The following is a 56351-nucleotide window of genomic DNA, read 5'->3' on the forward strand; positions in this document are numbered from 1 at the left end:
GGCTGAAGGTCAAGGGTGCCCGGTGATCGATTCCTCAGCGAGCGCGGTAGCGACAAAGAGCGCTGCAAAAACCCCGCCACGTATCGCTGCGAATCACACACTTCCGATGCCCGGATTGAACTGCTCCGGCCCGCCGTCGCCGCTGTCTCGTCAAGGAGATGTCTGCGAGACGCGGGGCGAGCACGTCTCGCGGACATCTCATGCTGCCGAGTGGCAGTCCTGGAAGTAGTCCTTTGCCCTCTGGTGCGCAGCTGCAGGGTCCGCCGGCTCGCCCATCACCTCAGAGATCCGCTCAACCGCGAGGTCAGCAGCTTTGTCGATCGAGAACGATTCGCCCCTGAGCACCGCGAGCGCCGACTGATCGCGCAATGCCTGGCTCATCGTGGAGGCGAAGTATTCGTCCACGCTCATCTGCGCGAGCTCAGCGAATCGGTTCTCTGAGAGCTCGCGCATCTCTTCGGAGGTGAGCCCATGGGCATCGCAGGCTATTGCGGCTTCTTGGATGGCCTGGACGATCAGACCCGCCATGCCGGCGTCGTTGCACAGGACGGGCAGCGCGCCCTCGGACTGCAGGGTGGTGGGGGTGGAAATGATGTTCGACATACTGACTCCTGTTTCTCGGCTCGGCACACCCTTGTTCGGGTGAGTGATGCAAGCGCCGGCCGGAGCGGAGGATCTATCCAGAGCGGATCATGATCGCTACGCAACAAGAGTCTTCTAGTCAACGGCGTTCGGAACGAACATAGCAGATGTCGTTTGTGTTCGTAAACGAGCAGAAGGCGCTTGTTATGGGTGTCCACAGTCAAGGACGACGGAGACCGGACTAGCTAGACGAATCCGGTGGGGGCTTCTCGCGGTCTCGGACACCACGCCCGCAGAGGTCCGAGACCGGTGGCCTTCACGGCGGCTCCGTCTCACGCGACACAGTCTTTCGCCCATGCCGGGATAAGCGCCGCTACCGGGAACCCGGTTCTCCGGTCTCGGCCCAGCGTTTGCGGGAGAATGGGAGCAGCACGTCGACCTGGAGGTGCAGCCATCGTGACAGCGAACGAAGAGCAGATCACGGTGCTGATCGTCGACGATCACGAGCTCTCCCGCCTTGGCAACCGGCTCGTGCTCGACAGCGTCGACGACATCACCGTCGTCGACGAGGCGGCCACCGGCGAGGAAGCCGTCGCTCAGGTCGAGGCACTGAAGCCCGATGTCGTGCTGATGGACGTCCGGATGCCCGGTATGGGCGGCATCGAGGCGACCAGGCTGATCACGGGTGCCTCGATGGACGTCCGGGTCGTCGTGCTCACGACGTTCGATCTGGACCGGTACGCCTTCGGTAGTCTGCAGGCTGGTGCCAGCGCGTTCCTGCTGAAGAGCGCCACACCCGACACGCTGATCAACGCCGTGCGCGTGGTCGCTCAGGGAGACGCCGTCGTCGAGCCGCGGATCACGCGGCGGCTTATCGATGCATTCGTGGCACCCGATGAGACAGCAGGTGCGGTGACTCCCCGCGACGAGCGCCTGGATCTCCTGAGCCCACGCGAGCTCGAGGTGCTCGCCTGCATCGGCCGGGGCCTGTCGAATCAGGAGATCAGCGAGCTGTTCTTCCTCTCTGCGGCCACCGTGAAGACGCACGTGAACCGGATCTTCGCGAAGCTCGATCTGCGCGATCGCGTGCAGGCGGTCATCTTCGCTCGCGAGCAGTCGCTGCACCAGGACATCGACCCAGCACTGTAGTGCGTGCCGGCGCGATCAGCATGTCTCCGCTGATCGGCTGAGAACCCTCGGAAATCAACCCCAGGGTGGTCGCTGTGTCTGTCCGATCTGCCTAGCGTCGAAGTACGGGCGCAGTCTCCTGAGCCCTGACGAACAGCACACGACGACAGGACGGCGGCACGGACGATGGAGGCAGCGGCAGCAGCACAGGCAGCGACCACCGGAGCACCCCCGGTGCTGCAGGTCTTCGGCGTCGCAAAGCACTACGGCGAAGCCGTCGCACTGAGCCGCCACGCGCTCATCGAGATGCAGACGATCATCGGCGTGCTGAGGACATCCGACGAGAAGCTCGACGATGCGCTGGACAACTCCGGCTACAACGTCCCGTCGCTGGAGGAGCTCGTCGAGGTCTTCCGGACCGCTTACCTGCCCGTCGTGCTCGTGCGTGACGGCACGGAGACAGCGCTCTCGCCGAACCTGCGCACCGCGATCTACCGGATCGCGCAGGAAGCGCTGACGAACGCGCTGCGCTACGCGAACGACGCGACGAGGGTCGAACTCCGGCTCGCCGTCACGGCTGACGAGGTGCACCTGCGGGTGAGCGACGACGGGCGCAGCGAGAGCACCTTCACGCATGGCTCCGGTCAGGGCATCGTCGGCATCGGAGAGTGGGCGCGGCTCCTCGGTGGTTCGGCAGAGGCTGGGCCGAGAGCACAGGGCGGTTGGCTCGTGGATGTGAGGATCCCGCTGCAACGCGGCGACACCTGACACCGCCGACGTCGCTGGACTTCCGAATATGTTCCGATAGACCCGTAACGAGGCGCACCGGGAAGGGTTCACACCATGAGCACGAAACCGGTGATCGCGCCGGGGCGCGTGAGCGCTAGTGGAAGACCTGGCCGCCGGCCATCAGGATCCCGAGGGTGCTGAGGGCAGCGACGACGATCAGGCCGACACCGAGAGCCGCCCACCCCTCCCACGTCGCGGGCGTGTACACCGCGTCGTTGAACGAGAACCACTCGCTGGGGTGCTTCCTCTCCATACCAGCACCTACGCCCCCGGTACGCGCGGAGTAGCGGTCGTGAACGTCCGTGCCCGGGCGTAGCGTGGCGGGCATGTGCGGACGATTCGCGATGGACGCTCACACCGACGAGCTGATCCAGGAGTTCGTCGCCGGTGGCGGCGACCCTCAGGACTGGTGGAAGGAATGGCACGGGTCGTACTCGATCGCGCCGACCGACTCCGCCCCGATCGTCCGCGACCGCGGCGAGGGCAGGTTCCTGGAACTGGTGCGGTGGGACTGGGAGAAGCCGAAGAACATGCGCCCCGGCGCGCCGATCATCAACGCCAGGATCGAGAAGCTCCCGACCGGGTTCTGGCTGCCGTCGTTCACCGCGGCCCGGGTCGTCGTCCCGATGCGCGGCTACTTCGAGTGGACCGGTGAGAAGGGCAACAAGGTCCCGCATTTCCTCCACGGGGACGGGCTCCTCGCCGCCGCAGGGCTCACCTGGTCGATGGACGTGAAGGGCGAGCACGTGCGTTGCTTCGTCGTCGTCACCCGGAAAGCCAGGGACGCCGGCGGGGAGGTCCACGACCGGATGCCTGCGTTCCTCACCCCCGACGCGATGGACGCCTGGCTGGAACCGGTGAGGCTGGACCGCGGCGGCCGTGACGAGATGCTGGCCACGCTCGACGCGTCCTCCGCGGCCGTCGCGTCGTCGATCCGGCAGTACGTCGTGGACCGGAAGGTGAACAACTCCCGCACCGTCGACCCCACCGACCCCACCGTGATCGAGCCCGCAGCATGAACGACCGCACCCTCTCCCCCGACACCCGCCTCGGCATCAAGGTCAGCGCCATCATGTCGAGGAACAAGTACACCGACGACCCGGGGCCCGTGATCGACGAGCTCTACCAGGTCGCCGGCGACCGCCCCGACATCCTCGCGGACGAGATCGGCCTCTGGGTCGGGTTCTACGAGGACGAAGACACCCGCACCCTCGCCGCCGCACTATGCGCACTCCCGCTCGACCTTGCCGATGGGATCGCACTCGGGCAACAGCGACGCAACGAGGAGTACCTCGGCACCGCCTCGTTCACCCGGCGCGAGGACGTCCCCGACCAGCCCTAGGCTGAGCGCATGCTCATCGGCACCATCCGCCCCCGCGAAACCCGAACCGTCACCGTCCAGGGACACGAGCTCGACGAGATCCAAGACCTGATCCAGGCCGAGACTCCCGACGGCTGGGAGATCGTCTCCGCACCGGTGTCGATGGCCAAGAAGGACACCATCCTGACCGCCGAGGCCACGATCGCGCAGCGCGACGGGCTCCGTGAGATCGAAGCCGCCGACATGGACGGGATCCTCGCCAGCGTCCCCGAAGGGTGGCAGCTCCTCTACGTCCGCGAAGGATGAGCCCGACTCCCAGAGCGAAGATGTCGACGACGTCGCCCCACGTGCGAGCGTGAGGCTGCTTTCGCGACGCGCAACATCTGGACTTCCGAATACGTTCCGAATAGACTGAGCGCATGAGCATCACCGCGACTATTCCGACGCGAACGCGGCGTTCCTCGGACCTGAGCAAGCACTCCGCCGAGGTGTTCGCCGAGGCTGAGGACCACCCCGTCACGGTGACGCGTCGTGATGGCGAGGCGCTGGTGCTGATGTCGCAGCGCGAGGCCGAGGGGCGCGCACGGCTCTTGAACTTCGCGGCGCAGCTGATCACGGTGACCTTGGACGATCAGGGCACGCTGGCCGAGCGCATGGCGAAGGTCTTCCCGTGGATGCTCGCGCTGTCTCCCGCCGACCGTGAGACCTGCGCGCAGGAGCTCGTCGATGCAGCTCGTGCGTCGTTCTCGACCGATCAGCCGCATCTGGCCATCGCAGAGCTGACGAGTTGGAAGGAGACCGCAACGGCGGTTGCCGCGGGTCTCGGCAGTGCCGACCTGGAGTGGCTGGACGACACCGACGCCGCTGGTGACGCTGAGTTCGGCGAGCCAGTGGAGCGCCCGTAGTCGTGGCGGCTGCCAAGAAGGGCGAGCTTGTCCCGCGCCCGCCGAAGAAGGTCGAGTACGAGATCCGCTTCGCGACCGCAGACGCGCGTCGCGGCTGGCAGGATCTCGTCGCGACCATCCGCAATGCGATGACTGAGACGTGGGACTTCCTCACCCGCACGCCGCACGCGACGGCACCGACGAACTACCGCCTCAAAGGTGAGCTCGGAACGATCACGCGAGCCGGTTCGAGCTTCGAGCGCTGGCAGCACAAGCCCACGGCCAAGGGCAGCGCCCGCGTCTGGTTCTACGTCGACGGACGCACGGTGTTCCTGGAGCAGGTACACACGCACCACCCGAACGAGACGAAGTAGCGAGCCAGGAGGTGCAGGAGAGCAAGCGCTGAGCGCCTCGATATCGTGAACGGCATGGACGAGACGACGGAGCCTGGAGCGCAGGAGGCAGAGCCGTGGTCGCCGCGGCGTCGCTTCCTCACGGGAACCATCGTCGTCCTGGTCCTCGTAGGGCTCATCGCCTTCGCGCCAGGACCGATCCTGCGGATCATTCACACGAACAGCGCGCACCAGCTTGTCGACAGCCTCCCCGCCGAGCGCGACACGCTGCTCGCGAAGCAGGATGAGTTTCGTGCTCCGCTGGAGCAGCTCGGCGATCCGGTGCGCTCCTGGACCGAGGTGGCCTGCTCGCTTGCGCCGCGATACAGCGACGGCGACGGCGAGCAAGACATCGTGATGTTCTACTGGCAGCAGTGCTGGCTGCAGGCCGTGGAGCTCTACCCCGTGCCCGATGAACTCAGCGATGGCGCATCCGTCGCCGCATGGCTCGGCGGCAACACCGCCGGCGACCCGACGTGCGGCGAGCTCATGTTCGATGTCCTCACCCCCGACGTGGGTGCAGTGGGCCCCACCGAGTACACACCGGTCCTGTGGTGGGTCGACCCCGAGGGCACACCACCTGAGGATGAGCCGGATCGCTGCGCGCTTGCTACACCGGGCGGTCCGGACACGGCGCACACCACGGTCGACGTCGACGAGGCCATGCCTGCAGGTACCTATCTCGTGTACACGGTTCGGACGCCGTTCGCGGCGACTGGTGTCGGCTGCGACAACGCGATGGGTACGTGGCTCGGCGGATGTGCGGGAGAGCCGGACGGGTTCCCGGTGATGTGAGCCAGGCTCACGCATGTCATGTCGTGGCAGTGACATCTGCGACCGGGATCTCGGGCCTCGCGCGCACGAACCTCACCGGGTGCCGGAAGGAGTCGCCGGTCATCGCGATGTCGGCCAGAATCTCGACGACCATCGGCTCGACGAGGGTGAGCGCCACGCGGTCACGACCGCCGCGGGTGAAGCGATCGACAGCGCCCGGCTTCACCTCGGTGGGCCATGGGTGCGGCGCTTCCGGTGCACGCAGCAGTGCTCCGAGCTCGCGAGATACCGCTGAGCTCAGTGGCGTGGAACGTCCGACGATGCGCAGTACGCCATTCACGGGAAGCCCGATGACCAGTTCCTCCGGTCGTTCACGCGCTCCGATCACGGCGGCGCAGACGACGTCGCGGGTGCTCCGGTGCTTCAGCTTCAGCCACGTCCTGTCCCCGCCGACATAGGCCTGTCCGCCGCCTTTCACGATCAGACCTTCGATGCCCGATGCCGTCAGCGACTCGAACCACTCGGCAGCCTTCTCGGGGTCGGAGGTCATCGGCGAGAGGTTCAGCGGCGGAGACCAGTCGACGGCGAGCTCTTCTAGCAGCGAGCGGCGAGCATCCAGAGGGAGCGCTCGCGCATCACGGTCGGCGATGGCGAGTACATCGAAGGCGACGAACGACGCAGGCTGATCTCGAGCCAGCCGTCTCACGCGCGACGACCCTGATCCCAGCCTGCGCAGCAGCGCATCGAAGTCCAGGCGATCGCCGCTCCACACGACCGTCTCGCCGTCGAGGATCACGCCGGCAGGCAGCTGATCCTCCGCTGCCGCGACGATGTCAGGGAAGCTCACAGTGAGGTCCTTGCCCCGGCGCGACCAGAGCGACACGCGCTCGTCGTTGACGGCGAGCAGTAGACGGAATCCGTCCCATTTCGGCTCGTATCGAGCACCGCCGGGAAGTGCATCTGGCGCAGGTAATGTCGTGACGGGCCGAGCCAGTGCCACTTTCAGCGGTGGGCGCAGCTCAGGCGGGAGGGTCACGGTGATCTCGGTTCTCTCAGGGGGGGGCGATGCGTCCATGTTCGTGCCCCCGGCGGTACGGCAACAGCCCCTTGCCATTTCGCCTGGTCGGTGGGGATAGCGTTGTGCCGTGGACTCACTTCGTCGGAGACCTCTGTCGCCAGCGGTCGCCGAGATCCGGCTCGCCGTTCGTACGGCCCTCGCCGATGTGCCCGACGGCGCGACCGTGATGGTTGCGCTCTCCGGAGGGGCCGACTCGCTCGCTCTCACCGCGGCGACGGTGTTCGAGGCGCGTTCGCGTGACATGCGGGTGCTCAGCCTGACGGTCGACCATCAGCTGCAGGACGGCTCGGATCTGATCGCCGCTGGGGCTGCGGTCGCGGCGGAGGGCATCGGCGTGCACGACGCGCTGCAGACGAAGGTCGACGTGCGCGATCGCGGCGAGGGCCTCGAGGCGGCCGCACGGGAGGCTCGGTACGCGGCTCTGCGCAGTATCGCTCGTGCCGAGCAAGCTGCCGGGGTGCTTCTCGGGCACACCCTGGACGACCAGGCCGAGACGGTGCTCCTGGGCCTGGCTCGCGGATCCGGTGCGACGAGCCTGCAGGGGATGCCTCCGGTCCGCACGGACGAGGACGGCACGCGCTGGCTGCGGCCCCTGCTGAGTGTGCGACGTACGACGACCAGGGCGTTCTGCGCGGCGTCGGATCTCGAAGTATGGGACGATCCTCACAATGTCGACCCTCGGTTCACGCGGGTGCGGGTGCGTGAGCGCGTCCTTCCCGTGATGGAGGAGGAGCTCGGACCGGGGATCGCCGAGGCGCTCGCGCGCACCGCGGAGCAGCTGCGGGAGGACGCCGAGGCGTTCGACGAGATGATCCACGAGACGATCGAGGACATCGTCGAGCACGCCGAAGCAGGGATCTCCGTGAGCGCCGCGGCGCTGGCCGCCAACCCCGCGGCGCTGCGCAACCGCATCATCCGGCTGGTCGTCGACAGCGAGTTCGGCGTCGCGCTCACCCGCAGACAGACCCTCGAAGTGGCCCGGCTGGTGACCGAGTGGTCGGGTCAGGGGCCGATCGACCTGCCCGCCTGCACCGCGGCCCGCGTCGGCGGCCGGATCGTCTTCGCCGCGCGTTGACGATCCGGCCGGTATGGGTCAGTGGCCCTCGGTGCCGAAGCGCTCGATCGCCTCGTCGAGGATGCGCTGCGCCTCGGCCGCGTCGCCCCACGCGTCGACCTTGACCCACTTGTTGGGCTCCAGGTCCTTGTAGTGCTCGAAGAAGTGCTCGATCTCCTTCTTCGTGTACTCGGGGAGGTCGCCGATGTCCTGGATGTGCGCCCAGCGCGGGTCCTTCGAGAGCACCGCGACGAGCTTGTCGTCGCCGCCGGCCTCGTCGCTCATCTTCAGCACCGCGACGGGACGCACGTTCACCACGACGCCCGGGAAGATCGCGTGATCCAGCAGCACGAGCACGTCGAGCGGATCGCCGTCCTCGCCCAGCGTGTTGTCGAAGTATCCGTAGTCGGCCGGGTAGCCGAAGGTCGTGTACAGGACGCGGTCGAGGTGGACTCGCCCGGTCTCGTGGTCGACCTCGTACTTCACGCGGCTGCCGCGCGGGATCTCGATGACGGCGTCGTGTGCGCTCATGTGAATAGGTTCCTCATGATTCTCAGGTGGTCGCCCGTAGGGCACACCCAGGAGGAAGAAGGCGAGAGCCACTACCTGGGTAGACGAGCTGCTTGACGAAATATGAGGCTAGTCGTCGCCTGGTAAACCAGCAAAAGGTGTCCTGGGCGGCTGGGAAGTCAGGGGGTCGAGGTGTTGCGCAGTGGGTCGGCTCCAGGGGCTAGTCCGAGTGCGTCCTGCCAGACGGGGCGTCATGCGATCCCGGGGCGTGTCCTCCTGGGAACCGGTCGACGTCGAACGACACCACCGGTTCCCAGGAGAAGGGTTCAGCTCACATCGGAGCTTGGATGTCCTGCTTCTTGTTCCACTCGGTGACTTCCAAGGTGGTCGTCACCTCACCCGAGACCGTGGTGGCTCCGAGCACCACGTAGCCCGACGTCATCTGGAGGGTGACCTCTCCCGACGCCTCCCCCGCTTCACCCATCTGCTCGAACGTGCCGGTCAGGACAAGCGCCTCCTGCCCCTGGACCTCCTGGGTGCCCTTCACCGTGAGCGTGCCGGTCGAGTTCACAATCGTGAAGAGAGGGTCGTGACTTCCGATGTTCGCGCCCAGGGCGCTGAGGAACGCCCCGCTCCCGCTGGTATCCGAGGGACCTTCGGACCACTCGCCGTCGACGGGCTTGACCCAGTAAGTGTCACCGATCGCGATGACCGAGCCGATCGAGTCCTCAAGCAGATATGCCTTGTCGCTCGGGTTGACCTTCATCGTGCTCACCGTGGAATCGGAGGTCTCCTTCACGGCGTATCCGGCGCTCGCTCGCAGCTGCTCCATGGTGCAGTTGATGAACTGCGGCGATTCGATGACGTCACCCGGCTTCAAGGTCACGCACTCGCCGAAGGGGTCATCGCCTTCGGCCGTCGGCTTCTGGGTTTCTGCCGGCTTCTCCGCAGCCGTCTCCGTCGGCTTGGAGGTCTCGCCTTCTCCCGGTGCCGCGGTGGAACAGCCGGCGAGGGCCAGCGCGGCGAGAAGTGCTGTGCCCGCCATGATCTTGCTGATGCGCATTGCGTCTCCTTCTTGGTCATGGGCGACGCGGCCTCCCCGGTCAACGATTCGAAGCCGGCCCCGCGGCGATGCTCCCACGGGCCTTGCCGGCCGTGTCGGGTGGCGCAAAACATGCCCTGATATCCCGGGGTGCCTAGACAGTTGTCGTACGTACTTTCTCGTAGGCCGACTCGTATGGCTCACGGGTCAGGAGGAGGGAGGCGAGTCCGAGGCGTCCACGAACGCGGACCTTTCGATAGATGCTGGACAGGTGCACCTCGACGGTGCGTTCGGAGATCTCGAGGGCTTCCCCGATCTCACGATTGGTTCTTCCCTTGGCGACGAGCTCGGCGATCTGTTGTTGCCGGGAGGTCAGGGGACTTGGTGTACGGGGGGCGTGCCAAGTGCGTGGCGGCGGCGCTGCCGTGACCATGTGCGTCATTCGTGTCACAGCGGACGACATCGCACTCGCCTCTGCCGACACGGGCCTAGAGACTGGGAGTTCGTCGCCGTCGGGCGCTGACAGCGCGCCGATCGTTGTGGGGCTGAGTTCAATCAGGTGGCTCTTGAGCAGTCGGGCCGCATCCCCCGTGAAGTCGGCCGCCACAATGGATAGGGGAAGCCTCGGCAGTGCGTTGCGAAACACGGCCGCAGCCGCGTCCAAGTCCCCGGCTTGCATCAGCGCTGACACTTGTTGCGTGCGGACGAGCGCTTCCACGACCGGCGAGATCGCCCCCTTCCGCAGAGACCACGGCCAATCCGGCACGGACCGTGAATCCGCGAGGTACAGGCGCGCCTGTAGACGGTCCTTTTCGGCGCCATCGGAGCGACGCATGCCCGCGATCTCGATCAGGTCGTGCAGTCGTGCAGCGTCAGACGAGGTGGCCACGGCCGGTTCAAGGCTCAGTACGTGCCGGGCAAGCACGTCAGCGGTCAGCAACCCCGATGGCTCTATAAGGGCGTCGGCAGCGCGAGTGAACGACGCCGCGGCTTCTCTCACGGCATGGTCACCGCTGTTCGACGCTGAGGTGAGAGACCGAACGGCTGAAGACGGGTAGCCGGCCATCAAGGCGGCCTGTCCGCGAAGCAGCTCAGCTCGCCCCCGCGCTTCCGCACCCGTGCGGGCTAGTGCCTCCTCAAGCGCATAGAAGGCAGCCCGGCAGTTCCCGGAACGCATCAGCTGCGTTCCCAGGTGGAGGAGGCGCCGCCCCAGGTCCGCCTGTGACGGCAATCCGGACTTGGCGTGGTGCCACGACGCGATGGCATACCCTCGCGCATCCAAAGCCTTCGCCAATCCACGGTGGATGGCGATCCGCTCCTCGGGGTCTGCGCTCGCTCGGAGCGCCAGGCGGAGACAAGGGTCCGAGAATCGGAACGTCCCGTCCGTGAATTGCAACGCACCGGCCGCCAGCCCGGATACGACGTCGTCCAGTTCTGCCGCTGAAGCAAGGAGAACGACATCGCTGCTGTCGACCACGCTGAACGCCGCCGTCATCAGCAGTCGGCGGCCCGCCGTGGAGAGCTCGTCAAGACCGTCGAACGCCTTGGAGATCAAGACGGGGCCTGCGGGAAGGGTCTCCGGGGGCACCTCCGTACCGGCAAGGTGCTCCGGAGTGAGTTGCCCTGCCATCTCACGCAAGACGCCCCTGTCCCATGTCGCGGTAACAGCGATCTCACCCGCCACGTGAGGTGCGACCGGCAGGCCGATCGCGCGCAGCGACGAACTCGCCCACTCCACCCCATCCACAGACATCGATTCCATTGTCGGAGACTACGAATCCGGCTCACGACCGCAGCAGTTTGCTAAGGGTTAGTACGTATCGACGGCGGCGGGAGAACTCCCGGTGTGCGATCGTTCTGCTGACCGTTTAGGAGGGAATCATGGCCGAACCAACAACCCGCAGCCGCAACCGCAACAAGACCCCCGCACCCGTCGTTATCGGCTTCTGCATCCTGTTGATCTCACTCATTCTTACCGCCGTCGGACTCATCGTCGCCTATATCGCGATGGCGGGATCGGGACAGGATCTCTCCGACACCCTTACGAACCGCGCCATCATGTCTGGTGTCACGACCCTGGTGCAGTTCATCCTGCTGTTCATGGTGCTGCGCGGCAACTCCAGAGCCCGACTCGCCATCACTGTCCTACAGGTCGCGAGCCTCATCCCCGTGTTCCTCCACCCCGAGCCTCTCGCATTCGCAAGCGTAGGCATCGGAATTCTCGCCGCGATTCTCTTCTGGATCCCGGCGTCCAAACCTCACTTCACAAGCAAAGCCAACTGAGCGGTTCGTTCGAGTGCTTCTCCGGGTTCTGGAGAAGCACTCGAACGTTCTCCGGAGATCTCGTGCGGGAGTCGCGGTCAAGCGATCGCGACGGGAAGTTCGTCCCTGTGGGTCGCAGCGCTTCGAGAGTATCGCGCGCTTCATCTCCCAGGAGGCCGAAGCCTTCATGCCGTCGAGTCTGACGCCGATCACGTATCCTGGCCACGCGTGAGTGCTTGTCGTACTGACCGCCATGTCCGACGACTAGCCCAACTCGACGAGTGGGAGCCGCGGTCTACACGCCGACGGATGGCGGGAGTGGAGGACCGATCCGCGGTCGACCTGGACCGGTTGCAAGGGTACGAGAAGCCCCTATCGAACGCGTGCTCGTACCGAAGCAGACGTTCGAGCGCATAGACCGCGGGTTCCTGGTCTCACCAGCCGCGGTTGACATTGAACAACGGTCTCCCGGTCGAGGCTAAGTATCGATCGGCTTGTATCCCGGACAGTTCGGCGCATGGGGTCGGACCAGAGCCACCGGAGGGCGTCGGAGGGAGGACGTCGCCGTGCTGGGGAGACTGGCCTCCGTCCGACGACTAGGCGGAAGTCGTACCCGGCCCGGGCCAGGGCCGCAGCGACTTCGAGGTATTAGCGCCGAACTAGAACAGACCCCCTAGCGCCAAACTGGGATGGCCCCCTGGCTCAGGTTAGGAGGGTGGTTTCAGCGGATACGTGGGCAGAGATTCGCCGGTTGCATCGGTCGGAGAGGGTGCCGATCAAGCAGATCGCGAGGGATCTCGGGGATCGGGCGGAACGCGATCCGTCGGACGTTGCGGGGCGAGGATCGACCGGACCGGTCCAGGGGCCCGCGGGGCTCGAAGATCGACGCGTTCGTCTCGCAGATCCGGGCGTTGCTGGCGGAGTATCCGAAGATGCCGGCGACGGTGATCGCTGAGCGTGTCGGCCGGGAGTTCTCGGCCTGGTTATTCTGGGAGCGGATCTCACAGCAGTGGCCGGAGTACCAGGGCGTCGATTCCTCGGACCGGCCCTCGTATCAGGCCGGGGAGGCGACCCAGTGCGATCCGTGGTTCCCCGAGACGCGGATCCCTGTCGGCGCTAGTCAGGGCCGTGTCCTGCCAGTGCTGGTGTCGGGGTTCTCCCGCCGGATCGAGGCGATCATGCTCCCGTCTCGGCAAGGTGGGGATCTCAACGCGGGCATGAGGTCGCCGCTGCAACGCTTCGGCGGGGTCCCGCGATCACTGCTGTGGGATCGGGAGGCAGCGATCGGCGGGCTGGGCAAGCCCACCGTCCTCGGGGCGACGTTCGCGGGCACTCTGGCGACCAGGCTCCGTCTCGCGCCGCCGCGCGAAGGGCATCGTCGAGCGCGCGAACCGGTTCCTGGAGACCTCATGACAGATCACCCTGAACTCCGGGAGGTGGTCGCGCTGTCGAGCCGGATCATGGCGGCATCGGGCAGCGGCGACTTCATCTGGGGCCACGTCTCCGCACGGGACCCAGAGGGCCGCGGCGTTTGGCTGAAACAGGCGTCCTGGGGCTTGGAGGAGATCACCCCTGAGCGCGTGCATCCGGTGTCTCCCGATGGCGAGGTGCTGGCCGGAGGGGCCAGCGGCACAGCGAATATCCAATCCACACCGAAATCATGACGGCCCGTCCGGACATTGGCGGGGTCGTGCACGTGCACAGCCGCTACCCCGTGGCACTGGCCGCGTCCGGCGTGCAGCTGCGTCCCGTGAGTCACGAAGCGAACTACTTCGCGCCGCTCGGGGTCCCGCGTTTCACTCAGACGGCCGATCTGATCCTCACTCGGGAGCTCGGCCACGCCGTTTCGGTTGTCATGCGCGACGGTGCAACGCTCATAAACACGGCCCGCGGATCGCTCGTCGATGAACGTGCACTCCTCCACGAGTTGCGTCGAGAACGCCTGCGTGCCGTGCTCGACGTCACGGACCAAGAACCCCTTCACCCTGGCGCGCCGCGCCTCACCGCTCCAGGAGCCTTCATCACCCCTCACATCGCCGGCTCGCAGGGATCCGAAGTACGGCGCCTCGGAGCAGCAGCGATCGCCGAGGTGCACCGATATCATCGAGGCGAACCCTTCCGTCACCCTGTGGCCTCGGCACGCCTGGGCACGTCTGCATAGCCGTGGCGGGCGCGCTCCGCCGTCTCGCACTCCTTCAGAACACGCCACAAGCGATCCGAGAAAGCGCTAGCTTCATGGCCCCGCCGACGCCCTGGAGAAGCAGGTCACGGCAGTCCGTGACAACCGACCGGTACTCGCCTCCTCATGATGTCCCCGCGAGAACCCAAGCACTGTCTTCCGCCTGTTGGTTACATAGACAGCAACCCAATCCAGGTAGGCGCATGACTCGCTGAAACCGTCGTCCGAACGTGCGAAGCGACGCGCGCATATTGCATGTCGATACGACTCTGGCGGGCGAGTTCGTGCGGTCGGGAGCACCGGGACGGTTCGGTCTCGCCGCCTCGGGGACAGATAGAAGCCCCGGGAACGTAGCGACCCGTCGCCGAGGAACTGCGCAAGGCCGGATGCTGTGTCCTCGCCCCGACTCTTCCTGACTCGCCGACGGCGCGGACCCACAAGGGTACAGTCTCGAGGACGTCGTCCACGGAGTCGAGAGCAATGATCTCCACGACCTGATCCTGGTCAGCCACAGCTGGGGTGGATATCCGATCAGCGGCGCGACGCCACGCCTCGCGTCGCGGCTACGAAAGCTCATCTACTGGAGCGCCTTCGTACCGCACTACGGCGTCTCGCCAATTGGACCAAGTACCGCTCGCCTACGTCGAAGCGTTCACCTCGTTCCCCGAAGCACATCGACGAGCTCGGACCATGCTCCCAAAGCGCCGTACGGTTGCAGCTGTTGCCCTGGGGTCGTGCAAACGGGCTCGCCCGACGATGATTCGGGTGAGCCCGATGGCTGTCGGCATTATGCCCCGGCGGTGTCCCCCGTCCACGCGTACCAGACGTTCTTATCGTGCGCGATCTCCATGTCGCGGTTACCGCACTGAAGGCGTCCGTCCGTAGGAAGTTCCTCCGGCCACCAATCCGCAGTGATCGCCGGGGACACAGGCGGTTCCTCCGATGCTGCCGCACACCCGGCAATATCCGAGAGCCCTATTTCTGATCGGAACCTCAGCAGATAGCCCGGGCCGTCCGTGCGGATTGTGATCTTGATCGAGGTCGCATCCGCTGGCACCCATTCCGGAACGTTCAACGCGAAGTAGTCGCTCTTACGTGCCGCAGCATCTTTGAGATCGGAGTATTCGACGGTCTCCCGGTGAGTGAGCATGCTGTTCAGGTCGCTACACCCTGTCAGGACTACCGAAGCCCCTCCGAGGGCGAGGAGAGCGGACGAGACGAGCAGGGACCGACGTGTTCTCTGGCGCATGCCTCAACGCTACGGACCGTCAACGCGGCTGTCGTCCGGCACGCGATGTAGCCCGAGTCCGCCAAGCGGATGACGTTCACATCGAACCTGGGTATCACGCGCCGCGCGCTGCTGAGTGTCTCGACGGCGCTGACATGCAGTAGGTCTGCCCGGTCTGTGTCGTCATTCGCAGCGAGCGGGACACGGTCCGATCCGCGGGCGGACAGCCCCTGGATGCGGACGCGGGACCCACTCGTCGATTCATCGATCGTTGCCGGTCCGGGCGGCGATAGCCAAGCACGAGATCCTCATGGCCGACCTTCGCGGGCCTGATCCGCGTTCGCGTCCGGCATGGGGAGGTCGATCCGCTGACCTGGAGCAAGAGGAGTCCCTGGCAGTTCAGGCGCCCGGGGACTCCGCTCGACGGCGGAGCTGGAGGCCCGTGAACACGTCAGACCCGAGCGTTTCGCCCAGAGGAGGGCGAGGACCGTGAACACGCCGTCGAGCAGGAGGGTCCAGAGCAGGTCGACCGGATTGACGGTCGTCGCCGTCGCCTCGCTGATGCCCAACGCGGGGATGATCATTGCGTTGAGGTTGGTCACGGCGTGCAGCGCGATTGCGGCCTCCAGTCCGCCGGTCCTCCAGGTGATCCACGCCATGAGCGCGGCGAAGATCCCAACCCCGAGCGAACCCCAGACGTCATAGGTGTGCCCGAGCACGAACAGGGGCACCGGGATGAGGACGGCGAAAGCCGGGTGCTTCAGCCACCGACCGACCAGTTGCATGAGGTAGCCGCGGAACACATACTCCTCGGCTGCGGCCTGCAGCGGGATCAGCAGCACAATCAGCACCAGCGTCCATGCGAGTCCCGGCCGGTCCCACCTCACGTCGATGCGCTCCCCGAGGGCAAGGGTGATGACGACCTGCACGGCGACGAGCGCCACCATGAGCACCGCAGCAAGAGCGAGCATCCGCCCCATCCACCGCCACCGGATACGACCCGCCACGGACGACAACAGCCCCACCCCGCGCCCCTGCGCGAGGCGAGAGCCGAGAAGCGTCGCCGGAAGCAACAGGATGATGAGGGCCATCGTCCACACGAACACGACAGGGTCGCTCAGCCCGAACGGATCCGTCTCGAGGTCCGCGGCCTCCGACCACCAGTCCTCGGACAACGCCCCGGCCCCGGTCACCTCCGGCGGCAGGACCGCCGACACGAGTAGCAAGACGACGAAGAGCACGGCGTAGACCACCACGGCGAGCACGCCCGCCACCAGTGGCGCCCACCACCGATTCCGAGGACGCACCAGGCTCAGTCGATGAAACGCCAGACGATCAGCAGCCGTAGTCATAGCGCGATCATGCCCGATCAGCGATCGCGCGCTCACAGGCTCCCCTCGACACGCGATCTGCCCTGTCGGCCGGCTACGGCGTTACCCGTAGGTCACGTCAGAAGGAGTCACCCCAAGCAGGGGAACCGGCGGCTGTCCGGAGGCGGCCGCCGGTTCGGCGGCACACGCTCGGCTCACATGGGAGCCTGGATGTCCTGCTTCTTGTTCCACTCCATGACTTCCGTCATCGTGGTCACGTCGGCAGTGGTCTCCGTGATTCCCAGGACTGCATAGTCCGGCGTGACCTGCATGGAGAGCTCGACCGTCGTACCGGCCGTTTCGTGCCTTCCGGTGATCACGAAGACCTGCTGCCCGAGCACTTCTTGTGTTCCAACGACGTTGAGTGTTCCCTTGGCAATGGTGAACCGATTGGTGGGATCGAACTGTTCGATCGATTGAGCTCCCGAGCTGAGGGCGGCGACCTTCTCGTCCGACGAGGTGGGATCTCCCACGACCCAGTCACCGCCGGTGGGCTTTACCCAGACGCGGTCACCGATCCGGATGGTGGAGCCGAGCTCGTTCTCAAGCGAGTATGCCCCGTCAGAAGGACTCACCTTCATGGTGCTCGCCTCCGTCCCCGCAGTCGCCTTCGCTGCGTAACCGGCGGACTCACGTCGAGCCTCCTTGGCGCAGTCGATGAACTCTTCGGCCTCGATCGTGCCCCCCGGCGGTGAGAGCGGGGCACTCTCCGGGCGTGGCGTCCTCTTCGGCCCTCGGCTTCTGGGTCTCGGTGGGCGTTTCCGCGGCTGTATCCGTCGGCTTAGGGGTCTGCCCCCCCCCCCCCCCGGTGCCGAGGTGGAACAGCCGGCGAGGGCCAGCACGGCGAAAAGCGCCGTTCCCGCCGCCATCTTGCTGATGCGCATTGCGTCTCCTTCTTGGTCACGGGCGACGCGGCTTCCCCGGTCAACGAATCGACCGCTCCCCCGCCGCGGTGCTCCCACGACACTGCTCACCGTTGCGGGTCGCGTACGCAGGGCCCCAGTGATTCCTGCGCACCTGCACCGAGGTCATACGTACTTCCTCGTAGACGGCGAACAAACGGCACGACACTGGCTACTGGTTGTCCCCTGCGCACCGGTCTCCTCCTCTAGGAAACCCTTCACTTCGAGCGGATTCGCCAAGTAAAGCGACACGGATCCGAATGTTCCTCAGGCTCGGCAGTGAGGACGCCACAAGGACATACGGGGTAACCCGTAAGCGTCGCGATTGACCCACTTCGCGGTGTCCTCGCCGCGCGGACGGACCTGGCCGCCGTTAGGGAGCGCGCCCGCGGGCGCGCTCCCGGAGGAGTCGCGCGATGCGCGGCACACTGGTCTGCCACTATTACGACTGAGCCCCTTAGGGAAAGGACACCAATGTCATCGACTGTTCCTCGTTCGCCGGCACGTCCACTGACCGTCACCGTCGGGTTCTGGCTGTTACTCCTCGGACTGGTCTACGAGGCGGTACTCCAGATCATCGCGATCCTCGAGTTCCCCGCCGCGCTCGCCGCGAACTCCGATGCCGAGGCTGCGGCCGCCTTCACGACGATCTTCGTGGTTGCTGAGGTCTTCACGGGCCTGGTGATTCTGCTGGAGCTCATTTTCCTGTTCCCCATGTTGCGAGGCAAGAACTGGGCCCGAATCCTGGTAACGATCCTCGAGGTCCTCTCGTTGTGGGGCGTCGTGCGCGACCCCGATGTCGTGGCTGTCATCGCCGGAGTGATCTCGGTTGTCGCCCTCGTACTGCTTTGGCTGCCCGCCTCGAACACCTACTTCCGCAAGCAGCGCTAAGACCAGCCCCAACGGTCGACGTTGGGTCCCGTGGCTCAAGTCACCAGGCTGCTTGGCCGCGTCCCGTCGACTCCCCCACCTACTGGAGAACTCATGACGCAGGAACACCCCGCTCGCCGCTCAACGTCGCCCACGGGACGAGAGCTTGTCCGAGAGTCCTGGCGTCAGCTCAAGGCAGCCCGGAGCGTTGCCGCGCTCCCCTTGCTCGGAGGATTCGCGGCGACCGTTCTATTTCTGGCTGTGGTAGTCCCAGGCTTCATTCTCGGCGCCCAAGTACCGGAGGACCACACCAGAACGATCGTTCTCACCGTGAGTGTGATCCTCGGCGGCATCCCCGCGACACTGGTCGCGACGTTCTTTCAAGGAGCGGTAGTCAGCGCAGCGCTACAGCAATCCGAAGGAGGTCAACCGACGATCACCACGGCACTGGCCGGGGCAAGGGCACGCTTCGGGCCACTGTTGCTGTGGGGTCTGATGGTCGCGACAGTCGATGTCGTCCTCTCCCTCATCCGAGACAAGAACAACATCTTCAGTAGCATCGTTTCGGTCGCCGGTGAACTAGCATGGTCCGCTGCCACCTTCCTCGCGCTGCCCGTCGTCGTCGCGGAAGGGCGCCGACCGTTCACCGCCGTCAAGAAGTCCGCAAGCCTCCTCAAGCACACCTGGGGCAGTGCCATCCGCGTCACCGTCCGCTTCGGCTTCGTCCTGCTTCCCGTGGTCCTCGGGACGATCCTGCTCGTCGTCGCCGGCTCGGTCGTTCTCGCGCTCGGCACCACCACCGGAGGGGTGGGCGGCATCAGCGAAGAGATCATCGGCCTCCTGCTCATTGCAACCGGCCTTGTCGTACTGGTCGTCGGACTCGCGATCGTCAGCACTTTGCGCGCTTACGTGACGACGCAGCTCTACCTCTACGCATCAGGACTCCCCACTAGCGTGCCGGTCGACCTCGTCCGTGCCGCGGTTCAGGTGGCCTGACCGCCGCACGGATGTGGTCGAGCTGTGTCACTGATCGCGGACGCTGCGATCGCCATGTTGAGGCCTAAGTAGCCTGCCTCGCTGACCGACCAGGAATCCACCGGTTCGTCCGCCGGCGGGGGCCGGGATCGACCGCTCTGCATGCGTGCCGCCATCGCGCCCGCGAGGGCCGCCGCTCGTCGCGGTACGTCGCTCCTACCATATTGCCGACCACGTTCTCCAGACGGGCCATGGCGCGCCATCCCCCGCTCGCCCACCACCGCCGCGCCTCCGCCGAGTTCTTCCATCGTTGTCGCCATACACGGGACTTCGCTGCAGGTGTTACCGGCGGCATTCTGATTCACTGCGATCCGGTCATGGCCAAGACCTAGGAACAGTCTGGAGTCCCCGCAATGGTCCGCCATTGGCTGACAGACGACGAGCCGCAGAGCCCATTTCTGAACTCAAGCACGATCGAACGACCATGACCGAGCCCGTTAAGCCCACGGAAGAACGCTCAGACGTCGCATTGGTGTGGCCCCAACGCAGCTGCGGGAGCCGTGCAGTCGGGGCCACGTTCCCCGAGGGCCGCTGGGGTCAACCCTGGGAAACCCGGCAAACCTCTCCACGCATGCTCGCCGTCGCCCACCAGAATATTGCCGGGTGCCGAGCGCAGCAAGAGCAGACTCTCCGTGCAAGGGTGCTCGCCCACCCCTTACATGACTCTGGCGAGCTGCTCCCTCTCATCCACCTCCCTCTCACGAATCGCACGCGCGAGTAGCCGTTGGCGCTCCGCCAGTGCCGTAGGACCCGAAAAGCCAGGCTCCACCGACGAAGAAGCACGGGCGCGTCGGACGTCAACCTCATCTGCACCAGAGTCGCACGATGCCGAACGAGTACCGTACGAGGCCGATGGATAGGACGCGGGATCTCCCCACAGAGCGCGCGTGCTCCTCCACCGGGCAAGATAGACAGACCGGAAGCAGCGACCGACGAAGTACCCGTGGAGAATGTCGTTGTCATCGGCGGAACCGATCAGACCGGAACGAAGCTCTTGAGGAGCCTCCACGCCTCGGGCCCCGGAGTCTTGGCCGCCGGCGTGAGCGTCAGGACGAGGCAGGGGCTCCACGCCGCGATAGAGAGCGCCACGGTCGTCATCGACGTCGCAAGACCCTCAACCTTCGACAGCGAAGAAGTCCTCAACTACTTCGCCGGGTCCGCACCTACTGTCCCCAAGGCGGATTTGGCAGCCAATGTGCGCCGTGATGTGGAACTGACCGTTGTCGGGGCGCAGGCGAACACGTCGCCATCGCCCTCGTGGATCTCGCGTTGCGGCCTGCCCCTACTGCACTGGTCGGACGCGCCGTCACCGGCACCCTCCTCGTGCGCGCGATGAAGGAGGACGGCGTCGACATCTGGGGCGACGGCTCCACCTACAAGGGCAACGACATCGAGCGGTTCTACCGCTACGGCCTGCTCGCGAACCCGCGCCTGCGGATCTACAAGCCGTGGCTGGACGCGGACTTCGTCACCGAGCTCGGCGGGCGCCAGGAGATGAGCGACTGGCTCGTCGCCCACGGGTTCCCCTACCGGGACTCAGCAGAGAAGGTCGGGACAGGCGAGGATATCCGCACCAGTTGACAGTGCCGACCGGAGCCTCCGTACCCGAAGGCACGCCTTCGACTCCGACACCGGCTGACGCACCCACCCAACGGGTGCCGCACTCCACTTTCGGCATCCCCCTCGGACGTCAGAGGACCAAGCCGACCGCTAGCCCGATCAGCGCCAGGGCCGGAATCACTCCCTGTTTCAGCGCGGCACTCCGCTTCCCGGGGCTGGAGAGGAAGAGCACCAAGGCGGCCGCAACCATCGAGCCGTTCCCGGTGAAGACGAGCGTCGCACCGACCGTCGTGTTCCCGGTAACGAATACCACCAGGCCGAGGAGGGTCGCCATGGCGAGGAACAGGTTGTAGAAGCCCTGATTGAAGGCCAGCTCTTTGGTCGCGAGCGCTTCCTGCTCGGTCGTGTCGAAGGTTGCACGCGTGCGGGCCGTCGTCCAGGTGATCGACTCCATTGAAAAGATGTATACGTGGACTAGTGCCGCCGCAGCGGCGAGCGTCAATCCTGCGATGACCATGTGCGTGCTCCAATTCTGTACTGAACATTCCAAGCTTATACTGTACCGATCGTTCCAAATACGAGGAGCACCATGGCCCGCCCTGAGAGTTTCGATCGCGAAGCGGTCGTCCGCGCCGCTCGCAACCTGTTTTGGAGTACGGGATACGAGAGCTCCTCCATCGCCGACATCGAGATGGCCACGGGTTTGAGTCGTTCGAGCATCTATAACGCCTTCGGCTCCAAGCGCGGACTCTTCGACGAAGCCGTGCAGAGTTATCTTGAGGAGGTTGTTCGTCCGCGTCTGCGGCCATTGGCGGTCGGGGCTATCGCTGTCGACGCGATCGCGACCTACCTCAGCGAGCTACATGCGATGTTCCGCACTGGGGAGTCGATGGCGGCGTCCCAGGGCTGCCTGCTCGTCAACACGGCACGGTCAGCCCTCGCGAACGATCCACAGATCACTCGCGCTATCCGTGACTACCTCTCCGAACTCCACAGCGCGCTGGAATCAGGCATCCTCGCTCGCCGTCCTGAACTGGACGTCCCTGCAGCCTCGTGCCTCGCGGATGCCGTGACCGGACTTGTCGTCGCCGCCTTCTCGGTCGCGCGCGTCGATGTTAGCCAGTCCGCGCGCTGCATTGAGACCGCGCTTGATCTGCTCGATCAGCGGCGGGTTGCCATCGCTTCCGTTCCGCGCTAAGCGGGGTTGTGTCTCTGTGACAGCCTAATAGCTGCCCCTCATCCCGCACCGGCCGGGGTTTCCTCAGCCCGCCCGTGCCGGAGCGTGAGAAGACAGAGCGACGGGGAGAAGAAGGGCACGACTTCGTTCAGGACGAGCGGACCTGCCGTCTGACGCAAGAGATCCCTAACGAGGCACGCGTGGACCTGGCATGCCGTCTCGTAGTTGTCGTCGGCGGCATAGAGCGCGCAAGGTGTGAGCTCGACGGTGAGCGCATCCTCGTCGATGCGGGGCTGCAGACCCACTTCGTCGAGGTGCTCATAGACGACATCCAGTTGGCGGAGGACATCCTCGTCGAGCGCGGGCCGGCGAGGAGCCCCACCAATGGTTGCACGCAGGAGCGCTCCGCGACGTTCGGCATCGGTGATCCTCCTCGCCGCCGGGATGCTCTCCGTATGGTCCACTACTGTGCGGTACGCAATCGCGGGACGACCGCGGGTCGCCCGATGCTGCGGCTCACCGACGATGAGTCCCTCCCTGACGAGCACGGCGAGGTGATCGCGCACGGTGTTGATCGGGGTTGAAAGTCGATCGGCAAGATCCCGGGCGAGAACGCCTGGGTGCCGCTGGATCTCGTGTAGCAGCCGCAGCCGGGCCGGTTGCGAAATGGAGCGGTAGGCGTGAGCGGGACGGGGCACGCCAGCAGTGTAGGCGTTCGAGGTTGCCCCCGCCTCAATGCCGGGTCACCGCAATTGAACCGGCCAACGCGGAGGCAGGCGGACCGGAAGATCGCCGAAGATCGATTCCGTCCGAGGTCCGCACTAGCGAAGGAAAACCCCTTATGCACCTGTCGTCCGCGTCCGAGTCCATCGTCCGCCGCACGGCATCGGTGGTTGCCGCACATGCGGATGAGATCACCCGGGTGTTCTACCCGTCGATGTTCGCCGCCCACCCTGAGTTCCTCAACGTCTTCAACCAGGCGAATCAGGCGGCCGGCGAGCAGCCGAGGGCGCTCGCGCGCTCCATTGTGGCATTCGCGACGCACCTCATCGATCCGATGGCCCCGGACTTCGCTCCGGTCTTACGTCGCATCGCGCACAAGCACGTGTCGCTCGGGATCTCCGCCGCGCAATATCTCATTGTCCAACGGCATCTTCTCGACGCAATAGGCGCTGTGCTCGGTGACGCGGTGACAGCAGAGGTCCGCTCGGCATGGGACGAGGTCTATTGGCTCTTCGCCACGGGTCTCATCGCGGAGGAGGCCCTCCTCTACAGCCGCGGCGGCACTGATCCGGCCACGCCATGGCGGCGCTACCGCGTCGTCGAGCGGTTCGAAGAATCGGAGGACGTGTTTTCGCTCGTGCTCGCGCCTCTCGAGGGAACCGCACCGGAACACGCCACCGGACAGTACGTCTCGATCGCTGTGGATCTCCCCGGCGGCCGGCGGCAGGCCCGGCAGTATACGATCTCGTCCGGACGTAGGGGAGACTCGCTACGCGTGACAATCAAGCGCGTGCAGGGCACAGCCACCACTCCCCCGGGAGAGATCTCCACTTGGCTGCATATGAACGCCGCCCCCGGGACGGAGCTTGACCTTTCACAGCCCGCAGGCGATGTCGTCCTGGACGACTCGGACCAGCCGCTCGTGCTCATCTCTGCCGGCATCGGCATCACCCCGATCGCGGCGATCCTCGAGGATGTCTCCCGCCGCCAGCACGCGCGAACGGTACGGCTCTACCACGCGGACACCACCCACGCGGCACACCCTCTCTATGCCTCGCTCCGCCGCCAGGTCCTGTCTATGCCGGACGCCCACGCACAGAACTGGTACGAGCAAGGGGCCGAAAGCGCACCGACGCTGCGTCCCGCACGCGCAGGACGCATGGACCTCAGCGACACCGTCCTCCCGGAGAATGCCCGCGTCTTCATGTGCGGGCCGCTGCCCTTCATGCAAGCGATGCGCACCACCCTCCTCTCCAGAGGCATCCCCGCCGAACGGATCCACTACGAGATCTTTGGGCCTGATCTCTGGGCTGCCGAGAACGCCTGACGAAGCTCTGGCAGACAAGCCGCTGGCCCCGGCGTTTCCCCGCGAACGTTGGACGCGGCTCGTGGTCCTCGGACTCGCGGAGTCACCGGATTGAGTGGGCTCGGTATCGTGCGTGGATGGACGGGGTTCTGGCAGTGACTGCTCGCGCGACGCCTGATGGTGCCGCCGTGACGCTGACCAGCGCCCCGTCAACACCGTGCGGAAACGTCAGCATCCCGAGTTGGACAGCCACCGTCTGTGCGCTGGTGACGCGTCACGCCCTCTTCTCCTCATGGGTACCTCTCCGAAAGTTCATATTGAATGTCGGGAGCCCTCTGTAGACGCACGGATGCGGCACAGCCCTACGCCAGGCGTGGTGGCGCAGCGTGAGTCAGAGCGCTTGGGCGGCATGGAGCGCCACCAGTGCCAGGCGTGTCGAAACCCCAAATCGACGGAGGATCTTCGTGACGTGCACCTCGACGGTGCGTGGCGAGAGAGCCAGGCGCGTCGCGATTTCCCTGTTACTCAATCCCTGCAGCACTAAGTCGAGGACGTCTTGCTGACGCGCAGAGAGCGAAGCCACAGACGGCGGCAGACCAGTCGTTGCGTCGACGGCAACTCCTGCAGGAGTGAGAAGAACCGCCTTCGCCGCGAGTGGTGTCGGCCAGTTCTGGAACTGAGGGGCGCACGAGGTGCGGTCCTCTGAGAATGGTGCCGCTGGGCCGATGTCTGCAAACGCTTGAACGAGCATGTTGTCAATGCCCGCTTTCCCGAGACAGGCTTGTGCGTAACGGATCACTAGGCCACACCAAGGGCGAACGAGCGGCAAGCGCCCCGCCGCCCCGATCAGGAGGGACGCGGCATGCTCGTGTCGCCCATCCAGGATCAACGCTGTGAGTTGTGAGACCACCAGCAACGCCTCGGCAAGCGGGGAGAGTTCATCCGCTTCCAGGCCACCCAGCAGCACTCTCGCATGCAAGACATCCGCAGACCGAGGATCGAAATGGGCCGTGAGGTACACCTGACGCAAGCTCACGACGAGGCGTAGATCTGCATGCGAGCGGGCCACTGCCTCTAGCGTGCTGAACATCTGCGTTGCCTCGGCCTCCGTGAAGAACGCACCATCAGGGCCGGAACGAAGAAGCGCCATGGTGTCTATCACGTCCGCCATGGCTTGTGGATAGGTCGTATCAAGTGCGGACTGGGCGGCGTGCCGGGCGTCCTCGAAAGCACCGCACCAGAATGCAGCGATCGCCGCCATCCCCCAGGCGCGCGCTGATCCCGCGGCTGCCGCGGCCGCCCGTGCCGCACGATAGGCACCCGCAGCGTCACCACCGGCTAACAGATCGTCAGCGAGCGTGAGCAGTGGGCCCGCGAGGGCGTGACGTTGCTCTGGGTGAGCGGCGAACCGATGCGCAACCGACGCCAAGTGACGGCCGCGTCTCTTCGCCACGCGAGCCAGCGCATCGAGAGCGGAGCGTCGCTCATACTCCGTTGCATCACGCAGCAGACATGCTCGAACCGACTCCTTAGCAAAAGGCGGCTGGCCGCCGTCGATGGAGAGAAGGCCGGACAGCCCACTCGCGAACAATAGATCGACGTCTGCACCCGCGGCATCCACAACATCGAGCACAGGAGCAGCAGGGTCCAGCGCAAAGAACAACAGCAGGCGCCGCTGGGCCTTGGAAAGCTCCTTGAGAATCGGTACTCGCCTGTTCGGGGGTAGGGGTAGCGGATCCGGTAGAACCGCATCCCCGCGAAGTTGCTCAGCGCTCAACAACCGCGCGCATTCCTCCACCAGGACGGAATCGCCATCTGCGAAGACCGCGAGTTGGCCGGCGACATGCGGGGCCACGGGGTTCCCAGCCGACGCGCTCTGCGCGATCTGTAGCGCCCGAGACAGTCCCGCGACGACGTCCTTTCTGCCTCTGCGTTGTCTCATCCGGCAGGCACAGCGGTGACAACCAGATTGTCGACGAACTCTACCGCCCCCGTGCTGTCGTCGAGCCGTCCCGCGCACGTGATCAGCACCAGCCTGCGGTCGCCATCCTGTTGCCACATCTCGGGACGAAGTCCGTCTCGGGGGACGACCTCGGACGCCACCACGACCCAGTCCCGTCGTTGACCGGTCTCGTCAGCGGTGGACACTACATCACCCGCCCCCAGGAGAGCCAGCTGCGCCATCGGAGCCAAAGCACCAGCGCGATCCACCACATGACCGGCAATCAACGTGCTGCCCCGATCAGCGTTCAGCGGCGCTGAACCGGTGAAGACGCCTGCTCGCTCGGGAGCGGGGATCTCAAAGTCCCCGGCCTCATCGAGCCCCGTCGTCACGAGGCCAACGTGGAGGGACCCATCTGCATCGACCAGAGTGTTCGGAGCGGGAGGTTCGACCGCGGCGGGACCTGCCGTGACTACAGGAGCAGCGGACACGTCAAAGGGTGCCGGTGTTTTCAACGCCTCGAGAACGTGAGTGCGTGACACGTTCTCAGTCCCTCGCACGATTCCGAGTGCAATGAAAGAGATCGAGACTCCGAGCAAGACAACGCAGAGGACGACTACCGCTACTCGAGACGTGCGGCGATCAGTGCGCGCCCCAGCCATACGACTTCTCCTACTACCCGAGAGATGAGATGTTGGAGGCACCAGAACGGTGCCCCCAACATGGGTGCTATCGCTCTCCTCGATCTTCCTCTTCCCGTCGCCTCTCCCGCGCCATGACGATCATCGCGACGATGGACAAGCCACCGACACCGAGGAGGACCTGCCAGGAGATATCCTCTCCGGCGAGCGGATTCCCGGTGAATGCACGCGGCTTCTGCTCTTCGGCGGGTACTACCGGTGTCGACGGGGTCTCGGAAGGAGTCGGCGTCGGCGTCGGGGTCGGGGTCGGCGTCGGCGTCGGCGTCGGCGTCGGCGTCGGGGTCGGCGTCGGGGTCGGGGTGGGTTCAGGCGCTTTGGTCGTCTTTACGACGGCGTCAGCTGTGGCCTCGAGCGGCGTCCCGCACACGGAGGGCGCCGTGACGAGGACGGTGTTACGTGCTTCTCCTGCCTTCTCGTCGTCAACGGTCAGGATGTACGGGTCTGACGCGAATCGAATTGACTCCCCGGCGTCAAGCGACCCGTCCCAAGCACGCTCGGGCGTCAACGCCAGGCCAGCGCGATCCAGCGCCTCGTCAACGACCACGGCATCCGTCCAGCGCACGTTGCCGGTATTGGTAAGGGTCACGTTCCAGGTGATCGAGTCGCCAGCGTCTCCGCGAACCTTGTTGCCGTTGGTGTCCTGCACAGTGCCGGCTTCCTTGGCGATGGACACCCCGGGCCGAGTGTCCACCTGCACGGAGTCGTCATCCCACGATTCGATCCATCCCTTGATGCTGTCGCCTCGCGCCGACGCCTTGTTGACGAATCCGCAGTTGATCATGTCTTGTTCCGTGAGCGTGTACGGAAGCGACTCCACGCGGTACTCCTCGCCCCGCGCAAGATCGCCGACGAGCCCGCCCTCCACCAGCGGGACGCCGAGCTTCTCCAGCAGCGGATCGGTGACGTAGACGCCATTCAGCGGAAGATCGCCCTCGTTGCGACCGGTGAACGCGAACACGACTCGGTCACCGGCGTCGACGAGCCCATTGCCGTTTACGTCTTCCACGTCCCCGTGAGACTTGCTGAGCGTCAAGCTCGGCGTGCAGGCAGCTGCAGCACGGGCGCGCATCTCGTCCGCGAGCTCCGCGATGGTGATGACCCTGTCAATCGACCAACCATCCTGCAGGCTCTGCATGGCCTGCTCAACCTGGTCGTTCGACGTCGGGTAGAGCGGGTCATCGAGACCATGGAAACCGGGCCGGTCGGTGCGGATGAAGATTGTCTCGAGATGCATCCCGGCGGCGCGTATCTCATCGGCCACCGCCCCGGCAGCTTCGGCGGCTTCAGGGTCGAAACGACCCCACCCGCCGACACCGACGTCGTTTCCATCAGCATCCGTGTACACATTCGGTACCCCGTCAGTGACGAACACGACCGTGTCCGCTCCCTGCTGCTTGGCTTTCTCGAACGCATCTCGCAGACCTGCTTGCCAGTTCGTGTACCCCGACATGTCCGCGTCGAACTCGTATCCTCCGACATGTTGCTTCAGCTGGTCAGCACCGTCTTGAGACGAGACCTCCACGTCCAGCATCGACGGCGCCGATGGCAAGGGCGCGATCTGGCCAAAGCTGGTGATTCCAAGCGTGACCGGGTACGCCGATCCCACGAAGCTCTGCACCGCGTCTTGAATCTGCCCCTTCGCGTCCACCAGGTTGGCGTCCGAGTACGAGCGCGTGATGTCCTCCGCCACTACGGCGTTGATCAGGCATTCACCGTTCGGTCCGGTCGCTCCGAATGCGACTGAACCTGTCATCCATCCGGCAGCGCTCAAGGCTCCGATCGCGCTTGCCGTGGCCATGGTCGTGGCAATTACTCGAGCGGTACGTCGTTGTCTTTTCATCGGTTTCCCCCCTGGATACCTGTCCGATAGTCGTGCGCCAGTGCCGTGGCTCAGCCGACACTCGACGGAGCCCTGTGATGGCACACACTAAAGAGGACGAGGAGGGACCCAGATTCTGGATCCCTCCTCGAAGAGCGGTGCTATCGGCCTAGTCGTGGTCAACCAGCCGAAGAACAGCGTCGACAATGCGGGCGCTAGCTGTCCCGTCACCGTACGGTGACGGTGTGCGTGCGAGACGCTCACGGACACCGGACAGCAGCATCTCCTGGGCCACACGGAGCAAATCGTCATCCGGGGTAACCAACCTCGCGAAACCAGCATCGACCGCCTCGGGACGCTCGGTAGAACGCCGAACCACGAGCAGCGGCTTCTTCAAGACCGTTGCTTCCTCCTGTACACCACCAGAGTCGGAGACGATCAGCGAGGCCCGACGAGCCAGAGCAAGGAAGCCGTCATGCGGCACCGCGGCGCGAACATCGATCCCCGCGAGTTCGCCGCCTAGCCGATGCCGTTCGACGGCGGCGGCCGTCCGCGGATGGATCGCGAGAACCGTACGCAGCCCCGTGCGTCGCAGGTCCCGGAGAATGCGCCGCAACGCCGCGGGCTCATCCGTGTTCTCCGGGCGGTGAATCGTCGCCAGCACATATGGCTCACCCGGGATCGCCCACGCGTCATCATTCAGTAGACGAAGGCTGCGCTCAACCGCCTCGACAACGGTGTTCCCGGTCACAAGTATCCGGTCCTCCTCAACTCCCTCCCGGCGAAGGTTGTTCGCCGAGGCCTCCGTGGGAGCACAATGAAGGTCAGCGAGGACCCCAACCACCAGACGGTTGATCTCCTCGGGCATCTGGCGATCTCTGGACCGCAACCCTGCTTCCACATGGATGACCGGGATCCCGAGATAGTTCGCCGCTTGGGCTCCTGCGGACACAGAGTTCGTGTCTCCTTGGACGATCACTGCGGCAGGCGGAGCCGCGGAGAAATGACTGAGAAGCTCAGCTGTTCCCAGCGCCACCTGCATGCCTCGCGGGGCGCCGCCCATCGTGCGCAACCGGACATGGGGTTCACCGATACCGAAGTCCTCGAAGAACTGACCGGCCATCCCCTCGTCCCAATGCTGGCCCGTGTGGATGACCCGGGCGCGAGGGCCGAGGAGGCGGATGACCTCCGCGAGCTTGATGATCTCGGGACGAGTGCCGAGCACTACGGCGATGTCACCGAGAGCGGGAACAGTGGTCACTGATATTGCCTTTCGTAGGTCAACGCTCGACGAGCGCATCTCGGAGCGCCTGTTCGATCCAGGGCGCGAAGAAGTCCTTGCCTGCCGGTGTGAGGTGCACGTTGTCACTCAGGAACAGCTCCCGACCCGCCGTGTCGGTGGTGCGGCACGTGCCCGTTCCGCACAATGCGACACCCATGTCGGCCAGCCGCACCTCGGGATGACGGTCCGCTGCCTGCTGGAGCAGCAACGTGTATGCGGCCGTCACGGTCGGATCGGTGATGATGCCGTTCGTGGGACGATCAGCGACAAGCACGATACGTGCCGCCGGAGCGTCCTCATGCACCAGGTCGACGACCTCGTCGAGCAACTCCGAGTATCGCGACACGTATTCGGGATCTTTCGGGCTCAACCAACGACCATCGATGAACTGGTCACTGGCGTCCCACCCAAGGTGCACAACCACCGCGTCAGTGGGTTGTGCAGACAAGGTCTGAGCCCACGTTGTACGCCAGTCGGGGCATGCGGTCGTGTCCCACTCGTATCCACTGGATGCGCGCACCTTCGTCGCGGGCATGATCCCGCAGCCGCCCTGCCCCCCATCCACGACAGCGACGGACTCGTTGCCGTGGCCGATGAGCGCTGCGGCCAGATCGTTCGCCAACGAGTCACCCAACGTCACGACGAGAGGGCGACCGCCCTCCATCCCCGGAGGCATCTCCAGGCCGCCAGACGTGTCAGGGACCAGGTCGACAGCGCTGGCCTGCTGCGCTCGAATGAGCGGCAGGTAGTGGCTGCCGGCGGCGATGAGTCCGACTGCGACCAGCAGCACGGGCAGTGTCGGCCATGGCCGCCACTTCGCACGACGGATCCGCTCTGTGATGCCGTGGTGGAGAAACGCCGCCAGCAGCCAGGTCAGCGTGGCACCGACGAAGAACAGAGTCAGCGGTGCGATCGTCGGAGTGAGCTTCTGCAGTACCCAGTACACGGGAAGATGGAGCAGGAAGACACTGTAGGAGACAACGCCGATCCCACGGAACAGCGAGAACGAGAAAAACGGCACCAGAACGTTCACCGGGAAGCACAGCGTCGCAACGAAGACCGTCGCGCTCACTGCGACGAAAGCCAATCCCCCCTGATACAGCCACGGCTCGTGATAGGACGTCGCAACCACACTGGCACCGACGACGCCCACCAGCGACAGGACGGACAGTGCGCTCACCACGGCGCGCGAAGCACGGCCAGGACTCTTAGACCCGGATATCCGAGAACGAATCCAGAACACCGCTGCAGCTCCCGCTGCACCGGCGACAAAGGCGACTGCGCGAGCATCCGTACCGAGATACAGCCGGTCGGAGTTGCTCCCGTCCCACAGCAAGGGAGCCACCAGAGCCGCGGCAGCGGCAAGCAAGACCAGCACGATCGCCAGTGCACCCGGATGCCGGCGGCAACAGAACCAGGCGGTGAGGACGAGGAAGGGCCAGACGAGATAGAACTGCTCCGTCATCGACAACGACCACATCTGCGCCAGAGGCCGGAACTGCCCCGTGGCGTCCCAATACGCTGTGCCGTCTGCGATCTGAGCCCAGTTCGCCCCCTGCCACAACGCCCACCACGACTGCCCGCCGATCTCCGCGAGCTCGCGAACGTCGCTGACGAACCACGCCGTCACCAGAATCGCCGCCAGTGTGACGAGCAGACCCGGCAGCAGCCTCTTGACTCGGCGGCCGAAGAACGCCCCCACCCGCATGCGCCCGGTGTCGGCCAACTCACGCAACATCAGCAAAGTGATCAAGAACCCCGAGATCACGAAGAAGACATCGACGCCGAAGAGCCCGCGGGGGCTCCAGTTCGTGTGATAGAGCATCACCGAGACCACTGCGAGGCCACGGAGCCCGTCGAGCGCGGGGAATCGCCAAGAACGACTCGAGGGTGTCTCCGTGACCTGCTCGGGACGCGCCAGCGGCAAGGCAGACGGACCCGCCGGCTCGCTGCCCCCCAGAACACCTGCGGAGCGCTGTGCACGCAGATCGCGACGGCTCGTTGGGCGTTCCGCCGGTTGCGTCTCCGACGAAGTGACACCGTTCACTTCAGCCTCGCCACCAACTGGTCAGGACTGGTCTGCTCCGCGTTCCGGATCGTCTTCGCCCAGCCACTCTGGCGGCGCAAGACCTGCAGAAATGCCTTCCACGCGACCGCATAGATCAGGTAGATGTACAGCATGTACGACAGGCCCCACCCCGTCGCTTGCAGCACGGTGGATTCCGGTTCGCTCTTGATTCGGTACAGGAAACCCCAGACCGCGAACTCGCCGATCCCGATGATCGCGTAGCAGAGCAGGAGAATGGCGCCGCCCGCCTGCATGTACGCGCCGAACAGAGCCGGGTACATGATCGCGTTGTAGGCCATGATGATCAGCGGCCACGGGTAGACGATCGTCCCCACCAGTTGCAGCCAGGGCTGCAGCAGGAAATAGGTGACTTCCAGTGCGCCCAGGTTCGACAGGTGACGGGAGGCCCACACCTTCGGGAGGTACTGGAAGCACTGCATCGTCCCCTGCGCCCACCGGGCACGCTGCGTCAGATACCGAGGCAACGAATACAGCGCCTCCTGGTCCACCCACGCATCTGGGGTGTAGGCGTTGCGCCACCCCCCGAGCAGCAGGTGCAAACCGAGCTCGAAGTCCTCCAGCAGCGCACCGCGCCACGGCCCCTGCTCGGTCGAGATCTCCGCCAACGCCGACCACCGGGCCAACTGGCCGTTGCCGCCGACGTTCACCGTTCGAGTGAATCGTCGGCTGAGTTGGATCGCCGAGATCGGTCCACGGAACTCGATGTCCTGCATACGGACGAACGTGCGGGCTGCGAGGTTCTTCAACCAGTCCTCGCCCGGATACGGACGCCGCTCATCTCTGTTCGACATGCGTACCTCGACCTGCACCGCGGCGATGTCCTCGGCGCCGAAAAGGTCAGGCCCGGCGCAGATGTCCAACAGGTTGGCGGACGGCCGCCCATCAGCGTCGACCACGACCAGTATCGTCCGGGCAAGGTCGACGTCGCCGACGATCTCGCGCATCCGCAACCAGGCGTAGTTCAGCGCATGCGCCTTGCCTTGGCGAGCCTCCGGTCGACGACGTTGGATCAGATGAATATGCGGGTTGCGTGCGGCTCGGTCCCTGACGATCGACGCGGTGGAGTCCTCCGAGTCGTCATCGACGACCCACACGTCCGCGTGGGGGAAGTTCTCTTCCAGGTAGGAGATGGTGTGGCCGATCACGGCTTCTTCGTCCCGACACGGGATCACGAAATGCCAGGTGAACGTGGACGCGTCGCCAGGCGTTCCAGGCGTGCGACGGAGGAACGGGACGACGATGGCGATGACGTAACTGAGAAACAGCGCTCCCATCACCAGCGAGAACAGGATCGTCATCGACAGGAACGCCGAGAAGGTCATGATGACGAATCCCGGCCCAATGTGCGCCGGCGCCCGATCGCCATGACCGCCAAGAAGGCAAGAATGACCAGGATCAGGCCGACCAAGACGACGGCGGATCCATAAACGGTGTGTGCCCACCCGAATCCGTCGAGACCGTCTTGCATCGTCAGGTGAGCGATCAGCACGAGGCGGGCAGCGTTCACCGCCAGGAGCAGTGCTGCTCCGAGGACGACTGCGGGTATCGCACGCCATACCGAGGCACGTCCGCTCGCCAGCATGGCGGCGGCCACGAGCAGGAACGGAACGATCAGCAGGACGACGCTGCAGGCGATACCGATATGCAAAGCGAACGCGCGGTGTCCGCCGAGCCCGACGAGCACTGATGTGCCGTCAGCGTCGATTCTGGTTCCGGTGTCCAGCACGGCAGCGATAGCCATCTCTGCGATGCGAGCCTCGAAGCGCTGAGACGCATCCAGAGTCAAGAAGAGTCCGACGCTGGCAGTGACGAGCAGGATCGCGAAGACCCATGCTCCGGCCGAGGCCCGATTCCGACGTGAGTGATCGATCGAGTGTACTTCGGCGACGCTCGCCATGAGAATTCTCCCCTCTTCGCCCGCACGCACTCACGTGCAGGCAGGGGTGCCGCCGTCCCCGCGACGGCACCCCCAGTGTTACCTACAAGTGCAGGCCAACCAACCGATGTCAGTTGGTGCTGGCTGCGCGGCGACGGAGAGCCGCAATGAGCAGAGCACCCAGCCCGAGAACACCCGCACCCGCGACAGCGGCCGGATGCGCGACCGGGATCTCGAGCTCGTCGATGAGGACCGACAGCTCCACCGGGGCGCAGTTGTCGCTGCTGGACACAGTCAGCGTGTTGTCACCCGTAGCGAGACCCGCAACCGTCGCAGACCAGGTCCCGTCATCCGCGACAACAACCGTCACCGGGCCCGTGGGCGAACCAGTGACCGTGATCGTCTCCCCCGCCTTGCCCGTCCCGGACACGACGGCCGACTTCCCGGCCTGGTCGACGTTGCCGATCGTCCCCGTCAGCCCCGCCGTGCAATCCGCCGGCTCCGGGGTGACGGGCGTAAGCCCACCCAAGTACAGAGAGTCCGCCCGTTCCACGCTCTCGTTGGTGAAAGCTCCGAGACCCATACCGCCTTGTGCGGACCAATCAGCCAAGTAGAAGCCAGGGTAGTCAGCGAGGGCCATCCGGCCATCCTCGAGAACAGTAATTTGAACTGCAGAGTCACACGATCCGACGTACGCACGAGAGGAGAAGTTGGCGGGGGGCCCCTGAATCATGAGACACTCGCCCGATGAGTTCATAAGGGGACCTGTCGTCCCTGGGGCAGGGAATGTCCAGATCTCCACATCCTGCTGGAAGGCGGGAGGAGTAAGCACTCCTGGCGTACCAAGCCTCTGTTCTCCCCGTAGCTGTCCCGTTTCGGTGGTCCGATTGAAGTTGTTCCAATACCAGATGGACGAACCGATAGCAGGATTGTGCGTGCCGGTAGTCCGGTAAGTAGTGCGGGTGATAAAGGGCCCCTGAAGTCGGTCGCCCTGAACAGCGGCCTTGACAACGCCTGTGTCGACCGTCGCAGCGGAGGCCGGTGCGACGGCAGTTAGAGTGAGCCCGCCGGCGATCACCGCGGTGAGCAGCGAACCACCGATGGCACGCTTGAGTTTGACGCTCATTGTTTTCCTTTCCTGCTGTGGAATCGGAGGAAATCAAGGTCGAAGAGACCGGTCTTCACCGGAGCGAAGACTGAGAAGACGTTCCGTCATCTCGACCGCTTGGACCCATCCCCCGAAGGGCCCAACGGCGTTTGTGGCCGGGCTAGCGCTAGATAGTGGACTCCTGGCGCTTCAGATATGCGCTGCGAGCGACGAATGCGCCCGATACAATAAGCCCCAGTGATACCAGGACGATGCCGACGGCGCTAAGTCCGTCTACACCGGTCGTAGCCAAGACTCCACCCGGGACGAGCAGCCCGCCGGGTGGCGGAGGCGTGTTTCCGTACATCTCTCCCCTGTTCTCAAGGGCGCCTCCCCATCGATCATGCGGACAGCGCGCGGTTTCTATTTAAAAAGACGAGGAGACGCGACGAATCTGACATCGCTTGATGTCAACGATCGTCGACACCCTGCTCGAGAAGCCCGTGCCGATCGGCTACTCGGACGGCATCCGCACGGGATGAGACGTCAAGTTTCTGGTAGATCGCGCGGGCGTGCGTCTTCAGCGTGTTCATCGAGATCCCCAGACGGTGTGCGACGTCGCGGAGCGACCCTTCCTCCGCAAGCGCGACGAGGACGCGACGTTCACTTCCGCGGAGGACCACGGGCGCGGACAGGGGGTTCCGTTGCTCTCCCGCCGATAGCTCGCCCGGACAGACGAGCCTCGAAAGTTCCGAGGGAACCGCCAAGAGGACGCGGCGCACGCCCTCGCGTTCGATGAGCTCTCGAGCGACCTGGATGGTGTGCCCGGCTTCGACCGAGTCCTGTGGATTCGGCCAGAGACCCATCAGGAGCGCCTCGGCGCGGACGCTCGGGCCTACGTCCTGGTTGGTGGCGAGGCGTCGCATCGCTCTTGCGCCTTTGAGAGGCGATCCGCAGAGCACCTCGGCGCTTGCCCGCGCGAGCGCGAGCTCTGGTGTCTCTAGTGTCTCCTCCGCGCCGAGCTCGTTTGTCGCGGTGGACGGTCTCCCCATTGCGATGAGCGCGTTCGCCCGAATCGCCAGGAGAGTGGACCGCGCGAACGTCTGCGGCTTGACACTCCGCGAGATCTGCGTGAGCGCGGCTTCCTCAAGCACTGCTGCTGCCCCGCCGTGAGCCGTTCTCCACCGGGCGCTGCCAAGGAGCAAGAGCGGCCAGTAGGGGTCCGGGATCTCATCGTGGACGATTGCCTCGATGAGATCCTTGGCCTCAGGCTTGAGACTCTCCGCCGCGACGAGCGCCCTTGCACCTCGTGTGAAGGAAGAGGGGCCGTCTGGATCAGATAGCAGTTCGACGCGGCGGAGCGCGAGCCGTGCTTCACGAAGTCGTCCTTGTGCGGCATGGATCAGTGCGATGCGCTCGCGGGCGCGCAGTTCGAGTTCCTGCTCGTTCGCCATCGCTGCCCGAAATGCCGCGTTGTACAACTCCGTCAACGCCTGCCAGGTTCCCTCAAAATGCAAGGTAGCGGAGGCAAGAGACAGGAACATGTTGGCGGAGTTCGCCGCGGATACCGGGCGACCCGGTTGTTCCAGCCATGCGCGAAGCCGCCTCGCGTAGTCGACTGCTCCTTCGCGATCTCCAGCTCGCAGCCGGATCCCGAGCCCGTGATGCAGGTGTTCCCCGGGGTCTTCCCCAGGTGCGGCGAAGGGCGAAGATGGGACGGGCGCTGCGCGATGGCGAGAGCGCGTTGGTTCCAGCGATGTCATGCCGCAACTCTCTGCGAGATATCGAGATACCGATGAAGCCCTTTTGCGCACCTTGGGCACTGCCATAATTGGGAAACCTGTGGGCAGCTCTCGCCCAATGACGCAGATTTCCACAGGTCGCGCGCGACACGCGTTTGCGCGCGCGCACACTCGTTACTGTCACACTCGCTTCGAATCATGTGCAGGAAGAGTTCGGAACGCAGGGCCTTCTTCGCGCGGTACGCGACGGTGCTGATTGCGGGTGCTGGCTGTCGATATTCGGCTTCGAGGTCTCGCGGCTTGCGTCCGTTCACGACCACATCCATCAACACCCGCCGCTGGTCGACCGGCAACCGTCGCACCGCTGCCTGAATATCGGCGTACTCCCGGTGTTGATCGACGCGGGAACGATCATCGTCGTAAGTCAGATCCACGGTCAGGTCATCGATCGGCAGTACCGCATGGCGTGGCGACTTCAGTTCGTCAAGGAGGCGGTTTCGCATCGCCTGGGTCACGTAGGCCAGAGCATTGTCCGTCGGACCAGTACCCTTGAGCCACTTCTCCCACGTCGCGGCGACGGCCCCCGCCAAGAGGTCATCTGCGTCAACAAGACCCCGTGCGATGTAGCGCGCCCTGCGCACGAGAATATGCCAGTTCTCGTGGAGCGCATCGATGCCATCATGCTGCGCCCTTACAGGTTCTCCCGTAAGGGCGCGAGTCGCCTGCCTGGCATCGAGCGCAAGATCCGCATTCGCTGACATGTCTTTACCTCTCCCCTGCCGGTTCACCGGCTAAATAAAGGGAGTGCACATTCGCGCGTCGCGTAGGTGCAGACGGAGAAGATCACCCATCAGCTCACCCGCGACGTCACCCGGGTGATAGCCCGGACTGGGAGCAGATGAACCACTACACCTGCTCCCAGCCGTTGGGGAGGAAGCCCGCCCGTGGGGTGGACGAGACTTCGGGTGGAGACAGGGGAAAGCGTCTCCACATCAAGAGACGATGGTTGCCTCAGAATCTGTCGCCATCACGCGGCCCATCCGCCTATGCCAAGGCCGGAGAGGCCTGGGGCTCTCGTTCTCCAGCAGGTCTTCACAGCATCCGATCAGGTACAGAAGACTGCCTGAGCGTCGTCTCTTTGTCAGAGCCTGATCACAACGAGTAAGGGAGAATGACCATGGCCGACCACACCCTCTCCGGGAAGAACGTGCTCATCGCGGGCGGCGCGAAGAACCTGGGCGGGCTGATCGCCCGGCAGGCCGCCGACGCCGGCGCCGATGTCGCGATCCACTACAACTCCGAGAGCACCCGGGCCGACGCCGAGCAGACCCTCGCGGCCGTCGAGGCCGCCGGTCGCAAGGGCGTCATCCTGCAGGGCGACCTCACCGTCCCCGCGAACGTGACTCGCCTGTTCGCCGACGCGGCGGCCGCCCTCGGGACCATCGACGTGGCGGTGAACACCGTCGGCAAGGTCCTGCGCAAGCCCATCGTCGAGACCACCGAGGACGAGTACGACTCGATGTTCGACATCAACGCGAAGGCGGCATACTTCTTCCTGCAGGAAGCAGGGAAGAACCTCGCGGACGGAGGGAAGATCATCACGATCGTCACGTCGCTTCTCGCCGCGTTCACCGACGGCTACTCCACCTATGCCGGCGGGAAGTCCCCGGTCGAGCACTTCACCCGCGCCGCGGCGAAGGAGTTCGCCCCTCGCGGCATCTCCGTCACCGCGATCGCCCCGGGCCCGATGGACACCCCGTTCTTCTACGGCCAGGAGACCCCGGAGCGCGTCGCGTTCCACAAGTCGCAGGCCATGGGCGGCGAGCTGACCAAGATCGAGGACATCGCCCCGATCGTCCGGTTCCTCGCCACCGAGGGCTGGTGGATCACCGGACAGACCATCTTCGCCAACGGCGGCTACACCACCCGCTGAGAACGAAAGGAAGAGATCGACATGACCACTCCCACCCTTCCCGAACCCGTGTCCTCGTTCTTCGAGGCCGTGCACAGTCAGGACGAGGACGCGTTCCTCGGCGCGTTCACCGACGACGGCTCCGTCGACGACTGGGGACGCGTGTTCACCGGTCGCGCGCAGATCAAGGCCTGGAGCGACAAGGAGTTCCTCGGCTCAGCGGGACGCCTCGCCGTCCAGTCCGTCGAAGCCGAGGACGGGCGCGTCACGGTCGTCGGCGACTGGAGCTCGTCCTACGCGAACGGACGCTCCGCCTTCACGTTCGACCTCCAGGGGGACCGGATCCGCCGGATGACCATCCGCGAAGGCTGACCCGGCGGGTGATCGCCCGCCGGAGCGCCCCTCGATGATGCCGCGGAGGCGGTCGAGGGGAGCCAAGTTGGAACCGAACGCTGCTGGATCTGGACGATCCTGTGTCCAAGGTCGCGGTCAACACTCGTGAACGAGTGGACCCGGGCTCGAGCGATCCGCGCGAAGTGCTAGCGGGCCGCAGGTCAACGAACCGGCGATTCCCGTTCCTGGTAATGGCTCTTATCGGCGCATGGCAAACAACGTCCATCGCGTGAGCATGCGTGACGCCGTGAGCATCCCGACATGACGAAGGGCTCGCGACACGATGTGTCGCGAGCCCTTCACGTGTACGGCCGCCAACGCTACGTCGTTAGGTGCAACGCATCATGATGTGAGGGCCGTCGGGATCAAGTGCGATCTGCGCCATACGTTGCCCTGAGAGAGTCGGGCGACCGGAACATCGCGGCGCCGATTTCTTCCCAGGACAGCCCCTGCACCCGCGCCTCCGTCACAGACTCAAGCTCTAGCTGCCGGAGCCCGAGACCGATGGCCGCCAGCGTGCGCAGCGTTCCCTCGATCACGCTCGAATCGGGTTCCTCCGACCGCCACCGCTCGCCGGGCGTGCCGTTGCCCGTTTCGATGTCGCACAGCATGCGGTGCGCTTCCTGCTGCAACTCCCGCACTTCGGTCTGGTCGATGTTGATCATTCGTCGAGTCCTTGTCTTCTCTTGCGAAACGAGAGCGTCGATTCGCTCCTGTCATTCGTTCCGCTGTAAAAGTTCAAGGTGTGGCTCAGCGGTCCTGCCGATCCAGCACTGCCGCGTGCCGCCGCCCCTTTCGGTTCGGTGAAGACCAACGAATCCAGCGTAACTCGTTCTCGGGAGACACTCAGTGGACATTCTCGAGGCCTCTCGAGCCGACCCTGTGAGTTGTGGGCCCACTCCCTACTCGCCCCCTCGGTAGCCCGGTCGGCGCGTCCGTCGTCAGGCGTAAGGCCGGCACTCGCCGTCGTACACCTTCGCCGTGGCACGCGATCAGTCTGGGCACGCAACCACTGCGCGAAGCTCAAGTCATCGCCCCATTCCGCGCTCGTATGTTCCAAGGCAGACGCGGCGACACGCGCGTCGCGCTCCTGCTGAACTCACGGCATCTCGGCGTCGTTCTTGTGATCCCGCTAGATCCTCACCACGTTGCGCTCAAAGCGCGGCGTAAACGCGGCACCCACGGGACCCACTGTCGGCGGCGAGCCATACGCTCCCCGCATGCCTAGAGAGACCCCGCCCCCGGTGGCATCCGATGATGTCGACCGTCGAGCCCGAGCCGGGCGTGTGGGTGCTGCTCGACAGCATGCGGAAGCCCTACGGGTCGTGACGATTGTGCGCGTCGAGGGACGGGTGAGGTTTCCCGCTTAGCACATCGGCGTGATGCTCGGTTGGACGACGACGCTGCGCGGCGCGTGCGAGCTGGTGCATCAGGAGGAGCTCGCGTCGATGGGGCCGGGATGGTCCACAGATGAAGCCGTGACGCGGCGACAGGAGCAGGAGGGCGCGCGCGAGCAGGGTGCCCGGTGGGTGGCATCGATCACGGAGAAGTACCGGCCAGCGTGAGCGCTAGTGGAAGACCTGACCGCCGGCCAGCAGGATCCCGAGGGTGCTGAGGGCAGCGACGACGATCACGCCGACACCGAGAGCCGCCTACCCCTCCCACGTCGCGGGCGTGTACACCGCGCCGTTGAACGAGGACCACTCGCTGGGTTGCTTCCTCTCCATACCAGCACCCTACTCCGCACGTACCGGAGCCACGGTGGGGCCGGTTCCCGGGAGGGAAGATCCGAGCCCACCTCACCGCAAGCCGCGCTCTCATCGAGCGACGCGGTTCGGGCAGACCTCCCCAGGCCCTGCCCACCCTATGACGGGTCCACGGCCGAGGATGTCACGAACTCGTCAGCAGAAGTGCCGTGGAAGGCCGTGAATAACAACCGTTCGGCGGCTACCGGAGCTTCTCGTAGTCCTTGCCGTTGTCGATCCACCGGGTGTGCGCCGCATCCCGTGGAACACGCCCTGCCGGATGATGAAGTACAGGATCAGCGCGCCGACGAACGCTCCCAGGAGAGACAGTCCGATGCTGATAAGGGCCGCGAGGGCTGCTGTGGTATCAGGGTCCATGCGGCGACCATAACGGGACAACGACGAAACCGCCCCACCCTCCCGAAGGAGAGTGGGGCAGCTCCCATGCTCACAACTGTCGACGCAATTAGAGAGTGATGAGCTTGACGCTAAATCCGTCGCCAAGCTCGCCTCGCAACTTGTCGACGAGCTCTCGGCCCTCGCGAAGGTGCATCAACTCAGCCACAGGTGACGTCCACCCCCGTTCATCGTCGAACTGCGCGTTGAACTCGCGCGCCCACGCTTCGATCTCCGCGATCAGCTCGGAGCTGAGTCGGTCCAACCCGAACTCGTAGTCAGCCCCGCTTCGAACCGGCCACCCGGTGTACGGAACACCGAGTTCAACGCTCACTGCGCCCATGGTGCCGGGCGGGTGCAGTCCTGCGTTGTCGTCGGGTACGACGAGATGATCCTGTCGTTCGACATCGAAACGATCACGGTCGGTTCTGCCTTGAAGATGCGCCCGCCGCCAGGCTCGCGACTCTGCTGTGACTACCAGCCACACCACGTCTCGTTGTAATCAGCACTCTTCGACTCCTTCACCTTCCACATCTTCATTTCCGTCACGCACAGAAGCTCCATTGAAAGTCGCTTCCGTGCGATCTCAGCCAACGTACCTATCGCACCCAACGCTGTCTGTCCCCCATTGAGGCGACAGGGAAATCCCCTACGTATCCAACGCTCACCCTTCTGATCGACGTCAGAGATCTGAGCGACTTCGGTATTTGACACGATGACTCTCGATGTTGTCGATCCTCGTCTTCATTTCCCATCACAAGTCTCCCTGCCGTCCGCGAACGTCGCTATCCTGTCGTCATCGACGGATCTCCTGGGTCGACATCGCCAGCGCGGACACAGCGTGCGGCGCCCAGAGCAGCCTGTGCGGTGCCACCCTCTCTGGCGCGGCACCGCACAGCGCGCTTCCGTCGCCCGCATTGCCGCCGAGCGTGTCGCCTGTACCGGCAGGCGCCGCGGTTCACGCCGCCTGATCGTGGTGCGCGGCGATGTACGCGCGATAGGCACCCTTCGGAATGACTCCGCGAGGCGCAACGTCGTAGCCCTGCTGCCTGGCCCAAATGCGGATCTGCGCCCGCTCGGCAGCGGTCGTCGCGGGGATGAGACGCCTCGACGGAGGTCCAGCGACCTTGCGTCCGACCTCGAGGTACGCGCGGAGCAGCCCGCTCAGTTCCTGCTGCTCAGAATCGGTGAGATCAACCTCGTACCAACTGCCGTCGGCACCGAGCTTGACCGTGGACGCGTTCGACTCTCCGCTGAGGTCGGACACCTTGATGTTGCGAGTAACCATGGTGGTTCCTTTCGGTCGTTCCCACGGGCGAGTCGCCCTAGGGTCTTCGCCGGCGGACACATGCCAGGTACTCGCGGTGGCACACCGAAGTCAACATCGTTTCTCCGTCCTGCTCAACCGCAGTAGTCCAATAGGAAGGCATCGGCCTGCTCGCTGTCGCGAGCGACGAACACGATCTCGTCATAGGAGCGCGAGGCGTTGAAGACGTTCTCGACAGTGATCATGTCCGAATCGACGGTGACAGCCCCCGGCCCTTCATCGATCCAGACAGCAGTCGTATTGCCTTCGTTCAGCGTGCCTCGTTGCGCAATCTCGTAAGGCCCACCACGGTCGCTGATCGCACCATTCTTGAAGTCCTCGAATGCCTGATCAATGACGTCACAGGTCTCGCCTCCTGCGACGGGATCGATCATCGTCAGCGACGCTCCTTCGACGATGAGAAGGTTCGTCGCCCCGTCCGTGATGGAGATGTATGCGCCATCGAAGGTCGGCCCAGGCGCGCACCCCGCGAGTACTATCGCGCTACCCGCCGCGACAACGATCGCCGCGATCATTCGAGCCGTCCGCGACTCCTCACTCATCATTCGTTCCTCGCCAATCACTATGTGACTCATAGTCCGTGGATCTTGAGTCATCATACCGATTCGCTAAGAGACATGACCGTTCCCGCGCACCGCCGTGCCTTCGGAGAACATCTCCGTGCACTGCGGCAGGAGCACGGGTACTCATCTCAAGAGGCGTTCGCCCACCACGTCGATCTGGATCGGACATACATCAGCGGGCTGGAACGGGGTGTTCGAAACCCTACGTTGGACGTCATCGTGAAACTCGCGCGCGCCCTAGACGTGAGGCCGTCCGAGATGCTCGACACGATCGACACTTAAGGGCGATCGCGGCCGACTCGTTCCAGGAACTGCAGCACGTCGAACGGGTAGAAGACCTCACCCTCGGGACCTGCAAGCACGTGGGCGCGCATCAACATGTGCTCTCGAAATGCCGGCATCAGCTTGGCGCCCACCATCTGCTCAACCTGAGCGAGCGTGTACCCGTACTCGCTCTCAGGCGCAGGAATCGGAGATGCAGACATTGCCACATCTTGGCATGACCGCCAGATGGAAGCTTAGAGAAGCAACGCACCTCGAGGTTGGGTCCGAAGCGAATCGCGCGGGAGCGACGACTACGCTTACTCGTGATTCAGTCCGCCCGCGGCGGGGGGCACTTCCTTCCCCCATTATTGTCCCATCGGCGCGCGGGCCCTCGCTTCTTGTCTTCAGCGTTCCGGCGTGGAGTCACGTTTGATGGTCCCACACGATGCTCGCTGCCACGATGGGCGCAGCCGTTGCCATTGTTGGGGTCGCCGGCGCACAGACAAGGGTGGCGGATCGAGCAATGCTGCCGGACCCGACGGAGCGGATGGAAGAGACCCTTCGCTGACATACGGACGATGGTCGAAGCGATCATCCACCGATGACGAAGCGGGATTGCCTGGCGGAGTCTGCTCGAGGCGCTCGGGCCCTGGCGGACGGTGTGGACGTGGCATCACCGAGCGCCTGGTAGTCCAGCACCAGGCCATGAATCACTCTTCGGATCCGCGGGACCGAACGCTGTCTCAAGCTGCCATGTGCCGCCTCCCCTCGGCCAAACCATCGTTCTGGAGGTCCCCTCTGGCACCGTGGAAGACATCGGGAGGAAAGAGAGTGCAGAGGCGCGGGATCTCACGCCCAGCATCCGACCCCTCGCCCACACTCGCTGATCTAGACCGTAGCCTTAACCGTAGCGTTCCGAGATCGCAACAAGAGAATGGCTCCAGACCTAGGAGAATCCCTGGTCTGGAGCCAAATTCTGTAGCAGGAGCGGGGCTTGAACCCGCGACCTCACGATTATGAGTCGTGCGCTCTCACCAACTGAGCTACCCTGCCGCGGCACCTGGTGAACCAGGTGTTGCGAGCCCCGAGTCAGGATTGAACTGACGACCCCTTCCTTACCATGGAAGTGCTCTGCCACTGAGCTATCGGGGCGTGCTGCCCTTGCGGGCAACCAGACGAGAATACCAAAGATTCAGCGCTGATCCGAATCGGCGCCGACGCCCTCCGTGTTGAGCGACTTACGGCCCGCATTCGCCTGCAGCCAGGGCAGCGGATCGATCGTCGCGTCGTTCACGTAGAGCTCGAAGTGCAGGTGCGCGCCGTAGGAGTTGCCGGTGTTCCCGGTCAGGCCGATGATGTCACCGACCTTGACCGTGTCGCCCGTCTTGACGCGCATCGAGCCGTAGATCATGTGCCCGTAGTGGCTCGTGATCGGCTTGCCGTCGATGATGTGGTCGATGTAGATGCCGACCCCATAGCCCCCGTCGCTCTCGCTCGCGAGGCGCACGACCCCGTCCGCGATCGCCTGGATCGGCGCCCCCTCGCCCGGGATGAGGTCGATGCCCTGGTGCATCCGGCCGTCCCTCGGCCCGTACGGCGAGCTCATCGCGACGCCGACGGCGTAGGGCCACTGGATCGCGGCGGTCCGGTCGTTCGTGTAGAGCTCGCTGGAGAAGCGGATCCCGGACTCGGCCGCCACGTCCGCCTGCGACATCGCCGTGAAGCCCTGGGCGCTCTGCAGCGACGGGTTCTGCACGTCGTTCGGCGCGATGAACGCCTGGATCTGCTCCTCGCCGCCGGCCGCGGACTCCGTCTTGGCGCGCTCACCGACGACCAGGGAGGTCGCCACCGCAGCGCCCGCCGACGAGGCCACGGCCTGCGAGGGGAGCGTCATCGAGATGGCAATGAGCGCGGCGACGCCCATGGCGCCGGCGACGGACCCGACCGTCGCCAGACGCCGGAAGGAGGAGCGGGTCTGGCCGAGAGCGGGCACGCGGGCCGGCGACTCGGAGGAAGACGAGGCGGCAGGCGCGTCGGAGGAAGACGAGGCGGTAGGTGCGTCGGTGTCGTTCGTGCCGGCGACGCGAGCCGCCGCGCCGCCCAGCGCGCGCAGCGCGGCGTCGAAGTCGGGAGCGGAGGTCGGCCGGCCTTCCGGAGCGTGGACATCCGTGGTCGGACCGGCGGCGGAGGCCGGGGACGACGACGTCGCCCTGCTCTGGCCGGCCGCGGCACGGGCAGCTCGTCGGGACGATGCGGACGGGGCAGCGGGCGCGGCGGCAGGCACGGTCAGGGGGATCGTGGATGCGGGCGCGCTCACGGCCGTCTGGCGTCGGGAGCGTCGCGTCTGTGCGGGCTCGGACGCAGGAGTGTCGAGGGGCAAGAACGTATCTCTCGGGTCGACCGTCGGGGGAACGGCGTGGGGGGCTCAGCACCTCCGCCGTCGGGCCGACGAAGGTAACGATCGGATAAACACTATCGAAGGTGGCCTGGGAAAGCCATGGACGATCACGGCACCGCGCGGATCCTCTCCACGAGATCCGCGACGAGCTCCGCGGATCCGGCGACGCACATGCGACGCGCGCTCCCCGGTTCGACAAGTCGCTCGAATCGGCCACCGGCCTCTTCGACGAGCAAGGCGCCGGCGGCGAAGTCCCAGGGCTTGAGTCCGCGCTCGAAGTACCCGTCCAAGCGGCCCGCCGCGACGTACGCGAGATCGAGGGCAGCCGCGCCCATCCGACGAAGGTCACGGACGAGGGGAAGGACCCGACGGACAGTGGCGAGGTCCCCGTCGTGCGTCGCGGGGTCGTAGCCGAAGCCCGTGCCGAGGAGCGCGCCGGCGGGATTCTCCGTGGAGACCTGGAGGGGCACCGCGCCGAGTCGGGCCCCGTGCCCGCGTGCGGCGGTGAAGAGCTCTCCCAGAACGGGCGCATGGACGACCCCCGCCAACGCGCTCCAGGTGTCGGGATCGTCGCCGCCGGCGACCGCAGCGATGCTCACGCAGTACGTCGGGAACCCGCCGGCGTAGTTGACCGTCCCGTCGATCGGGTCCACGACCCAGGTCACGCCCGTCGTGCCGGGGTCGCCTCCCGACTCCTCACCGAGGAAGCCATCGCCCGGTCGCTCGGCGTCGAGCCGATCTCGGATGAGCTGTTCCACCTCGCGATCGGCCTCCGTGACGATGTCGGCGAGCGTGCTCTTGGTCGCCGCGATCGATACGCCCTCCGCACGGCGGCGCCGTGCCAGTTCGCCCGCCTCGAGGGCGATCTCAGCGGCGAGGGAGCGCAGCGCGTCGACGTCAGGGGCGGCGGTACCCGCGGTCATCGCTGCGGAGCCGCGGGCGGGGCGGGCGGGAACGCCGGGGGCACCGGAGGGTCCTGCGGTCGGGGCGGGACCGGGGGCTCCGCGGGCGGCTCGGGCTGCGGGGGAACCGGCGGCTCGGGGCGCGGCGGCACGGGAGGCTCCGGCTGGGCCGGCGGATCCGGCTGGGCCGGCGGCTCCGGCTGCGCGGGCGGAACGGGCGGCACGGGTTCGACCGGCGCCGAGGCCGCAGGCGGCAGCTGGTGACCGGCCGCGGAGCCCGAGGAACCGCCCGCGGATGCCGGTGCGGGTGCAGACGCGAACGGGTCGGCGGCAAAGGCCGCCGGAGACGCGGGCGGAGCCGCCTGACCGGGGTAGCCGCCGATGGCCGGCGCAGCCTCGATCGTGGGGACGCCCGTGTAGTAGGCATTCCAGTCGGGCGAGCCGTCGCGGAGCACGGGAAGCGGGGTGCGCCCGTCCGCATAGGTCGGCCACGCGCTGGCGACGGCGGGCTGCGCGACCGGGCGCTTCGGGGCGAACAGCGCATTCAGCAGCGGCAACAGGGTCGTCCCCACCGCGGCGAGGATGGTCAGGGCCACGACGATCCGCCAGAAGAGCTCCGAGTACGAGAAGGCGTGCGGGAACGTGAGGAAGAACACCAGCATGGCGACGAGGACCCCGAGGAAACCGAAGGTCGTGTACACGATCACCCGCGTGAAGGTCGTCACGTAGCGCTGCGAGGCCCGCCAGAAGAGGCGAACGTGCAGCATCGCCAACTGCAGGATCGCGACCACCAGGACCAGGTGGAAGAACCGCTCGAACCCGCTGTCGACGCCGAAGTCGTAGTCGTTGAAGGTCTGCTTCTCCGGAAGCCAGATCTTGACCGCGCCGACCAGCAGGGCGACGATCCACGAGATCATGCTCAGCAGGGCGAGCCAATCGGGGCGGGTCGGCGCCAGGCTCGCCTCCAGGATGGCGATGCCCGCGAAGCCCGCCAGCAGCAGGATCGTGAGGAACGCGCGGCCGATGAGCCCCTGCTGATCCCCCACCAGCACCCACACGACGCAGACGAGAGCGGCGGCGATGAGCGCGCCGATCGCGATCCAGATGGCTCCTCGGATCAGCAAGGAGGTGTTCGGCTTCTTGGAGCCGGAGGCAGCGACGTCTGACATGGCGATCCTCTCGTCGGTGCCTTCATCCTGCCACGCGGACGTGGCGTATCCGGGAGAGGATCCCCCCGGATGTGGGGAGATCGTCACGGATCGGATCGGTGCAGGACGAGCAGCGTCAGGCGCGACGCGACGATCGGGCTGCGAAGGCCGCGACCCGCGTCTTCGCCTCCTCGCCGTCGAAGGCCGCGCCGATGGTGCGGGCCTCCTCGTCGAGCTGCTCGGCGAACGTGCGGGCGGGGCGGGATCGCACGAGGCGCTTCGCCTGCCCGTACGCGCCGTGCGCACCGGCCAGCCAGAACCGCGCGACCTCCTCCGCCCTCGCGCGCACGGCCGCAGCCTGGGACTCCGCGTCCTCGCCCGCGACGACCTCGGCCACCAGCCCCCACTCCCGGGCCTCCTCGGCCGAGAGCAGGCGGTCCTGCAGCACGAGCTGGAGCGCGCGACGCTCGCCGACGGCGGCGGCGAGCTGGGCGGACACGGACAGATCCGGGGTCAGGCCGATGTTCGCGTACAGGCTTCCGATCCGCGAGCCGGAGCCCACGATCGCGTAGTCGCTGCAGAGCAGGATCCCCAGACCGCCACCGGCGGTGCTTCCGTGCGCGGCGGCGACGACCGGGACCGCCGACTCCGTGAGCGCACGGATCCCCCGGTTGATCGTGCCGGCGAGCGCCGTGACGTCCGCGCCGCCGCCCACGCCCTGGGACATGGCGATGACGTCCCCTCCCGCGCAGAAGGAGGGGCCTTCCGCGTCGATCAGGATCGCGCCGACGTCCTCCCGCGTCGTGGCCTCCTCCGTCGCCTCGGCCCAGGCGTGGGCGAGCTCCGCGTCGAACGCGTTGAGACGCTGCGGGCGGTTGAGGGTCAGACGGGCCATGCCGTCCTCGACGGTGAAACGGATCGGGTCGGTCATCGGAACTCCTCGCATGCGGACGACAGCGGCCGGCGGCGCCTCCGCACCGGGAGCACGCCACGACTCAGCCTAGGCGCTCCCGCGCCGCGCCCTCGCCGGGCGGGAGCCGCCGCCGGCTCAGTCCTCGCGGAGCACCGAGTCCACGAACGCGTGCAGCCGCGCATGCGTGCCGTCGAGGCGCCGGTCGGCATGGTGCGCCGCGCGGATCTCGTTGGGCGCGAGGGGCGGCACGATCCGCACGCTCTCGTGGCAGGAGAGGTCGGCGCACATGTACGTCCCGACACTGGATCCGCGCAGGCCGGCGGCCCCGGCTCGTCGTGCGGAGAACAGCGCGACCTGGTTGCCGGGCTGCATCGTGTGGCAGATGTTGCACATCCCCGACCGCGCGCGGCTCGGATCCGTGGACCGCAGGAGGATCCCGACCGCGCGCCCCTCGCGCTCCACGACGACGCATCCGCGACGGGGCGACTCCGGATCGCGCCACGCGAAGAAGTCCAGGTAGTCCCACTCCGCGAGCAGGAGATCGTGGGGCATGCCGATCCGCGCGATCTCGTCGTCGTCCGCGTTCACGATCGATGCGCGGATCTCGTCCTCGGTGAGCGCACGCATCGCCCCAGTCTACGAGCGGGCGGAGTCCGTGGGCGGCTCGGGCGGGCCATTCCGGGGTGCCGGGTTCGGGCGCGTCGGACTACCGTGGGGTCATGGGACCGAGGCGGAAGAGGTTCCGGCGGGCCGTCGCGGGCATCGCTGCGGCGACGACGTGCCTTCTCGCCGCCGGCGCGCTGGCCGCCTGCGGCTCCCCCGGTCCGGCCCCCAGCCCGTCGCGCTCCACGCCCGAGACGGCGTCCTCCAGGCCGACATCGCCGACGCCCGCCCCGACCGCTTCCGCGACCGCCACCCCGGTCACGCCCGGGGTCGTGGCGGAGGGTCTGGACGTCCCCTGGTCGCTGGCCTTCCACGCCGGGACCGCGCTGTTCAGCGAACGAGACAGCGCGCGGATCCGCGAGCTCTCGCCGTCGGGAAGCCTCCACGACGTCGGCGTCGTGGACGGGGTGACGCCCCGCGGCGAGGGCGGGCTGCTCGGCATCGCCGTCCGCGACGACTTCCTCTACGCCATGTCGACGGCCGACGACGGCAATCGCGTGCAGCGCTTCCGGCTGGACGGCGCTCCTGGCGCGCTGTCGCTCGGTCCGGCGGAGACGTTACTCGCCGGGCTCCCCGCCGCGGCCGTGCACAACGGCGGTCGGATCGCGTTCGGCCCGGACGGCATGCTCTACGTGACCGCGGGAGACGCCGGCGACCCCTCCCGCGCGCAGGATCTCACAAGTCTCGGCGGCAAGATCCTCCGGATCACGCCGGACGGCCAGGTCCCGCCGGACAACCCGTTCCCGGGATCGCCGGTGTACAGCTACGGCCACCGCAATCCGCAGGGGCTCGCCTGGTCCGCGGACGGCACGCTCTACGCGAGCGAGTTCGGGCAGGACACGTGGGACGAGCTCAACGTCATCACCCCGGGCGCCGACTACGGGTGGCCGGAGGCCGAGGGGATCGCGGGGGTCGAGGGATTCGTCGACCCCGTACAGCAGTGGCCCACGGACGCCGCGAGCCCCAGTGGCATCGTGATCGTCGGCGACACGCTCTTCCTCGCGAACCTCCGCGGCGAGCGCCTCCGCCGTGTGCCCCTGTCCGATCCGTCGTCGTCCTCGGAGGAGCACGTCGGCGAGTTCGGGCGGCTGCGCGACGTGGTCGATGCGGGCGGCGGGGCGATCTGGATCCTCACGAACAACACCGACGGACGCGGGGATCCCCGGGAGGGCGATGACCGGATCGTGAGGCTCCCCGCCGACTGAGCCGTCCCTGTCCGGAGGGCGCGGCGACAGCCGCTACCCGACGCCTCCGCCCGGCGACGCGGTCGCATCAACACCGTCGGCGGCGGGCGGGGTCGGAAGCCGGATCGTGAACATCGTCCCCGACCGGTCCTCGGCGAACGCGATGGAGCCGCGGTGGGCGTCGACGATCGCCTTGACGATCGAGAGCCCGAGCCCCGATGACGAGCCGGATCCGTCTCCGCCGCGACGGCCGTTGAACCGCTCGAACAGGTGCGCAGCGCGCTCGGGCGGGATGCCGGGCCCGTGGTCGGCGACGATCAGCCTCGCGGTCTCGCTCCCGGGCTCCCCCGTCTCCACCCGCACGGTCGTCGTGGTGCCCGGCGGCGTGTGGGTGCCGGCGTTCGCCAGCAGATTCGCCATCAGCTGGTGCAGCCGCTCGGTGTCCCCGCGGATGATCGCGGGGCCGTCGGGAAGCTCCGCGGTCCAGGAGTGGTCGGGGAAGGCGGCGCTCGCATCCGACACCGCCGCGGCTGCGATGTCGGCGAGGTCGACGTCGTCCAGCTGCAGATCGTCCTCCTCGTCCAGGCGGGCGAGGAGAAGGAGGTTGTCGACCAGCCGCGCCATCCGTGCGGCCTCGGACTCGATGCGGCTGAGGGAGTACTCCGTCGTGGGCGGCAGGGCCGCGCTGTCCTGCCGGGTGAGCTCGGCGTAGCCGCGGATCGAGGCCAGCGGCGTTCTCAGCTCGTGGCTGGCGTCGGTGAGGAACTGGCGCATCCGCCGGTCGACGGCCACACGGTACTGGATCGCGTCGTCGACGTTGTCGAGCAGCAGGTCGAAGGCGCGCCCGACCTCTCCGACCTCGCTCCGATCGCGGAGGTCCCGGTCGTCGAGCGGGCGCGGCACCCGGGTGTCGTCGTCACGCAGGGGGCTTCGCGCCACCACCTTCGCGGCCGTGGCGACCCGGGTGAGCGGGCGCAGCATGAGCCGGACGAGGATCGTCGCCCCGACCGCGAGCGCCACCATCGCCACTGCGGCGACGCCGGCGTTGACGGCGGTCTGCAGGCCGATCGCCGCATCCACCGCGCTCGTGGAGACGGCGGTGACGAGCACCCGCCCCTGGGCCTCGTCGACGGTCGCGCGGAAGGACCCGAGGCCGGGAAGGGCGAGATCCTGGGTCCTCCCGCGATCGGCGGACTCCGCGAACGCACCCACCGTGGCGAGCGCCTCGGCGGGGACGGGGCCGCCGCCGTCCTCGGTGAACCGTGCCGCATCGACCACCCGGTCATCAGCGGTGAGGAGCACGATCACCGATCCCGGGCCCTGCCCGATGAACTCGGACAGAGGCTTGTGCGGCGAGCCGTGGTTCTTGACGATCACCCGTTCGAAGGCCAGCTCGGACGCCGCGACCTGCTGGTCGACGATGGCGGTGGCGTTCGCCCGGAGCGCGATCCCGACCACCAGGCTCCCGAGGAGCATGGCCGCCGCGAACAGGATCAGCGTGCCGCCGACGATGCGTCCGACCAGGGAGGTCGGCCCCCAGCGCCGCGTCACGGCTGCGGCGCTCTCAGGATGTAGCCGACGCCGCGGACCGTCTGGATGAGGGTCGGTCCCGGCCGCGCGAGCTTCTTGCGCAGGTAGGAGATGTAGAGATCCACGATCGAGCGGCGTCCGGCGAAGTCGTAGTGCCAGACGTTGTCGAGGATCTGGCTTCGGCTGAGCACGAGATCGGGGTTGCGCATGAGGTAGCGCAGGAGCTCGAACTCGGTCGCCGTGAGGCTCACCGCGCGCCCGTCGAGGGTGACCTCGTGGGTGCGTTCGTCGAGCATCAGCGGCCCCACTTCGATCCGGATCTCCTCCTGCCCGGGGATCGACCGGCGCAGCAGCCCGCGCAGCCGCGCGACGAGCTCGGCGAGGCTGAAGGGCTTGGTGAGGTAGTCATCTCCTCCCGCGGTGAGGCCGAGCACGCGGTCGCCGACGGAGTCCCGGGCAGTGAGGAAGAGGACGGGGATCCCGGGCGCGAGCTCACGCATGCGCCGCAGCAGCGCGATGCCGTCGGTGTCGGGGAGCATGATGTCGAGCACGACGGCGTCCGGCCGCTCGGCGCGCAGGGCCGCCAGCGCCTCGGCGCCCGTGCCCGCGGCCTCCACCCGCCATCCTTCGTAGCCGAGGGCGAGGCCGACCAGGCGGGTCAGGACCTCCTCGTCGTCGACGAGCAGGATGCGGATGTCCCCGCCGTCACTGCGCCTGATCCGGGGAAGCTGGGCGAGCAGGGCGGGTCTCGGCTCCTCGTTCGAGACGGGGAGGAAGGATCCGGACTCCACCATCCAAGTATTTCCGCATGGCAGGCGTGCGCGCCCCGGATTCATAGAAGACGCACACGATCGCTTCGAGACCGCACGTGTTCGCTGACTACCGTCCGTCGCATGACAGCGACGACACCCCACGGCGCAGCCCCGCTCTCCTCGCCCCAACGCCCCGGGACGCCTCGGGCCGTCGGGATCCCGGCGCTCCGCGCAGCGATCCCCGTGCGCCGTCCCGACTTCCTCCGAGGGCCCCGCGTCCCGACGCCGCTGCACGCCCGACCGGTCCCCACCGCACGGCTCCTGCTGCGCCCGTACGCGATGAGCGACGCCGACGACTGGTTCCGCATCCAGTCCTCCCCCGAGATCCTGCGCTTCCTGCCCTGGCCGCGACGGTCCCGCCGCGCGTCCCGCACGCACCTGCGCCACCGGACGCGCCACACCCGCCTCTGCTACGACGGGGACTTCCTCGCCCTCGCCGTGACCCGGGACGACCGGGTGATCGGCGACGTGTCCCTGCACCTGCGGGGGACGGACCCGGCGACCTTCGGGGTGGAGATCGGCTGGCTGCTGCATCCGGCGCACACCGGGAACGGCTACGCGTTCGAAGCGGCGTCCGCGCTGCTGCGGCTCGCGGACGAGGCGCTCGGCGCGCACTGGGCGCTGGCCGAGATCCACGCCGAGAACACGGCGTCCCTCCGGCTCGCGGAACGCCTCGGCTTCACCCGCGTGAGCGAGACGCCCGCCGACATCCTCCGCCTGATCCGCCCGCGGCCCTGACCCGGCGCTCCGCGTGCGCGGCACGGACGCGGCTCGCTACCGCGCGTGCGCGCATGTTTGGGGATTCCTCCGCGCTCAGCGTCCCGCAGTCTGAACCCGTTGGTTCCGGATCACAATGGCTCGCCCTTGAGCGAGGGTCGCATCCAACATGGAGGGAACAAGGACGATACCCGCGATCCCTCGACGGGCGCGCAACTCGATCGTCAGCGGGGCGCCCGCCGGCAGCTCTCGCACGGGCCGGGCGACTTCGTGTTCGAGAAACACCTGTCGCTTGCCCGCATCCGGACCGACGAACGAAGCATCGCGCCCCCGATGGCCGACGACAACGACCTCGTCCTCTTCCGTTCCGTCATCGGGAGGCGATCCCTCGGCCCAGATCTCTCGGATCGGCGAGCTCGCAGGATCGAACCATGCGGAAGGAATGTAGATCTCCTGACGGGTCATCCTCAGCCACACGGCGAGATCGACCGAAGGTGCAGGAGGAAGACCGGTGTCACGACCACGCCGAGCGTCAAGGGTGGAAGGTTGTCGCTGTGCTTCACGAGAAGGCGACGCAAGGCGGGAAGAGTGACGATGACCTTGAGGCCGAGCAACCGGTTACGCTGACGCGTTCGCACTGATCGGTCTGATCCCGCAAGACGATCCCGAAGACCCGACGTGCACAGCCATGCGCCAGATGATGGGCGTCTTCGCTCAGCTCGACAAGGCCATGCTGATCAAGCGGATGCGAGACGGCAAAGCGAAGAAGCGTGCCCGTGGCGAGTTCGCGGGTGGCCGCAGGCCATTCGGGATGGGCGGGACGCCTGAACAGACCGAGCGGGAACAGCACGTCCTCGCCTACATCCGTGCCATGGCATCCGAAGGACTCCCGCTGTCCTCGATGATGACCCCCTCAACAACCGCGGCGCTGAATGGTACCCGAGCACCGGAAACGCGTGGACTCGTCAGAACCTCGCGAAAGTCATGCGCACGGCGGGTATCCGGCAACCACGGAGCTCTGAGGGCGGTGCGCCCAGCATGTCGCAAGGGCCTAGGCGTGCACGACGCCACTTTACCGGTCGCCGTTGTTATCTAGCCAGGACACTTCAAAATAGATGCCTCGCCGCCGCGCGCTTTTGGAAAGAAACCCCTTGAAATCGGCGTGACCTGAGAATTCTCCGGCAACGAAGGTCTCCGACAGGAACGTGAATCCCCCGGACCTATTGGTCACCTGAACATCACTAATCGCTCCGCAGGCTCTCGCGCTGGCCAAGGACAACCGCAATACACTCTTACTTGTCCTACTCGCTTCATGTATAACCCAATGCGGGGGCACGAGGCTTGTCCTGGCGCGTTCGCGGGCTACCTCTTCGAGCGCCATTTCCCGACCGCTTTGGTAGATAGCTTCGAGCTTACCAACTGTTGTGAGCGGCCACCACGCACGAGAAGAGCCCCACACGAGTCGACGCCATGGCGGATATATCGCCGTTACGATGAGAGCAACCAACAGCAAGCAGCCGAGGTACCACCAGAACGGAGCCGCCGCCTCAGCCAGGGTGGAGGAAACCCACCCTGGCTGACGGCGTGACGATGGCGACGATGATCCCGGCCACTACTTGCCCGCGCATGCTATCTGCGTGGTCCCTAGATTGTTCACCCACGAACGAAAGGTATCGCGGAGCACTGACTTATGGTGCCGCTGAGGCTGTCACTGGCCGCCGGAAGGCTCCTCGTCATCGTCATCGTCTTCCTCTTCTTCGTTGTTGCTGTGCAGCAGCTCGCTATCTAGGTTCGGAGAACCGACATACGCGCGAGCAGGACCCTCGTCAACGATGTCCCCATACTGCTTCCGCAAAGCCAAGCCTGAAGCGCGCGCCATAAGCTCCTGAATTTCCTGAATGTCGCGACTATGCAAGGCAAGGTTCCTTCTCACGTAATCCGTGAGCCGAAGGTTCTCAACCTCTCTCGCCCACAGCGCCAACGGAGAAGCCGCCGCAGATTCAGCCAATTCACTAAGCATTCGCCGAGTGGAATCAGTCAGCTGAATGTTCGGCGGGTCAACATTGAAAAGACCTGAAGCAGCGAGCCGATTCAGGTCGGCATCAATTGCGAACCTCTTGGCTTGCTTCGATATCTCGCGGACTTCTTCGACGGCCTCTTCACTGACACTTTCGCCACGTTCCTTTGCGAAGTGGAGAAAACTGCGCGACGTGTAGAAATGAGCCCGGTAGCCAGAAGCGTCGAAATACTCCTCAACCAGCTCCGGGCGCGGGCCAATCTTCTGCGAGCCGTGCTTCTGCCACCAATCATCTTTACCATCATCTGTGACGAACAATAGTGGCCTTTTGACTATTTCGGCGTGATCCAGAATTTGGCGCCAAAGTACAAGGTCGCCATACTTGCTGTCATCCTTCTTCGTGGCCGCGTCCCTGTAGCCGGGAGGAACTTGCTTGATGTAGCGCGCTTCTCCCTCCCTGAAGATCTCCTTCAACCGATCGTCGTCGTACCGCGGGCCAACGCGATCTTCGTAAAGCTCAGAGATCTTGTTAAACGTTGCAGCCTGTACCTGCTCGGACGTGACCGCGTCGGCGTGCTTCTTGCCTATGCGCCTTAGTTTCTTCTTCAACTTCTTCGCGTGCTCATCGAATGCTGCACCAAGTTCGTCGGCTTCCTGCCTCGCATGGCGACGCAATTCATTAAGCGCCGCGTCAATGCGACCAACTGAGCTGTCGAGCGCAACCTTTACATCATCGAACGCTTTCGTTAGCTGTCCAGGCATG

At 65.9% G+C, this 56351-nt stretch carries 56 protein-coding genes, 2 tRNA genes and 2 pseudogenes (1 of these 60 only partly in view); 24 read left to right on the plus strand and 36 right to left on the minus strand.

Annotation, left to right across the window (positions count from 1 at the left end; genetic code table 11):
• Positions 1 to 198: 198 nt before the first annotated feature.
• Positions 199 to 603, minus strand: a complete 405-nt coding sequence (locus K8F61_RS09425) for a hypothetical protein (protein WP_231821466.1) — start codon at positions 601 to 603, stop codon at positions 199 to 201.
• A 462-nt stretch (positions 604 to 1065) separates the two neighbouring features.
• On the opposite strand from K8F61_RS09425, the gene K8F61_RS09430 reads away from it, so the two are divergent.
• Positions 1066 to 1731 carry a response regulator transcription factor gene (locus K8F61_RS09430; RefSeq protein WP_336246456.1) on the plus strand — a complete coding sequence of 222 codons (666 nt, stop codon included), beginning with the start codon at positions 1066 to 1068 and terminating at the stop codon, positions 1729 to 1731.
• Positions 1732 to 1896: 165 nt separating this feature from the next.
• Positions 1897 to 2478, plus strand: a complete 582-nt coding sequence (locus K8F61_RS09435) for a sensor histidine kinase (RefSeq protein WP_231821468.1) — start codon at positions 1897 to 1899, stop codon at positions 2476 to 2478.
• A 115-nt stretch (positions 2479 to 2593) separates the two neighbouring features.
• On the opposite strand, the gene K8F61_RS09440 is transcribed toward K8F61_RS09435, so the two are convergent.
• Positions 2594 to 2752 carry a hypothetical protein gene (locus tag K8F61_RS09440; RefSeq protein WP_231821469.1) on the minus strand — a complete coding sequence of 53 codons (159 nt, stop codon included), beginning with the start codon at positions 2750 to 2752 and terminating at the stop codon, positions 2594 to 2596.
• Positions 2753 to 2843: 91 nt separating this feature from the next.
• On the opposite strand from K8F61_RS09440, the gene K8F61_RS09445 reads away from it, so the two are divergent.
• The 6 genes from K8F61_RS09445 (at position 2844) to K8F61_RS09470 (ending at position 5891) form a co-directional block, all read left to right on the plus strand.
• A complete protein-coding gene (locus K8F61_RS09445; RefSeq protein WP_231821470.1) occupies positions 2844 to 3518 on the plus strand; it encodes an SOS response-associated peptidase in 675 nt (224 codons plus the stop codon).
• Complete coding sequence (locus K8F61_RS09450) at positions 3515 to 3841, plus strand: hypothetical protein (RefSeq protein WP_231821471.1); 327 nt, start codon at positions 3515 to 3517, stop codon at positions 3839 to 3841. The genes K8F61_RS09445 and K8F61_RS09450 overlap by 4 nt, the downstream gene beginning before the upstream one ends.
• A 9-nt stretch (positions 3842 to 3850) precedes the next feature.
• Positions 3851 to 4126: a hypothetical protein gene (locus K8F61_RS09455; protein ID WP_231821472.1), complete on the plus strand. Its 276-nt coding sequence runs from the start codon at positions 3851 to 3853 to the stop codon at positions 4124 to 4126.
• A gap of 113 nt (positions 4127 to 4239) precedes the next feature.
• A complete protein-coding gene (locus K8F61_RS09460; protein ID WP_231821473.1) occupies positions 4240 to 4725 on the plus strand; it encodes a prevent-host-death protein in 486 nt (161 codons plus the stop codon).
• A 2-nt stretch (positions 4726 to 4727) separates the two neighbouring features.
• The gene (locus K8F61_RS09465; RefSeq protein ID WP_231821474.1) at positions 4728 to 5078 is read left to right on the plus strand and encodes a hypothetical protein; all 351 of its coding nucleotides are present in this window, start codon (positions 4728 to 4730) and stop codon (positions 5076 to 5078) included.
• Between the two features lie 54 nt (positions 5079 to 5132).
• Positions 5133 to 5891, plus strand: coding sequence for a hypothetical protein (locus K8F61_RS09470; RefSeq protein WP_231821475.1), 759 nt, complete (start codon positions 5133 to 5135; stop codon positions 5889 to 5891).
• Between the two features lie 16 nt (positions 5892 to 5907).
• On the opposite strand, the gene K8F61_RS09475 is transcribed toward K8F61_RS09470, so the two are convergent.
• On the minus strand, positions 5908 to 6906 hold the full coding sequence (locus tag K8F61_RS09475; protein ID WP_336246457.1) for an ATP-dependent DNA ligase: 999 nt from the start codon (positions 6904 to 6906) through the stop codon (positions 5908 to 5910).
• A gap of 109 nt (positions 6907 to 7015) precedes the next feature.
• On the opposite strand from K8F61_RS09475, the gene tilS reads away from it, so the two are divergent.
• Positions 7016 to 8023, plus strand: a complete 1008-nt coding sequence (gene tilS / locus K8F61_RS09480) for a tRNA lysidine(34) synthetase TilS (protein WP_231821476.1) — start codon at positions 7016 to 7018, stop codon at positions 8021 to 8023.
• 18 nt (positions 8024 to 8041) lie between these two features.
• Here tilS and ppa read toward each other — a convergent pair whose 3' ends face one another.
• The 3 genes from ppa to K8F61_RS09495 form a co-directional block, all read right to left on the minus strand.
• Complete coding sequence (gene ppa / locus K8F61_RS09485; protein ID WP_231821477.1) at positions 8042 to 8533, minus strand: inorganic diphosphatase; 492 nt, start codon at positions 8531 to 8533, stop codon at positions 8042 to 8044.
• A 310-nt stretch (positions 8534 to 8843) separates the two neighbouring features.
• Complete coding sequence (locus K8F61_RS09490; RefSeq protein WP_231821478.1) at positions 8844 to 9575, minus strand: hypothetical protein; 732 nt, start codon at positions 9573 to 9575, stop codon at positions 8844 to 8846.
• A 133-nt stretch (positions 9576 to 9708) separates the two neighbouring features.
• Positions 9709 to 11316 carry a helix-turn-helix transcriptional regulator gene (locus tag K8F61_RS09495; RefSeq protein ID WP_231821479.1) on the minus strand — a complete coding sequence of 536 codons (1608 nt, stop codon included), beginning with the start codon at positions 11314 to 11316 and terminating at the stop codon, positions 9709 to 9711.
• Between the two features lie 119 nt (positions 11317 to 11435).
• Here K8F61_RS09495 and K8F61_RS09500 point away from each other — a divergent pair, with 119 nt between their 5' ends.
• The 3 genes and pseudogenes from K8F61_RS09500 to K8F61_RS09510 all read left to right on the plus strand — a co-directional run bounded on the left by K8F61_RS09500 (position 11436) and on the right by K8F61_RS09510 (position 13977).
• Positions 11436 to 11837: a hypothetical protein gene (locus K8F61_RS09500; protein WP_231821480.1), complete on the plus strand. Its 402-nt coding sequence runs from the start codon at positions 11436 to 11438 to the stop codon at positions 11835 to 11837.
• 1439 nt (positions 11838 to 13276) lie between these two features.
• Positions 13277 to 13614: pseudogene (locus K8F61_RS09505) on the plus strand (class II aldolase/adducin family protein); the annotation flags it as partial.
• Positions 13615 to 13632: 18 nt separating this feature from the next.
• Complete coding sequence (locus K8F61_RS09510; RefSeq protein WP_231821541.1) at positions 13633 to 13977, plus strand: NAD(P)-dependent oxidoreductase; 345 nt, start codon at positions 13633 to 13635, stop codon at positions 13975 to 13977.
• A 1554-nt stretch (positions 13978 to 15531) separates the two neighbouring features.
• Here the strand turns inward: K8F61_RS09510 and K8F61_RS09515 are convergent.
• Both K8F61_RS09515 and K8F61_RS09520 read right to left on the minus strand, forming a co-directional pair.
• On the minus strand, positions 15532 to 16530 hold the full coding sequence (locus tag K8F61_RS09515; protein WP_231821481.1) for a CPBP family intramembrane glutamic endopeptidase: 999 nt from the start codon (positions 16528 to 16530) through the stop codon (positions 15532 to 15534).
• A 218-nt stretch (positions 16531 to 16748) separates the two neighbouring features.
• On the minus strand, positions 16749 to 17174 hold the full coding sequence (locus K8F61_RS09520) for a hypothetical protein (RefSeq protein ID WP_231821482.1): 426 nt from the start codon (positions 17172 to 17174) through the stop codon (positions 16749 to 16751).
• A 795-nt stretch (positions 17175 to 17969) separates the two neighbouring features.
• Between K8F61_RS09520 and K8F61_RS09525 the strand changes: the two genes are divergently transcribed.
• From K8F61_RS09525 to K8F61_RS09535, 3 genes and pseudogenes are all read left to right on the plus strand, one after another.
• Entirely contained in the window at positions 17970 to 18386 is a 417-nt protein-coding gene (locus tag K8F61_RS09525; protein ID WP_231821483.1) for a hypothetical protein, read from the plus strand.
• A gap of 309 nt (positions 18387 to 18695) precedes the next feature.
• Positions 18696 to 19361, plus strand: a complete 666-nt coding sequence (locus tag K8F61_RS09530) for a DUF6159 family protein (protein WP_231821484.1) — start codon at positions 18696 to 18698, stop codon at positions 19359 to 19361.
• Between the two features lie 1323 nt (positions 19362 to 20684).
• Positions 20685 to 20948 (plus strand): annotated as a pseudogene (locus K8F61_RS09535) (argininosuccinate synthase); the annotation flags it as partial.
• 142 nt (positions 20949 to 21090) lie between these two features.
• On the opposite strand, the gene K8F61_RS09540 reads toward K8F61_RS09535, so the two are convergent.
• A complete protein-coding gene (locus K8F61_RS09540; protein WP_231821485.1) occupies positions 21091 to 21477 on the minus strand; it encodes a DUF1304 domain-containing protein in 387 nt (128 codons plus the stop codon).
• Between the two features lie 72 nt (positions 21478 to 21549).
• Here K8F61_RS09540 and K8F61_RS09545 point away from each other — a divergent pair, with 72 nt between their 5' ends.
• Entirely contained in the window at positions 21550 to 22158 is a 609-nt protein-coding gene (locus K8F61_RS09545; RefSeq protein WP_231821486.1) for a TetR/AcrR family transcriptional regulator, read from the plus strand.
• A 38-nt stretch (positions 22159 to 22196) separates the two neighbouring features.
• Here the strand turns inward: K8F61_RS09545 and K8F61_RS09550 are convergent, their stop codons facing one another.
• Positions 22197 to 22835, minus strand: coding sequence for a helix-turn-helix domain-containing protein (locus tag K8F61_RS09550; protein WP_231821487.1), 639 nt, complete (start codon positions 22833 to 22835; stop codon positions 22197 to 22199).
• A 143-nt stretch (positions 22836 to 22978) separates the two neighbouring features.
• On the opposite strand from K8F61_RS09550, the gene K8F61_RS09555 reads away from it, so the two are divergent.
• The gene (locus tag K8F61_RS09555) at positions 22979 to 24187 is read left to right on the plus strand and encodes a globin domain-containing protein (RefSeq protein ID WP_231821488.1); all 1209 of its coding nucleotides are present in this window, start codon (positions 22979 to 22981) and stop codon (positions 24185 to 24187) included.
• A gap of 370 nt (positions 24188 to 24557) precedes the next feature.
• On the opposite strand, the gene K8F61_RS09560 is transcribed toward K8F61_RS09555, so the two are convergent.
• From K8F61_RS09560 to K8F61_RS09605, 10 genes are all read right to left on the minus strand, one after another.
• Positions 24558 to 26021 carry a helix-turn-helix transcriptional regulator gene (locus K8F61_RS09560; protein WP_231821489.1) on the minus strand — a complete coding sequence of 488 codons (1464 nt, stop codon included), beginning with the start codon at positions 26019 to 26021 and terminating at the stop codon, positions 24558 to 24560.
• An 83-nt stretch (positions 26022 to 26104) separates the two neighbouring features.
• Positions 26105 to 26500: a class F sortase gene (locus K8F61_RS09565; RefSeq protein WP_231821490.1), complete on the minus strand. Its 396-nt coding sequence runs from the start codon at positions 26498 to 26500 to the stop codon at positions 26105 to 26107.
• 337 nt (positions 26501 to 26837) lie between these two features.
• Entirely contained in the window at positions 26838 to 28607 is a 1770-nt protein-coding gene (locus tag K8F61_RS09570) for a DUF7507 domain-containing protein (protein ID WP_231821491.1), read from the minus strand.
• Positions 28608 to 28797: 190 nt separating this feature from the next.
• Positions 28798 to 29889, minus strand: coding sequence for a non-hydrolyzing UDP-N-acetylglucosamine 2-epimerase (gene wecB / locus K8F61_RS09575; protein ID WP_231818840.1), 1092 nt, complete (start codon positions 29887 to 29889; stop codon positions 28798 to 28800).
• Positions 29890 to 29908: 19 nt separating this feature from the next.
• Positions 29909 to 31735, minus strand: coding sequence for an SGNH/GDSL hydrolase family protein (locus tag K8F61_RS09580; protein WP_231821542.1), 1827 nt, complete (start codon positions 31733 to 31735; stop codon positions 29909 to 29911).
• Positions 31736 to 31953: 218 nt separating this feature from the next.
• Positions 31954 to 33321, minus strand: coding sequence for a glycosyltransferase (locus tag K8F61_RS09585; protein WP_231818841.1), 1368 nt, complete (start codon positions 33319 to 33321; stop codon positions 31954 to 31956).
• Positions 33318 to 33896 carry an archaeosortase/exosortase family protein gene (locus tag K8F61_RS09590; protein WP_231818842.1) on the minus strand — a complete coding sequence of 193 codons (579 nt, stop codon included), beginning with the start codon at positions 33894 to 33896 and terminating at the stop codon, positions 33318 to 33320. Before K8F61_RS09590 ends, K8F61_RS09585 begins: the two co-directional genes overlap by 4 nt.
• A gap of 109 nt (positions 33897 to 34005) precedes the next feature.
• Complete coding sequence (locus tag K8F61_RS09595; RefSeq protein WP_231818843.1) at positions 34006 to 35001, minus strand: hypothetical protein; 996 nt, start codon at positions 34999 to 35001, stop codon at positions 34006 to 34008.
• A gap of 431 nt (positions 35002 to 35432) precedes the next feature.
• Complete coding sequence (locus K8F61_RS09600) at positions 35433 to 36416, minus strand: helix-turn-helix transcriptional regulator (RefSeq protein ID WP_231818844.1); 984 nt, start codon at positions 36414 to 36416, stop codon at positions 35433 to 35435.
• A 305-nt stretch (positions 36417 to 36721) separates the two neighbouring features.
• A complete protein-coding gene (locus tag K8F61_RS09605; RefSeq protein WP_231818845.1) occupies positions 36722 to 37492 on the minus strand; it encodes a sigma-70 family RNA polymerase sigma factor in 771 nt (256 codons plus the stop codon).
• A gap of 389 nt (positions 37493 to 37881) precedes the next feature.
• Here K8F61_RS09605 and K8F61_RS09610 point away from each other — a divergent pair, with 389 nt between their 5' ends.
• Positions 37882 to 38637: an SDR family oxidoreductase gene (locus K8F61_RS09610; RefSeq protein ID WP_231818846.1), complete on the plus strand. Its 756-nt coding sequence runs from the start codon at positions 37882 to 37884 to the stop codon at positions 38635 to 38637.
• Between the two features lie 21 nt (positions 38638 to 38658).
• Positions 38659 to 38988, plus strand: a complete 330-nt coding sequence (locus tag K8F61_RS09615; protein WP_067242731.1) for a nuclear transport factor 2 family protein — start codon at positions 38659 to 38661, stop codon at positions 38986 to 38988.
• Positions 38989 to 39374: 386 nt separating this feature from the next.
• On the opposite strand, the gene K8F61_RS09620 is transcribed toward K8F61_RS09615, so the two are convergent.
• Positions 39375 to 39674 (minus strand): hypothetical protein, encoded by a 300-nt coding sequence (locus K8F61_RS09620; RefSeq protein ID WP_231818847.1) that lies wholly within the window; start codon positions 39672 to 39674, stop codon positions 39375 to 39377.
• Positions 39675 to 40388: 714 nt separating this feature from the next.
• Here K8F61_RS09620 and K8F61_RS09625 point away from each other — a divergent pair.
• Positions 40389 to 40574 (plus strand): hypothetical protein, encoded by a 186-nt coding sequence (locus K8F61_RS09625; protein WP_231818848.1) that lies wholly within the window; start codon positions 40389 to 40391, stop codon positions 40572 to 40574.
• Positions 40575 to 40910: 336 nt separating this feature from the next.
• Here the strand turns inward: K8F61_RS09625 and K8F61_RS09630 are convergent, their stop codons facing one another.
• From K8F61_RS09630 to K8F61_RS09645, 4 genes are all read right to left on the minus strand, one after another.
• A complete protein-coding gene (locus K8F61_RS09630; RefSeq protein ID WP_231818849.1) occupies positions 40911 to 41132 on the minus strand; it encodes a hypothetical protein in 222 nt (73 codons plus the stop codon).
• An 88-nt stretch (positions 41133 to 41220) separates the two neighbouring features.
• Entirely contained in the window at positions 41221 to 41640 is a 420-nt protein-coding gene (locus tag K8F61_RS09635; RefSeq protein WP_231818850.1) for a hypothetical protein, read from the minus strand.
• Positions 41641 to 42108: 468 nt separating this feature from the next.
• The gene (locus K8F61_RS09640) at positions 42109 to 42438 is read right to left on the minus strand and encodes an Lsr2 dimerization domain-containing protein (protein WP_231818851.1); all 330 of its coding nucleotides are present in this window, start codon (positions 42436 to 42438) and stop codon (positions 42109 to 42111) included.
• A 113-nt stretch (positions 42439 to 42551) separates the two neighbouring features.
• Entirely contained in the window at positions 42552 to 43019 is a 468-nt protein-coding gene (locus K8F61_RS09645) for a hypothetical protein (protein ID WP_231818852.1), read from the minus strand.
• A gap of 75 nt (positions 43020 to 43094) precedes the next feature.
• Between K8F61_RS09645 and K8F61_RS19145 the strand changes: the two genes are divergently transcribed.
• Positions 43095 to 43322: a helix-turn-helix domain-containing protein gene (locus K8F61_RS19145; RefSeq protein ID WP_418888044.1), complete on the plus strand. Its 228-nt coding sequence runs from the start codon at positions 43095 to 43097 to the stop codon at positions 43320 to 43322.
• Positions 43323 to 44283: 961 nt separating this feature from the next.
• Here the strand turns inward: K8F61_RS19145 and K8F61_RS09655 are convergent.
• The 7 genes from K8F61_RS09655 to K8F61_RS09685 all read right to left on the minus strand — a co-directional run bounded on the left by K8F61_RS09655 (position 44284) and on the right by K8F61_RS09685 (position 49292).
• Positions 44284 to 44357 (minus strand) — tRNA-Met (locus K8F61_RS09655).
• A 27-nt stretch (positions 44358 to 44384) separates the two neighbouring features.
• Positions 44385 to 44456, minus strand: a tRNA-Thr gene (locus K8F61_RS09660).
• Positions 44457 to 44496: 40 nt separating this feature from the next.
• Positions 44497 to 45621: a M23 family metallopeptidase gene (locus tag K8F61_RS09665; RefSeq protein ID WP_231818853.1), complete on the minus strand. Its 1125-nt coding sequence runs from the start codon at positions 45619 to 45621 to the stop codon at positions 44497 to 44499.
• 188 nt (positions 45622 to 45809) lie between these two features.
• Positions 45810 to 46625, minus strand: a complete 816-nt coding sequence (locus tag K8F61_RS09670) for an inositol monophosphatase family protein (RefSeq protein ID WP_231818854.1) — start codon at positions 46623 to 46625, stop codon at positions 45810 to 45812.
• A complete protein-coding gene (locus K8F61_RS09675) occupies positions 46622 to 47773 on the minus strand; it encodes a hypothetical protein (RefSeq protein ID WP_231818855.1) in 1152 nt (383 codons plus the stop codon). The genes K8F61_RS09670 and K8F61_RS09675 overlap by 4 nt, the downstream gene beginning before the upstream one ends.
• 115 nt (positions 47774 to 47888) lie before the next feature.
• Complete coding sequence (locus K8F61_RS09680) at positions 47889 to 48683, minus strand: enoyl-CoA hydratase/isomerase family protein (protein WP_067243313.1); 795 nt, start codon at positions 48681 to 48683, stop codon at positions 47889 to 47891.
• A gap of 117 nt (positions 48684 to 48800) precedes the next feature.
• Positions 48801 to 49292 (minus strand): FBP domain-containing protein, encoded by a 492-nt coding sequence (locus tag K8F61_RS09685; RefSeq protein WP_067243314.1) that lies wholly within the window; start codon positions 49290 to 49292, stop codon positions 48801 to 48803.
• A 92-nt stretch (positions 49293 to 49384) separates the two neighbouring features.
• On the opposite strand from K8F61_RS09685, the gene K8F61_RS09690 reads away from it, so the two are divergent.
• Positions 49385 to 50533, plus strand: a complete 1149-nt coding sequence (locus K8F61_RS09690) for a PQQ-dependent sugar dehydrogenase (RefSeq protein ID WP_231818856.1) — start codon at positions 49385 to 49387, stop codon at positions 50531 to 50533.
• Between the two features lie 33 nt (positions 50534 to 50566).
• Here K8F61_RS09690 and K8F61_RS09695 read toward each other — a convergent pair whose 3' ends face one another.
• The gene (locus tag K8F61_RS09695) at positions 50567 to 52063 is read right to left on the minus strand and encodes a sensor histidine kinase (RefSeq protein ID WP_231818857.1); all 1497 of its coding nucleotides are present in this window, start codon (positions 52061 to 52063) and stop codon (positions 50567 to 50569) included.
• Positions 52060 to 52836, minus strand: coding sequence for a response regulator transcription factor (locus tag K8F61_RS09700; protein ID WP_067243317.1), 777 nt, complete (start codon positions 52834 to 52836; stop codon positions 52060 to 52062). Before K8F61_RS09700 ends, K8F61_RS09695 begins: the two co-directional genes overlap by 4 nt.
• A gap of 99 nt (positions 52837 to 52935) precedes the next feature.
• Here K8F61_RS09700 and K8F61_RS09705 point away from each other — a divergent pair, with 99 nt between their 5' ends.
• Positions 52936 to 53592 (plus strand): GNAT family N-acetyltransferase, encoded by a 657-nt coding sequence (locus K8F61_RS09705; RefSeq protein WP_231818858.1) that lies wholly within the window; start codon positions 52936 to 52938, stop codon positions 53590 to 53592.
• Positions 53593 to 53667: 75 nt separating this feature from the next.
• Here the strand turns inward: K8F61_RS09705 and K8F61_RS09710 are convergent, their stop codons facing one another.
• Positions 53668 to 54036 (minus strand): hypothetical protein, encoded by a 369-nt coding sequence (locus tag K8F61_RS09710; protein ID WP_231818859.1) that lies wholly within the window; start codon positions 54034 to 54036, stop codon positions 53668 to 53670.
• Positions 54037 to 54271: 235 nt separating this feature from the next.
• On the opposite strand from K8F61_RS09710, the gene K8F61_RS19150 reads away from it, so the two are divergent.
• Positions 54272 to 54667 carry a hypothetical protein gene (locus K8F61_RS19150; RefSeq protein ID WP_418888088.1) on the plus strand — a complete coding sequence of 132 codons (396 nt, stop codon included), beginning with the start codon at positions 54272 to 54274 and terminating at the stop codon, positions 54665 to 54667.
• Positions 54668 to 55279: 612 nt separating this feature from the next.
• Here K8F61_RS19150 and K8F61_RS09720 read toward each other — a convergent pair.
• Positions 55280 to 56351, minus strand: the 3' portion of a protein-coding gene (locus K8F61_RS09720; RefSeq protein WP_231818861.1) for a PIN domain-containing protein. Its footprint extends 218 nt past the window's final position; the window shows 1072 of its 1290 coding nt (coding positions 219-1290); the start codon falls outside the window, past its right edge — the gene reads right to left on this strand; the stop codon is at positions 55280 to 55282.

Source organism: Microbacterium resistens, from assembly GCF_021172025.1.
Taxonomy (GTDB): Bacteria; Actinomycetota; Actinomycetes; order Actinomycetales; family Microbacteriaceae; genus Microbacterium; species Microbacterium resistens.

Bases quoted from the DNA above. Each gene is read 5' to 3' on its own strand.
- K8F61_RS09425 (WP_231821466.1), bottom strand. From the start codon at position 603: ATGTCGAACATCATTTCCACCCCCACCACCCTGCAGTCCGAGGGCGCG.
- K8F61_RS09435 (WP_231821468.1), top strand. From the start codon at position 1,897: ATGGAGGCAGCGGCAGCAGCACAGGCAGCGACCACCGGAGCACCCCCG.
- K8F61_RS09440 (WP_231821469.1), bottom strand. From the start codon at position 2,752: ATGGAGAGGAAGCACCCCAGCGAGTGGTTCTCGTTCAACGACGCGGTG.
- K8F61_RS09445 (WP_231821470.1), top strand. From the start codon at position 2,844: ATGGACGCTCACACCGACGAGCTGATCCAGGAGTTCGTCGCCGGTGGC.
- K8F61_RS09450 (WP_231821471.1), top strand. From the start codon at position 3,515: ATGAACGACCGCACCCTCTCCCCCGACACCCGCCTCGGCATCAAGGTC.
- K8F61_RS09455 (WP_231821472.1), top strand. From the start codon at position 3,851: ATGCTCATCGGCACCATCCGCCCCCGCGAAACCCGAACCGTCACCGTC.
- K8F61_RS09460 (WP_231821473.1), top strand. From the start codon at position 4,240: ATGAGCATCACCGCGACTATTCCGACGCGAACGCGGCGTTCCTCGGAC.
- K8F61_RS09470 (WP_231821475.1), top strand. From the start codon at position 5,133: ATGGACGAGACGACGGAGCCTGGAGCGCAGGAGGCAGAGCCGTGGTCG.
- ppa (WP_231821477.1), bottom strand. From the start codon at position 8,533: ATGAGCGCACACGACGCCGTCATCGAGATCCCGCGCGGCAGCCGCGTG.
- K8F61_RS09490 (WP_231821478.1), bottom strand. From the start codon at position 9,575: ATGCGCATCAGCAAGATCATGGCGGGCACAGCACTTCTCGCCGCGCTG.
- K8F61_RS09495 (WP_231821479.1), bottom strand. From the start codon at position 11,316: ATGGAATCGATGTCTGTGGATGGGGTGGAGTGGGCGAGTTCGTCGCTG.
- K8F61_RS09500 (WP_231821480.1), top strand. From the start codon at position 11,436: ATGGCCGAACCAACAACCCGCAGCCGCAACCGCAACAAGACCCCCGCA.
- K8F61_RS09520 (WP_231821482.1), bottom strand. From the start codon at position 17,174: ATGAAGGTGAGTCCTTCTGACGGGGCATACTCGCTTGAGAACGAGCTC.
- K8F61_RS09525 (WP_231821483.1), top strand. From the start codon at position 17,970: ATGTCATCGACTGTTCCTCGTTCGCCGGCACGTCCACTGACCGTCACC.
- K8F61_RS09540 (WP_231821485.1), bottom strand. From the start codon at position 21,477: ATGGTCATCGCAGGATTGACGCTCGCCGCTGCGGCGGCACTAGTCCAC.
- K8F61_RS09545 (WP_231821486.1), top strand. From the start codon at position 21,550: ATGGCCCGCCCTGAGAGTTTCGATCGCGAAGCGGTCGTCCGCGCCGCT.
- K8F61_RS09555 (WP_231821488.1), top strand. From the start codon at position 22,979: ATGCACCTGTCGTCCGCGTCCGAGTCCATCGTCCGCCGCACGGCATCG.
- K8F61_RS09570 (WP_231821491.1), bottom strand. From the start codon at position 28,607: ATGGCCACGGCAAGCGCGATCGGAGCCTTGAGCGCTGCCGGATGGATG.
- K8F61_RS09580 (WP_231821542.1), bottom strand. From the start codon at position 31,735: ATGCTCTATCACACGAACTGGAGCCCCCGCGGGCTCTTCGGCGTCGAT.
- K8F61_RS09585 (WP_231818841.1), bottom strand. From the start codon at position 33,321: ATGACCTTCTCGGCGTTCCTGTCGATGACGATCCTGTTCTCGCTGGTG.
- K8F61_RS09590 (WP_231818842.1), bottom strand. From the start codon at position 33,896: ATGGCGAGCGTCGCCGAAGTACACTCGATCGATCACTCACGTCGGAAT.
- K8F61_RS09595 (WP_231818843.1), bottom strand. From the start codon at position 35,001: ATGAGCGTCAAACTCAAGCGTGCCATCGGTGGTTCGCTGCTCACCGCG.
- K8F61_RS09600 (WP_231818844.1), bottom strand. From the start codon at position 36,416: ATGGCGAACGAGCAGGAACTCGAACTGCGCGCCCGCGAGCGCATCGCA.
- K8F61_RS09610 (WP_231818846.1), top strand. From the start codon at position 37,882: ATGGCCGACCACACCCTCTCCGGGAAGAACGTGCTCATCGCGGGCGGC.
- K8F61_RS09615 (WP_067242731.1), top strand. From the start codon at position 38,659: ATGACCACTCCCACCCTTCCCGAACCCGTGTCCTCGTTCTTCGAGGCC.
- K8F61_RS09620 (WP_231818847.1), bottom strand. From the start codon at position 39,674: ATGATCAACATCGACCAGACCGAAGTGCGGGAGTTGCAGCAGGAAGCG.
- K8F61_RS09630 (WP_231818849.1), bottom strand. From the start codon at position 41,132: ATGGACCCTGATACCACAGCAGCCCTCGCGGCCCTTATCAGCATCGGA.
- K8F61_RS09640 (WP_231818851.1), bottom strand. From the start codon at position 42,438: ATGGTTACTCGCAACATCAAGGTGTCCGACCTCAGCGGAGAGTCGAAC.
- K8F61_RS09645 (WP_231818852.1), bottom strand. From the start codon at position 43,019: ATGAGTGAGGAGTCGCGGACGGCTCGAATGATCGCGGCGATCGTTGTC.
- K8F61_RS19145 (WP_418888044.1), top strand. From the start codon at position 43,095: ATGACCGTTCCCGCGCACCGCCGTGCCTTCGGAGAACATCTCCGTGCA.
- K8F61_RS09670 (WP_231818854.1), bottom strand. From the start codon at position 46,625: ATGACCGCGGGTACCGCCGCCCCTGACGTCGACGCGCTGCGCTCCCTC.
- K8F61_RS09675 (WP_231818855.1), bottom strand. From the start codon at position 47,773: ATGTCAGACGTCGCTGCCTCCGGCTCCAAGAAGCCGAACACCTCCTTG.
- K8F61_RS09680 (WP_067243313.1), bottom strand. From the start codon at position 48,683: ATGACCGACCCGATCCGTTTCACCGTCGAGGACGGCATGGCCCGTCTG.
- K8F61_RS09685 (WP_067243314.1), bottom strand. From the start codon at position 49,292: ATGCGTGCGCTCACCGAGGACGAGATCCGCGCATCGATCGTGAACGCG.
- K8F61_RS09690 (WP_231818856.1), top strand. From the start codon at position 49,385: ATGGGACCGAGGCGGAAGAGGTTCCGGCGGGCCGTCGCGGGCATCGCT.
- K8F61_RS09700 (WP_067243317.1), bottom strand. From the start codon at position 52,836: ATGGTGGAGTCCGGATCCTTCCTCCCCGTCTCGAACGAGGAGCCGAGA.
- K8F61_RS09705 (WP_231818858.1), top strand. From the start codon at position 52,936: ATGACAGCGACGACACCCCACGGCGCAGCCCCGCTCTCCTCGCCCCAA.
- K8F61_RS09710 (WP_231818859.1), bottom strand. From the start codon at position 54,036: ATGACCCGTCAGGAGATCTACATTCCTTCCGCATGGTTCGATCCTGCG.
- K8F61_RS19150 (WP_418888088.1), top strand. From the start codon at position 54,272: ATGGGCGTCTTCGCTCAGCTCGACAAGGCCATGCTGATCAAGCGGATG.